Source organism: Amycolatopsis ultiminotia, from assembly GCF_039536925.1.
Taxonomy (GTDB): Bacteria; Actinomycetota; Actinomycetes; order Mycobacteriales; family Pseudonocardiaceae; genus Amycolatopsis; species Amycolatopsis ultiminotia.
Map to the genome: position 1 here is coordinate 1 of NZ_BAAAZN010000020.1, position 57,671 is coordinate 57,671.

The following is a 57,671-nucleotide window of genomic DNA, read 5'->3' on the forward strand; positions in this document are numbered from 1 at the left end:
TTCAACTCCGTGAACTCCGGCCCCATCCGCACCCGCGTCCGAATCCACGACGGCTTCTTCTCAATCGGCGTCTCGCTGTTACGCACCTCAAGCCGCAACAACTTCCGCCCCTCAGGCGTCACGTTCATCGGGTGAGCTCCCCGTACAGCGGGTGCTTCTTGGCGAGCAGTTCGACCCGGTCCCGCAGCGCTTGCCGCACCGGTTCGTCGAAGTCCGGTTTCAGCGCCTCGCCGATCACGTCCGCGACCTCGGCGAAGTCCTCCTCGCCGAAACCGCGGGTGGCCAGCGCCGGGGTGCCGATGCGCAGGCCCGAGGTGACCATCGGCGGCCGCGGGTCGAACGGGACCGCATTGCGGTTGACCGTGATACCGACCGAATGCAGCCGGTCCTCGGCCTGCTGTCCGTCCAAAGCGGACCGCACCAGGTCGACAAGCACGAGGTGCACGTCGGTGCCGCCGGTCAGCACGCGCACGCCTGCCTCCGCGCAGTCAGTACGCGAGAGCCGGTCGGCGAGGATGCGCGAACCCGCCAGCGTCCGCTCCTGCCGCTCGCGGAACTCCTCGCTCGCGGCGATCTTCAGCGCCACCGCTTTCGCCGCGATCACGTGCTCCAGCGGCCCGCCCTGCTGACCGGGGAACACCGCCGAGTTGATCTTCTTCGCCAGCTCCTCGCGGCTCAGGATCAGGCCGCCGCGCGGACCGCCGAGGGTCTTGTGCGTGGTGGTGGTGACGATGTCCGCGTGCGGCACCGGCGACGGATGCAGCCCGGCGGCCACCAGACCGGCGAAGTGCGCCATGTCGACCATCAGCTTCGCGTCCACCAGATCCGCGATCCGGCGGAACTCGGCGAAGTCCAGCTGCCGTGGGTAGGCCGACCAGCCTGCGATGATCAGCTTCGGCCGGTGCTCCACCGCCAGCCGCTCGATCTCGGCCAGGTCGACGATCCCGGTTTCCTTGTCGACGTGGTAGGCGACCACGTCGTACAGCTTGCCGGAGAAATTGATCTTCATCCCGTGCGTGAGGTGCCCGCCGTGCGCGAGGTCGAGGCCGAGGATGGTGTCCCCCGGCTTCAGCACGGCGAACATCGCCGCCGCGTTGGCCTGTGCCCCCGAATGCGGCTGCACGTTGGCGTGTTCCGCGCCGAAGAGCGCCTTCGCCCGGTCGATCGCGAGCTGCTCGACCACGTCGACGTGCTCGCAGCCGCCGTAGTAGCGGCGGCCGGGGTAGCCCTCGGCGTACTTGTTGGTCAGCACCGAGCCCTGTGCCTCGAGCACGCCGACCGGCGCGAAGTTCTCCGAGGCGATCATCTCCAGGGTGGACTGCTGGCGGTCCAGCTCCGCGGCGACCGCGGCGGCGACCTCGGGGTCCACATCGGACAGGTGGGCATCGAAAGTCGGCATCAGCTCTCCTGGGTGAACGAGGCGTAGGCGGTGGCGTCGAGCAGTTCCGGCGCGTCACCGGAAAGCCGCACCCGCACCAGCCAGCCTTCGGTGTAGGGGTCGGAGTTGACGATCTCGGGACGTTCGGCCGTGGTCTCGTTCACCTCGACCACCTCGCCGCTGACCGGCGAGTACAGCTCGCTGACCGACTTCGTGGACTCGACCTCGCCGAACACCTCGCCCGCGGTGACCATCTCACCTGCCGCGGGCAGCTGCACGAACACGATGTCGCCGAGCGATTCGGCGGCGAAGGCGGTGATGCCGACGGTGGCCACGCCGTCGGCAACCGCCAGCCACTCGTGTTCCTTGGTGTAGGACAGGTTTTCCGGAACGCTCATTGCTTGCGGGCCTTTCAGGCTCGGGAGTAGAAGGGCAGGTCGACAACCTCGACCGGGAAGATCTTGCCGCGGATGTCGACGGACAGCTGCGTGCCGGGCTCGGCGTACCCCCGATCGACGTACGCCATCGCGATCGGGTGCCCCAGCGTCGGTGACAGCGCGCCGCTGGTCACCTCGCCGATCTCCGCGCCGTTCGCGGTGCTGTCCGGGCTTTCCCCGGCGAGCACCCGGTAGCCGTGGCGCGGAGCCCGCCGTCCGGTGCCGCGCAGGCCGATCCGCACCCGCGGGACGTCGGCCGTCGCCAGCTCCGCCAACGCCGCCCGGCCCACGAAATCGCCCGGTTTCTCGAACTTCACCACCCGGCCGAGCCCGGCCGCGAACGGGTTCAGCTGACGGCTGAGTTCGTTGCCGTACAACGGCATTCCCGCTTCGAGCCGAAGGGTGTCGCGACAGGCCAGCCCGCACGGCACCAGCCCGTGCGCCTGCCCGGCCTCGGTCAGGATCCGCCACAACGCCGGTGCGTCCGCCGCGGGGGCGAACAGCTCGAAGCCGTCCTCACCGGTGTAGCCGGTGCGGGCCAGCAGCACCTCGTGGCCCTTCACGACCGCGGGCACGCTCGCGTAGTACTTGAGCGAGCCGAGGTCGGCGTCGGTCACCGCGGAAAGCACGCCGACCGCGTTCGGTCCCTGCACCGCGATCAGCGCGGTGGCTGCGGAACGGTCGTCCACCACGGCGTCGAATCCGCGCACGCGTTCGGCCAGTGCTTCGGCGACCACGCCGGCGTTGCCGGCGTTGGCCACCACCAGGTACTCCTCTTCGGCCAGACGGTAGACCACCAGGTCGTCGAGCACGCCACCGTCGGCGTCACAGATCATCGTGTACCGCGCTCGGCCCGGCTTGACCCCGGACAGGTTGCCGACCAGCGCGTAGTCGAGCACGTCGGCGGCCTGCCCGCCGCGCACGTGGAGCTCGGCCATATGCGACAGGTCGAACAGGCCGGCCGCCTCGCGGACCGCCTTGTGCTCGGCCAGCTCGCTCGCGTAGCGGACCGGCATCGACCAGCCGGCGAAATCGGTGAACAGCGCGCCGAGGCCCTGGTGGACTCCGTGCAAAGCGGTCTCTCGGGTCACGGGCTCAGCCTTCGTAGGAGTTCAGCGGCGGGCAGGAGCAGACGAGGTTGCGGTCTCCGCGGGCCCCGTCGATCCGGCGCACCGGCGGCCAGTACTTCGTCCTGCGCGACACCCCGGCCGGGTAGACGGCCAGCTCGCGGTCGTAGTCGTGCGCCCATTCGCCGACCAGCGCACCCGCGGTGTGCGGTGCACCGCGCAGCGGGCTGGTCTCCGCGGTCCACCGGCCTGCGGCCACCTCGTCGATCTCGTGCCGGATCGCGATCATCGCCGCGCAGAACCGGTCGATCTCGGCGAGGTCCTCGCTCTCGGTCGGCTCGACCATCAGCGTGCCCGCGACCGGGAAGGACATCGTCGGCGCGTGGAAGCCGTAGTCGATGAGCCGCTTGGCGACGTCGTCGACGGTCACGCCGGTCTCCTTGGTGATCCCGCGCAGGTCGAGGATGCACTCGTGCGCGACCAGCTCGTCCTGTCCGGTGTAGAGCACCGGGTAGTGCGGACCCAGCCGGGCGGCGATGTAGTTGGCCGCCAGCACCGCGACCTTGGTCGCCGTGGTGAGGCCGGGTGCACCCATCATCCGCACGTACGCCCAGGAAATCGGCAGGATCGAGGCCGAACCGTACGGTGCGCCGCTGATCGGGCCGACGCCGGTCGCCGGCCCCGCCCCGGCCAGCATCGGGTGGTTCGGCAGGTGCGGCGCGAGGTGCGCGCGCACCGCGACCGGGCCGACGCCCGGACCGCCGCCGCCGTGCGGGATGCAGAACGTCTTGTGCAGGTTGAGGTGCGAGACGTCGCCGCCGAACTCGCCCGGCTTCGCCAGGCCCAGCAGCGCGTTCAGGTTCGCGCCGTCCACGTAGACCTGGCCGCCGCCGTCGTGCACGATCTTCGCCAGCCGCTCGATACCGTGCTCGTACACGCCGTGCGTGGAGGGATAGGTGACCATGATCGCGGCCAGCGTGTCCCGATGGGTGTCCACTTTGGTCTGCAGGTCTTCGAGGTCCACGTTGCCTTCGCCGGTGCACTTGACCACGACCACGCGCATGCCGGCGAGCACGGCGGACGCGGCGTTGGTGCCGTGCGCGGACGACGGGATCAGGCAGACGTCGCGCTCGGGCTGGCCGTTCGCCCGGTGGTAACCGCGGATCGCCAGCAGGCCGGCCAGCTCACCCTGGCTGCCTGCGTTGGGCTGCAGGGAGACCCGATCGTAGCCGGTGACCTCGGCGAGCCAGCCGGACAGCTGCCGGACCAGCTCGTGGTACCCCTCGGCGTCCCCGGACGGCGCGAACGGGTGGATACCGGCGAACTCGCGCCAGCTGATCGGCTCCATCTCGGTGGTGGCGTTGAGTTTCATCGTGCACGAGCCGAGCGGGATCATCCCGCGGTCGAGCGCGAAGTCCTGGTCGGCGAGCCGGCGCAGGTAGCGCAGCATCGACGTCTCCGAGCGGTGCGTGCTGAACACCTCGTGCGCCATGAACCCGGTCTCGCGGACAAGACCGCTCGGCAACGCCTTCGCCGCTTCCCAAGCACTGTCGACGCCGAAAGCGCGAAGCACCTTCTCGAGCGTTTCAGGACGGGTCACCTCGTCGCAGGCGACACGGACGTGGTCGGCGTCGACGTGACCGAGGTTGATCCCGGCTTCACGCGCAGCAGCGTGCACCTCAGCGGCACGGCCGGGCACGTGCGCCACGACAGTGTCGAAGAACGTCTCGTGCACAACCTCGACGCCGCCCGCGCGCAAGGCGTTCGCGAAGCCGGCGGCCAGCTCGTGTACCCGGTTCGCGATGGACTTCAGCCCTTCGGGACCGTGGTAGACCGCGTACATCGCGGCCAGCACGGCAGGCAGCACCTGCGCGGTGCAAATGTTCGACGTCGCCTTCTCACGGCGGATGTGCTGTTCACGGGTCTGCAGCGCGAGCCGGTACGCGGAGTTGCCGTCGGCGTCCACCGACACGCCCACGAGCCTGCCGGGCAGCGAACGTTCCAAACCGGACCGCACCGCGATGTACCCGGCGTGCGGACCGCCGTACCCGAGCGGCACGCCGAACCGCTGCGTGGACCCGACCGCCACGTCGGCACCGAACTCACCAGGCGCCTCGACCAGGGTGAGCGCCAGCAGGTCGGCAGCCACGGTGTACAGCGCGCCCGCGGCCTTCGCCGCTTCGGAAACCGCGTGGTAGAAACCGCGGCCACGCAGTACCCCGGACGCGCCCGGGTACTGCGCGACGACGCCGAAGAACTCCTCCGGCAGCCCGGTCAGCAGGTCGCGCACCTGCACCTCGATACCCAGCGCCTCGGCCCGCGTGCGCACCACCGCGACGGTCTGCGGCAGGCATTCCGCGTCGAGCACGACCACGTTGGACTTCGCCTTCGACACCCGGCGCATCAACGTCATCGCCTCGGCGACCGCGGTGGACTCGTCCAGCAGCGAAGCGTTCGCCGTGGTCAGGCCGGTCAGGTCGGCGACCACGGTCTGGAAGTTCAGCAGTGCTTCCAGCCTGCCCTGCGAGATTTCCGGCTGGTACGGCGTGTACGCGGTGTACCAGGCCGGATTCTCCAGCACGTTGCGGCGGACCACGCCGGGCGTGACGGTGTCGTGGTAGCCGAGGCCGATCATCTGCGTCATCGGGCGGTTGCGCGCGGCGAGCGCACGCAGTTCGGCGGTGGCGTCCTCTTCGGACGCGGCGGTGGGCAGCTGCAGCTCACCGGCGGTGCGGATGGCCGAGGGCACCGCCGCTTCGACGAGTGCATCCAGGCTTCCGTAACCGCATTCGGCGAGCATCTTCGCCCGCTCGGCCGGACCGGGACCGATGTGACGGGTGTCGAAGGAGGTGGAGGTGATGGGAGCTCCTCAGTACGGGCACCGGACGCGACGGTGCGCTTGGGAACTCCCCCTCTGTCATGGGCACCTGAGAGTTTCGCCGCGCGGTGCGGCTTTCACCTTGGGTGAGGCGCGGGTGCGCCTTCTTTCCAGAGTGGCCTCGCCGAAAGCGGTAGTGGGTACCTGAGAGATTCCGGGGAGTTTGCTCCTTCGGTGCCCCATTGCTGACGTGGGGCTCTCCCGCTCCGGCTCGAACGGCCCAGTATGCAGTTGGTGGTGCTGTGGTGGCAGCCACTCTACCTGCCGCTTCGCGGGGCAGTCCAGCTCACCGGGCCTACGCCACACCCCGGTTTGACCGCCCGCCACCGTCACAGCGGCGTCACGTACGCCCCGGAGATGCCCCCGTCCACGAGGAACTGCGACGCCGTGATGAAGCTCGCGTCGTCGCTGGCCAGGAAGGCCACCGAGGCGGCGATCTCCTCCGGCTCGGCGAACCGGCCGAGCGGCACGTGCACCAGCCGGCGTGCCGCGCGTTCCGGATCCTTCGCGAACAACTCCTTCAGCAGCGGCGTGTTCACCGGACCCGGGCACAGCGCGTTGACCCGGATGTTCTCCCGCGCGAACTGCACCCCCAGCTCCCGCGTCATCGCGAGCACCCCGCCCTTCGACGCGGTGTAGGAGATCTGCGACGTCGCCGCGCCGAGCACGGCCACGAACGACGCGGTGTTCACGATCGCGCCCTTGCCCTGACGCTGCATGTGCGGCAGCACCGCCTTGCAGCACAGGTACACCGAGGTGAGGTTGACCCGCTGCACTCTTTCCCACGCATCGATGCCGGTGGTGAGGATGGAATCGTCCTCCGGCGGCGAGATGCCCGCGTTGTTGAACGCGACGTCGACCGAGCCGAACTCGTCCACAGTGGCCTGGAACAGGGCTTCGACCTGCTCGGCGTCGGTCACGTCGGTCGGCACGAACCGGCCGCCCACCTCGTCGGCCGCGGCCCTGCCCTGTTCGGGCACGACGTCGGCGATGACCACCTTCGCGCCCTCGCTCGCCAGCCGCCGGGCGGTGGCGAGGCCGATCCCGCTCGCCCCGCCGGTGATCACCACGACGCGGTCCTCGAAACGCTGCACCATCTGGTTCATTCCTCCGGATCTACGAGGTGCTCAGGAAAACGTTCTTCGTCTCGGTGAACGCCGAGGCGGCGTCCGGGCCCAGCTCACGGCCGAGCCCGGACTGCTTGAAGCCGCCGAACGGGGTCCAGTAGCGGACCGCGGAATGCGAGTTCACCGACAGGTTCCCGGATTCCACCGCGCGGGCCACCCGGAACGCGCGGCCGACGTCGCGGGTCCAGATCGACCCGGACAGGCCGTAGTCGGTGTGGTTGGCCATGCGCACCGCCTCGTCCTCGTCGGCGAACCGCAGCACGGCGACGACCGGGCCGAAGATCTCGTCACTGGCAAGCGGATCGGCCAGCCCCGGCGGAGTCACCACAGTGGGTGCGAACCAGAAACCCGGTCCGTCCGGCGCGCTGCCGCGGAACGCGACCGGTGTGGCAGCGGTGACGTAGGACGACACCTTCGCGTGGTGCGCGGCGGAGATCAGCGGGCCCATCTCGGTTTCCTCGGCGCCCGGATCGCCGACGACGACACCGCGCACGGCGGGCTCCAGCAACTCGAGGAAACGGTCGTAGACGTTGTCCTGCACCAGGATCAGCGAACGCGCGCAGCAGTCCTGGCCGGCGTTGTCGAACACCCCGTAGGGCGCGGTCGCCGCGGCTTGCGCCAGATCGGCGTCGTCGAACACCACGTTCGCGTTCTTGCCGCCCAGCTCCAGCGTCACCCGTTTCACCTGCGCCGAGCAGCCGGCCATGATCTGCTTGCCGACCTCGGTGGAGCCGGTGAACACGACCTTGCGCACCGCCGGATGCGTCACGAACCGCTGGCCGACCACCGCGCCCTTGCCGGGCAGCACCTGGAACACGTCGTCCGGGATGCCCGCCTCCCTGGCCAGTTCGGCCAGCCGGAGCGCGGTCAGCGGGGTCAGCTCGGCGGGCTTGAGCACCACCGTGTTGCCCGCCGCGAGCGCCGGCGCGAAGCCCCAGCCCGCGATCGGCATCGGGAAGTTCCACGGCACGATCACACCGACCACGCCCAGCGGTTCGTGGAAGGTCACGTTCACCCCGCCCGGCACCGGGATCTGCTGTCCCAGCAGGCGTTCCGGCGCACCGGCGTAGTAGTCCAGCACGTCCCGGACGTTGCCGGCCTCCCAGCGGGCGTTGCCGACGGTGTGCCCGGAGTTCAGCACCTCGAGCTGCGCCAGGTTCTCCCGGTCGGCGTCCACCGCGGCGGCGAACCGGCGCAGCAGCCGGGCCCGGTCCCCAGGCGGCACCGCCCGCCACGCCGGGAACGCGGCGTGCGCACGGGCGATCGCGGCGTCGGTCTCCTCCGCACTGGCGAGCGGAACCTGGCGGACCACCTCTTCGGTGGCCGGATTGAGCACGGCGAAGGTCTCGGTCATGGTCCCTCCTGCGCGGCGTTCACCAGTGCGGTGAACAGCCGGACGTCATCGGTGTCCTGCTCGGGATGCCACTGCACGCCGAGCACGAATCCGCCGGGCAGTTCCGCGGCCTCGACCGTGCCGTCGGCGGCGTGCCCGGAGGCGACCAGCCCGTGACCGAGCCGGTCGATCGCCTGGTGGTGGTAGCACCGCACCTTCGTCTCCGGGCCGAGGATCGCGGCGGCGCGGCTACCGGCGGTGAGCGTGACGGTCGTGCTGCCGAAAGCCGCCGGGGCCGGCTGGTGCGCGGTGTCGCCGAGGGATTCCGGCAGGTGCTGGGCCAGCGTGCCGCCGAGGGCCACGTTGATCACCTGGAGTCCGCGGCACACGCCCAGCACCGGTTTTCCGGCCGCGCGGGCGGCGGCGTAGAGGCCTGCCTCGAACGCGTCGCGCTCCGGGCGCAGATAGGTCGAGGGATGCGGCTGCTGTCCGTAGCGACCGGGGTCGATATCCGCCCCGCCGGTGAGCACGAGACCGTCGATCCGCGACATGAGCCGTTCGCAGGCCGTGGTGACCGGCGGCAACAGCACCGGGATTCCACCGGCGGCCACCACGCACTCGGAGTAAACCCGGTGCAACACGGTCGCTTCGGCGTCCCAGACGACGAACTTCGACCGTTCCGAGTACGTGGTGAGGCCGATGACGGGTGGATCAGAGGCGTTCGAAACCACGGATGCGCTCCCAATCGGTCACGGTCCGTTCGAACGCCTCCAGCTCGACCCGCGCGGCGTTGAGGTAGTGATCGACCACGTCGTCACCGAAGGCGTCGCGGGCGATCTGGCTGCGGTCGAGCGCGGCAGCCGCCTCGCCGAGCGTGCTGGGCACAGCCGGTTTGCCGGACGCGTAGGCGTTGCCGGAGAACTCGGGCTCCAGCGGCAGCTCGTTCTCGATGCCGTGCAGTCCGGCGGCGACCAGCGCGGCGACCGCGAGGTAGGGGTTCACGTCACCACCGGGCACCCGGTTCTCCACCCGCAGCGATTCGCCGTGCCCGACCACGCGCAGCGCGCAGGTCCGGTTGTCGGTGCCCCACGCGATCGCCGTCGGCGCGAAACTCCCCCGTACGAAACGCTTGTAGGAGTTGATGTTGGGCGCGAAGAAGCCGGTCAGCTCGCGCAGCGCGGCGAGCTGACCGGCGAGGAAGTGCTCCATCAGCGGCGAGAACCCGTGCTCGCTGTCGCCCGCCAGCACCGGATCACCGGAAGCGGAACGGAGGCTGAGGTGGATGTGGCAGGAGTTGCCCTCGCGTTCGTTGTACTTCGCCATGAACGTGAGGCTCTTGCCCTCCTGCGCGGCGATCTCCTTCGCGCCGTTCTTGTAGACGCTGTGGTTGTCGCAGCTGGTCAACGCCTCGGCGTAGCGGAAGGCGATCTCCTGCTGCCCGGGATTGCACTCGCCCTTGGCCGATTCGGGGTACAGCCCGGCGCCCGCCATCGCGTTGCGGATCCGGCGCAGCAGCGGTTCGATGCGCGCGGTGCCGAGCATCGAGTAGTCCACGTTGTACTGGTTGGCCGGCTTCAGATCGTGGTAGCGCTTGTCCCACGCGGCCTCGTAGGAATCGTCGAAGACGATGAACTCCAGCTCGGTGCCCGCGTACGCGACGAGGCCGCGGTCGGCGAGCCGGTCGAGCTGGCGGCGCAGGATCTGCCGCGGCGAAACGGTGACCGGACCGCCCTGCACCCGCTCGACGTCGGCGAGCACCATGGCGGTGCCCTCGTGCCACGGGATCTCGCGCAGCGTGCTGAAGTCCGGGCGCAGCACGAAGTCGCCGTAGCCGTGCTCCCACGAGGAGCTCGCGTAGCCGTCCACGGTGTTCATGTCCACGTCGACGGCCAGCAGGTAATTGCACGCTTCGGTGGCGTGGTCGGCGACCTCTTCGAGGAAGTACTCGGCCGAACAGCGCTTGCCCTGGAGCCTGCCCTGCATGTCGGTGATCGCGACGAGCACCGTGTCGATCGCGCCCGCCGCCACCCGCTCCCGGAGATCCGCCAGCGTGAGCAATCCTCGCCTGCCTGCCATCGCACCGTCCCAAAGGTTTGGATCAGGTCCTTTGCGCGTTCTTCCTACCGACCGGGCCGCGCGGGGTCAATGGCCGATAAGGTATTTTTCTGATCCATTCACCGGGGTCCGGTCTGTCCGGGATGCCCGGCTGAGAAGAATCTGTGAATCGGGCCGATCCGGGACCAAACGCGCCGTCTCGTACGTTGTACCGGGCAAGAGAGGTGAGAGGGATGACTGAAGCATTCACGCAGTCCACGTTCAGCCAGCAGCCGGCGCGGCCGCAGCTCCCGACGATGCCGACCGGGTGGCCGATCGCGTCCTACGAATCGTACGAGCAAGCGCAGCGGGCGGTCGACCACCTCGTCGGCGCCGACTTCCCGGTCACCGACGTGACCATCGTCGGCGTGCAGCCGATGCTCGTGGAGCGGATCGCGGGCCGGATGAGCCTCGGCAAGCTACTCAGCAGCGCGGCGATGTCCGGTGCCGTGTTCGGTCTGTTCCTCGGCCTCGTGCTGAGCATGCTCAACCCGGGCGCCGGACTGTTGCCGATCGGGCTCGGCCTGATCGCGGGCATCGTGTTCAACCTGCTGTTCGGCGCACTGGGCTACGCGGCCAACCGCAACAAGCGCGGATTCGTCTCGCAGAGCCAGCTGGTGGCACAGCGCTACGACGTGCTCTCCCAGCCCCGCAACGCAGAACGCGGCCGCGAACTCCTCGCCGACCTGGCGGCCCGCTCGGCATTCACGCACTGAACAGCCGCACCCCGCGGCGTCCGCCCGGCCTCTCGGCCACGACGCACTGACCTGTCACCACACCGGCCCCCGGCGCGATCGGCACAGTATTCCCTGTGCCGATCGCGCTGCCGTGTGCAGAGCTGTTCACCCCTCCCGCAGCATTTGCGACACACCGGGCGGTCACCGTCCCGGCGACGTTACGACGCGCCGACCTGCCACGGCAGCAGCGTTGCTACACACCGACCCGTCGCACCCTCGACAACATTGCACACTCCCGCGGCCTACGCCGCCCGCGCAGCATTGCGACGCGCTGGCCGCTACCTCCCCGGCAGCATTGCGACACACCGGCTTCTCGCCGTCCCGGCAACGTTGCGCCGCGCAGCCTGCCACCGCAACGGCAACGGCAACACGCTGACCCGTTACCGACGACAGCGGCGTTCCGACGTATCGACCCGGTACCGACCCGACCGCCGCGCAGCATGTCACCGGGCGGCTTCCCCTCGATCGGCGCAAGTTCCGTCACCGCGCCGAGTTCTCACTGCGACCGGCACTGACCGTTCCACCGCACCGTCCTTCACCGCGATCGACGCACTGCCGGTCACCGCACTGACCGTTCCACCGCACCGTCCCTCACCACGATCGACGCACTGCCGGTCACCGCACTGACCGGCAGTGCCCTCGCCGCGATCAGCCGATTCGCCGCCCATACCCGTACCAGGCCGATCCGGGCGCCCGCGCCAGGAGACAGGGGAGCAGCCCCGACCGCTGCTCCCCCGCCCCGCGCGGCTCTACCTCGTGGGCGGAGCGGGACTGGTCGTCGCCGTGCCGGTCGTCGAAGGCGCGCTCGAAGACGGCCGGTCACCCGACGGGGGCTGGGCGCCCGAAGAAGGCTGGCTGCTCGAAGAGGGCTCGCTGCTCGACGACGGTTTCGGGATCGCCGCCGCGAACGGCACTTCGTCGGTCTCACTGCAGTAGGCGCGGCTGCTGTTGTAGCCGTTGACGTTCCCTTGGTCGTCCTGGACGCCTTCCACGACGTTCGGCCGCGGGAACCGGTTGTCGGATCCGCGCGACTGCGTGGTCCCGGTGTCCTTCTCGCATCCGTGACGGGTGATCGACAGTGGACGGCCCTCCTCGTCGTAGAGGTAGACGTCCTTGAGCGGCTTGCCGTTCGCGTCGAACGCGTACACGTTCTCCAGCTCCTTGTCGCCGTAGCGCAGTTGCTGGTTGCCGTAGTTGTCGGTGGACGGCGAGGAGTACGACGCGGTGTTCGGGTAGTACGAGTCGTGGTTCCCGATCAGGTCGACCGCCGCCCCGAAACCGCCGAACGCGCCACCCACCACGAACGCCGACACCGGCACCGCGAGCCACAGCAGCCTGCGATCCTCCCGCGTGCGCGACCCGGCCCACACCATCGCCACCGCGGCGACCACCAGGAACGGCAGCAACGCCGCGGCGTACGTGTGCCGCACCATGAGCAGCAGGCCGAACGCCACCAGCAGCACCGCGCAGACCAGCCACCAGGCCGGCTTCAGTGCGCTCAGGTACGTCGCCGCGCGTGCACCGCGGCCTTCCCGCCACGTCCGCAGCGACTCCCGCGCCCAGCCGACCTCCGGCAGGTCCAGCACCGCCTGCACCCCGCGGCGGAACAACAGCCACAGGCTCACCGCGAACACCGGTACCAGCAGGATCAATCCCAACAGGATGTCCGGATCGATCTGGACCGCGGCGGCAAACGCGAGCAGCGCCATCACCGCGGCACAGAACACCATGCCCCACAAGGCAAACCGCGGTGCGAACAGACCAGGCGCGGCCGGCGTCGCGAGTACCTCGGTGGCTGCTTCGCCGGGTGGTGCGGCCGGATATCCACCGGCGGCCCGCAGTTCGGCCGCGTAGCTCTCCGGCGTGCCGAGCCGTTCGACGAGCGCCTCGACCCGCGCCGACGGGCCCAGCTCGGCCTCGATCTCGGCCAGGTGCGGCCGGACGTCCTCCAGGATCTCCTCGACCTCCCCGGTGGGCAGATCGGCGAGCGCGGTGCGGACCCTCGCCAGGTACACCCGCACGGCGGTGGGCTTTTCCGTACTCATGCTGCTTCTCCCCGTGTCTTTCCCGCCCCGCGGACGTCCTGCTTCGTTTCTTCGGTTCCCCTCGCGCAGCAGACGACGTTCACGCCGCCTCCTTGAGCAGCTGGTCCATGGCCGACGCGAAACTCTGCCAGGTACTCACCGATTCGGTGAGCCGCTGCCGTCCCGGCTCGTTCAGGCTGTAGTACTTGCGGTGTGGGCCTTCCTCGCTCGGCACCACGTACGACGTCAGCAGGCCGGCCTTGTACAGCCGTCGCAGCGTGCCGTACACCGACGCGTCCCCGACTTCTTCCAGACCGGCGATGCGAAGTCTTCGCAGCACGTCGTAGCCGTATCCGTCCTTGTCGCGCAACACCGCCAGCACTGCCAGGTCCAGCACTCCCTTGAGCAGCTGACTGATCTCCACGGCACCCTCCAGGTCTTACACTTGGAACGGTACCACGCATAGCGCAGTAGTGCGCACGGCATTAGGCCGTGGCTACGCAAGAGACGATCAGCGTGCCCGGCCCGGCCGATCCGCAAACCAGCCCGAGCCGCCCCCGGTCAGCGCCGCGTGCGTGGCCGCGGCTGGCAACGCGGGCACGAGTACGACGAGCGGTTCATGAACGGTTCCCGCCGGATCGCCGTGCCGCACCGGCCACACGGCAGGCCTTCCTGGCCGTAGGCGTCGAGGGAACGGTCGAAGTAACCGGACTGCCCGTTGACGTTGACGTACAACGCGTCGAAGGAGGTGCCCCCGGCCTGCAGTGCGGACGACATCACGTCCGTGGCCGCTTCGAGCACGGCGCGGCCCTGCGCGGTGGTGAGCCTTTCGGTGGGACGGGTGCCGTGCAGTTTGGCTCGCCACAACGCCTCGTCGGCGTAGATGTTGCCGACCCCGGAGACCAATGTCTGGTCCAGCAACGCGCGTTTGATCTCGGTACGGCGCGAGCGCAGCGCCCGCACCGCGGCGACCGGATCGAACCGCGAGTCCATCGGATCACGGGCGATGTGCGCGATGGTGCCCGGCAACGCCTCGCCCTCGACCTGCACGAGGTCGTCGAGCGCCAGCCCGCCGAACGTGCGCTGGTCGACGAAACGCAGCTCCGGGCCGTCGTCGGCGAACCGGATCCGCACCCGCAGATGCTTCTCGTCCGGCGCGTCCCCGGGCTGCACCAGCATCTGACCGCTCATCCCGAGATGCGCGAGCACGGCCTCCCCGTGCGACAGCTCGAGCCACAGGTACTTGCCCCGCCGCCGCGCCGCCTCGATCTTGACCCCGGCCAGCCGCCCGGTGAAATCGGCGGCGCCCAGTGCGTGCCGCCGGATGGCGCGCTGGTGCAGTACCTCGACCCCGCGGACGGTGCGGCCGGCCACGTGGGCCTGCAGACCGGCGCGGACGACCTCGACCTCGGGCAGTTCGGGCATGCGCTCATTCTGCCCGCCACCACCGACAGTTCCGCCGTCCGGGCACACAAAACGGGGCCCGTCGGCACAGTGCCGACGGGCCCCGGATGCGGAGATGCCTCAAGCCTCGACGGTCGGTCCCTCGTCGCCGACGCCGAGTTCCTCGGACAGCGCGCGCCAAGCGGTTTCGGCGGCCTTCTGCTCGGCTTCCTTCTTCGTGGTGCCTGCGCCCTCGCCCAGTCCCCGGCCACCGACGTACACCGTGGCGGTGAACTCCTTGCGGTGGTCCGGACCGGTGTCCTCGACGCGGTACTCGGGCACGCCGAGGCCCGCGGAGGCGGTGAGCTCCTGCAAGCTGGTCTTCCAGTCGAGACCGGCGCCGCGCAGCGGAGCCTCGGCCAGCAGTCCGTCGAACAGGTGGTGCACGAGCTTGCGCGCGATCTCGATGCCGTGCGCAAGGTAGACCGCACCGAGCACGGCCTCGAGACCGTCGGCGAGGATGCTCGCCTTGTCCCTGCCCCCGGTGAGCTCCTCGCCCTTGCCCAGCAGCAGGTGTGCCCCGAGTCCGCCCTCGCCGAGCCCGCGTGCGACTCCTGCCAGCGCGTGCATGTTGACCACGCTGGCGCGCAGCTTCGCGAGCTGCCCCTCGGGCAGATCGGGGTGTGTGGTGTAGAGGTGGTCGGTGACGACCAGGCCGAGCACCGCGTCGCCGAGGAATTCCAGCCGCTCGTTCGGCGGCAGCCCGCCGTTCTCGTACGCGTACGAGCGGTGGGTCAGCGAAAGGCGGAGAAGCTCGGGGTCGAGAACGACCCCGAGCGCCTCGAGCAACGGTGCGGGATCGGACGCCGGTCCTCCGACGGGCTTACCCCCCATGGCGGCCTGCCCGTCAGGCGGGCTCGACGACCTGGCGGCCGTTGTGCTGGCCGCATGCCGGGCACGCGATGTGCTGGAGCTTCGGCTGCCGGCAAGCGCGGTTGGAGCAGGGCACCAGCTGAACCGGAGCCGCCTTCCACTGGCTGCGGCGGGAGCGCGTGTTGGATCGCGACATCTTCCGCTTCGGGACGGCCACGAGTAGATCTCCTTCAAACGGTCTGCTCGCGCTCGCGAGCGGACTTCCTTCTCCCGGATCGAGCTGGGCGCTCGTCAGGCTTGCTCTCCGGAGCCGTGCGCAGGCTTTTCGCCCGCGTTCTCGTCGAGACGATCGACGAGCGCGGCCCACCGAGGATCTATCTTCTCATGCCCGTGTCCGGACTCGAGATCGGCCCACTTGACACCGCATTCGGTGCACAGTCCGGCACAGTCCTCGCGGCACAGCGGGGCGAGCGGAAGGGCGAGCACCAGCGCGTCGCGCACCGTCGGCTCGAGGTCGATCCGGTCGTCGACCAGCCGCGGGATCTCGTCCTCCTCGGTGGTCTCCTCGGTCGCCGAGCCGGGGTAGGCGAACAGCTCGGTGAGCTCCACCTCGACGTGCTCGGTGACCGGGTCGAGGCAACGGGCGCACTCGCCGTCGGCGGTGGCCTGCGCGGTGCCGCTCACCAGCACGCCCTCGACCACCGATTCGAGCAGCAGGTCGAGTTCGACCGGCGTGCCGGCCGGGATTTCGAGCACGCCGGGCACGCCGAGTGCGGTCTCGAACGGCGCGGAACGGCGAAGCGGGCGGCTGAGTCCCGCGCGCCGGCCGAGCTCACGGGTGTCGAGCACCCACGGGCTGCGGTCGTCGAGCTGCGCGGGGCGTGCGTTGCGGGCAGGGTTCTCGGACATCGCCTACCAGGGTACGCAGGGTGCCCGGCGGCACGTCGACGGCGTCAGACCTGGTAGTCGTAGAGCGTCGAACGGCCGTTGCCGCCGACGTTGCCAGGGGCGCGCAGGTGGTTGCGGCCGGAGTCGACGGTGCGCAGCGTCGTCGCCAGCAGCTCGGAGAACTCGGCCAGTTTGCCGTCGACGTAGGCGTCGCAATCGACGCGCTGACGGTCGGCCTCGGCGTGCGCCTCGTCCACGATGCGCGCAGATTCGGCGTGCGCGGCCTGCACGACCTCGGTCTGCGAGACGAGCCGGGCCTGCTCACCGCGGCCGTCCTCGATCGCACGGTCGTAGGCGTCGCGGCCGGCCTGGATCATCCGCTCGGACTCGGCGCGGGACCGGTCGGTGAGGTTCTGGTATTCGGCCTGTCCGCCGGCGACCATGCGCTCGGCCTCGTTGTGCGCGTCGGCCAGCATCTGCTCGGCGCGGTCACGGGCGTCGGCGAGGATCCGCTCGGCCTCCGCGGTCGCGTCGGAGACGGTGCGCTCGGCCTCCGCGTTGGCACCGGAGACGGTCTCGCCCGCTTCCTTGCGCGCGGTGTGCAGCAGGTCGTCGCGCTTGTCGAGCACGTCTTGGGCGTCGTCGACCTCACCGGGGAACGCGTCACGGACGTCGTCGAGCAGCTCGAGCACGTCGCCGCGGGGCACCACGCAGCTGGACGTCATCGGCACCCCACGAGCCTCTTCGACGATCGTGACAAGCTCGTCGAGTGCCTCGAAAACCCGGTACACGGCCACTCCCTCAAGCAGTTTCCCCGTTCGCTGTGGTCCAGTCTGCCCGCTTCGCGGCCCGAACCGGTGAACGCGCACGCGATCGGGCGTGTCCTTCGGTGAACGGCCGGTGCCGCCCGGCCATCGGCCGAGCGGCACCGGCCGCGCCGGGTCAGGCGTCGAGATCGACGTTCTTGAAGCTGGCGTAGTGGTCCGGCGTGTAGGCGACTTCGCCGCCCTTGCCGGAGATCACCCGGTCATCCGTGCCGACCGGGTACACCGTGTAGTAGCCGGCATCGCAGGACGGCAGGATGCCCTCGCGGTTCTCGTAGGTCTGGCCGCCTTCGGCGGAACCGGCACGCACGCCATCGACCACCTTCTTGGCCTCGGCGGACAGCGTGGAGTACCCGGCCGTGTCCAGCTTCGACAGGTCGCCGCACTTGGCGGGGTCGCTACCGCCGCCGTCGATGTCGATCACCTGGAACGTGGCGTAGTGGTCGCCGGTGTAGAAGTACTCGCCGCCTTCACCGGTCACGATCCGGCGGGTGCCGCGGTCGCTCGAGCCCGGCGTGGGCACGGTGTACTCGTGGTAGTAGCCGGAATCGCAGGAGGGCAGGATGCCCTCGCGGTTGTCGAAGACGACCCCGTCGTTCTTCGGGTACGGGAACGGCCCGCCCTTCAGGATGAGCTGGTAGGTGTCGGTGGCTTCGGCCGGCAGCGAGGACAACGCCGCGTGCTCGAATCCGGAGAGGTCACCACAGGAGTTCTGGAGCGTCGAGGCCGGCGTGGCGGCCGGCGCCGACGGTCCGGCCGCCGGGGACGACGGCGCGGCCTCCGCGGCCGAACCGAACCCCAGGAAACCGACCAGCAGCGCAAGCAGGACACCGGCGAGACGGGAACGATGGTTGGTCATTTTCGGACCGTAACCCGGTGCAGTGGTCGCGAGGATGCCGCGAGGTGAACACTCCCCGCTCCCGCCCGAAGTCCCGACGAAGGTAGCAATCCGTTCAGGCTAACCAGCCCCAGTGAGCGGGCCCGGCGGCACCATCGGCAGGTCGGCGGCCCGGTGAACGGCCGCGGGCAAGCCGGACCGACGGCCCGGGTGCGGGAAGGACCAGCGGTTCAGTGAACAGGTCGGCGGCCCCGCGGTGAGCAGCCCCGGGCGAACGCAACCGGCGGCGGTGAACGGGACCAACGGATCCGGCGAACGGCCCCGAGCGAACAGGCCGTGGCCCGGCAGGCACCTCCGATCAACAGATCGACAGCCCCGCACGAACAGCCCAGACAGACCCGTCCGACAACCCCGAGCGAGCCGGCAGCCCGCGGACGGCCGGAGCGAGCGGGCCGACGGCCCCGGCAGACGGTCCCCCGGCGGACAGTCCCGGTGAGCGGCCAGCAGCCCCGGGCGCGCAGGTCGACAACCCCCGACCGAGCGAGTCGGCAGCCCAGCGGACCACCCAAAGCCGAGTCGGCAGCCCGGCGCAACACCCAAGACCGGCTCCGCAGCCCAGCGGACCACTCAAGACCGAGTCCGCAGCCCGACGCAATACCCAAAGCCGAGTCCACAACCCGGCGCAACACCCAAGACCAGCTCCGCAGCCCAGCGGACCACTCAAGGCCAGCTCCACAGCCCAGCGCAACACCCAAAGCCGGCTCCGCAGCCCGGCGGACCACCCAAGGCCGACTCCACAACCCAGCGCAACACCCAAAGCCGGCTCCACAGCCCGACGCAACACCCAAAACCGGCTCCACAGCCGGGGGACCACCGCGGTCCGCGCCGGGCTGCCGCGCGATCGGCGGTTTCAGTCCTTCTTCGCGAACGCCTCGGTCAGCCGCTCGTACACCACCGGCGGCACCAGCTTCTCGATGTCGCCGCCGAACGCCGCGACCTCCTTGACCAGCGAGCTGGAGACGAAGCCGTACGCCGGGTTGTTGGCCATCAGCAGGGTTTCCAGACCGGTCAGCTCCCGGTTCATCTGGGCCATCTGCAGTTCGTAGTCGAAGTCGCTCACCGAGCGCAGGCCCTTTGCGACGGCCGCGATGTCGTTGTCGCGGCAGTAATCCACGAGCAGGCCCTGCCACGAGTCGATCCGCACGTTGGGCAGTTTCGCGGTGATCTCCCGCAACATCTCCATACGTTCCTCGACGCTGAAGAGTCCCTTCTTGTTCTTGTTCACCCCCACCGCAACCACGACCTCGTCGAAGAGGAGCGAGGCCCGCTCGATGATGTCGAGGTGCCCGTTGGTGGCCGGATCGTAGGAGCCGGGACAGACCGCGCGACGCATGCGCGGACGCTACCAAGCCCCGACGCTCCGCGCGCACCTCGTGACGACTGCGTCACACCCTCGGTGAACGGTGGTACTCGGCCCAGTACAGCGCCGTGTCGCCGTAGCGCTTGTCCCGCGTCGGCACGAACGCTTCGGGCCACTCCGGCGCGCCGTCACGAGCGGCCCGTTCGACCACTGCGAGAGCACCGTCGGTGAGCCAGCCGCCGCTGTCGAGCGCCGTCAGCACGGCGCCGAGCGCAGCCGCATCCACCGCGTACGGCGGGTCCGCGAGGAGAAGATCGAACGTCGCCGACGCCGGCCCGGCCACCACGGTCTCCACCTGACCGGCCCGCACCGTGCCGCCGAGCCGCAGGTCGGTGACGTTGCCGCGAAGCACGTCGACGGCGCGCCGGTCGGCTTCCACGAACCACGCGTCCGCGGCGCCCCGCGAAAGGGCTTCGAGACCGAGCGCCCCGGACCCGGCGTACAGGTCGAGGACCCGAGCCCCGTCCAGCTCACCGGCCACTTCGAGGGCGTTGAAAAGCGCTTCCCGCACGCGCTCGGACGTCGGACGGGTGCCCTTCGGCGGTACCTTCAGCCGCCGCCCGCCTGCCGTGCCCGCCACGATCCTCGTCACCCCGCCATCTTCGCCGAGTCCCGGATGTGGCTTTCGACAGGACTTGCTGAACCTCACCCGCGCGGGCGCGTAGAGTCGTCCTTCGCCTTCTGAGAGGCAACCGAGCTGTTGAGGAGCGTTGCGTGTCGGAACCCCGGGTGAGACGGGCCGAGATCGCTGTCGAGCAGGCCCACGTCGATCGGGTCTACACCCGCCTCGGCCAGCTGCGGGCCCAGGCCGAGGCGATGCGGACCAAGGGCTACGAACTCGGCCAGGGCGCCCAGCGCGAGGCGATCTTCGAACAGGCGTCGATGCTGTTCGAACGCGACATGATGGTCTACCACGCCAACCAGACCCTGCAGACGCTCGACGCGGAGTACGAGGGCCTGGTGTTCGGCCGCCTCGACCACCTCGACCACGAGCAGATCTACGTGGGCAGGCTCGGCATCCGTGACACCGAGTTCGACAACCTTGTCACCGACTGGCGTGCGCCTGCCGCCGCGGCGTTCTACCAGGCCACCGCCGAAGAGCCGATGGACGTGGTGCGCCGCAGGGTGATCCGCTGCTCCGGGCAGAACGTGCTCGACGTGGACGACGACGTGCTGATCGCCGACGCCGTGCCCGAGGACATGGCGATCGTCGGCGAGGGCGCGCTGATGGCCGCACTCGGCCGTGCCCGCGGCGAGAAGATGCGCGACATCGTGGCCACGATCCAGAAGGAGCAGGACGAGGTCATCCGCGCGCCGTGGCGTGGCGTCACCGAGATCACCGGTGGTCCCGGCACCGGCAAGACCGCGGTCGCCCTGCACCGCGCGGCCTACCTGCTCTACCGGCACCGTCGCCAGCTCGGTGGTGCCGGGGTATTGGTGATCGGGCCGTCCGGGGTGTTCACCACCTACATTTCGCGTGTGCTGCCGTCGATGGGCGAGACGAACGTCGAGCTGCGCGCGCTGGGCGAGGTGCTCGACGGCCTGATGGCCACGAGGCAGGACAGCTCGGCGCTGGCCGCCGTCAAGGGCTCGTTGCGGATGCGGAAGGTGCTGCTGCGCGCGTTGCGGGACACGCCGCCCGAGGCGCCCGACGAACTGCGCATCGTCTACCGCGGCGAGGTGCTCAAGCTCGCCGGGCGCGAACTGGAGAAGGTGCGGCGCAAGGCGCACACGCAGGGCGCACCGCCGAACCGTTCCCGCGTGCGGGTGGCCGAGCTGCTGCTGGCCGCGCTCGCGGACAAGGCGGAGGAGTACGCGAAGGCCGACGGCAAGGAGTTCGATCGCGCGGAGCTGATCACCGACCTCGGCGAACGGATCGACTTCCACCGCTTCCTCGTCGTGTGGTGGCCGGTGCTGTACCCCGCGCAGGTGCTCAAGTGGCTGGGCACGGAGAAGCGGCTCGCCACGGCGGCGAAGGGCGTGCTGAGCCGTTCGGAGATCAGTCTGCTGGCCGCCGATTTCGCGGACCGCAGCCACGGCTGGTCGGTGGCCGACGTGGCGTTGCTCGACGAGCTGCGCGTGCTGGTCGGCCCGGAGCCGAAGCGGCGGCGCCAGACCGTGGTCGAGGTCGAGCCGGACCGCACCGGCGGCGGCGCCCCGCACCGTCCGGAGCACTACGACGAGTACTCGCACGTGGTGATCGACGAATCGCAGGACCTGTCGCCGATGCAGTGGCGGATGGTCGGCAGGCGCGGCAAGTACGCGAGCTGGACCGTGGTGGGTGATCCGGTGCAGAGCTCGTGGCCGGATCCGGACGAGGCGGCACAGGCACGGGACCAGGCGTTCGGCGCGAAGACCGCACGCCGCCGGTACACGCTGCGCACGAACTACCGCAACTCGGCGGAAATCTTCGACCTGGCCGCGAAGGTCGTCGCCGGGCACGCGCAGGCAGGGGAACTGCCCCAGGCGGTGCGCACCACGGGCATCGCGCCCGAGGTGCGGCCGGTCGAAGCCGCCGCGCTGCCGACGGCCACGGAGGCCGCGGTCAAGGAGCTGCTCGGCGCGGTCGAGGGCACCGTGGGCGTGATCACCGCGATGGACCGGGTCGACGAGGTCGGCGGCTGGCTCGCCGGACAGGCCGACGAGCGGCTGAAGGTCGTGGGCAGCCTCGATTCGAAGGGTCTCGAGTACGACGCGGTGGTGCTGGTCGAGCCGATCGAGCTGGTCACCGAGTCCTCGACCGGGCGCCGGGTGCTCTACGTCGCGCTCACCCGCGCCACCCAGCACCTCGTCGTACTGGCCTCGGACCCGGACTGGCTGCCGCCGGCCTGAAAAAGCCCGGTCCACGGTTCGGGAAGGGAACAGCGGTCCCGTGCGTTGGCACTGGACGTGACTTCGCTGCCTGACGTCCCGCTGTCCGTGCTCGACCTGTCCCCCGTCTCGGAGGGGCAAGGGGTCGGCGACGCGCTGCGCAACACCCTCGACCTCGCCCGGCACGCCGAACGGCTCGGCTACCAGCGGTATTGGCTCGCCGAGCACCACAACATGCCGGGCATCGCCAGCTCGGCCACCGCGGTGCTGATCGGGCACGTGGCCGATGCGACGAAGACCATCCGGGTCGGCTCAGGCGGCATCATGCTGCCCAACCACGCGCCGCTGGTGGTTGCGGAGCAGTTCGGCACGCTGGAGGCGTTCCACCCCGGCCGGATCGATCTCGGCCTCGGCCGCGCGCCGGGCACCGACCAGCGCACCGCGCTCGCGTTGCGCGGACCGGGCGGGCTGTCCGCGGAGAACTTCCCCGAGCAGCTGATGGAACTCGTCGACTACTTCGAGCACGACGCGGCACGCGGGGTGCACGCGGTGACCGCCGAGGGGAACAAGCCGCCGGTATGGCTGCTCGGCTCGTCCGGTTTCAGCGCGCAGCTGGCCGGACGGCTGGGGTTGCCGTTCTCCTTCGCGCACCACTTCGCGGCCGAGAACACGCTGCCGGCCGTGCAGCTGTACCGGGAGAACTTCCGCCCGTCGGAGACGCTTTCCGAGCCGTACGTGATGCTCGGTGTCTCCGTCGTGGCCGCCGAGACGGACGAGCGTGCGCAATTCCTGGCCGGCCCGAGCGGCTTGACCTTCCTGAGCCTGCGCCGGGGCCGCCCGATCGCGCTGCCGACGCCGGAGGAGGCCGCGGAGTACCCGTATACCGACACCGACCGTGCCTTCCTGGAGCAGCGTTTCGGCTCGGGCATCATGGGCTCGCCGGAGACCGTCCGGAAGGGACTGGAGCAGTTGCTCACCGACACGGACGCAAACGAGCTGATGGTCACCACCATGGTGCACGGGCACGAGGACCGCGTGCGCTCCTACGAGATCGTCGCCGACCTCAAAAACTGATGCCCACCTTTACCTGGCGCGGTCAGGACGTGCGGTGGTCTCGCCAGGGGGCGGGGCCACCGCTCGTCTTCTGCCACGGCACGCCGTGGTCGTCGAAGCTGTGGGAACCGATCGCACGCACCTTCACGCGGGACCACACCGTCTATCTGTGGGACATGCCGGGCTACGGCGAATCCACGATGGCCGACGGACAGGACGTTTCGCTGGCCGCGCAAGGCGAGACGTTCGCCGCGCTGCTGCAGCACTGGGGACTTGCCGAGCCCGACGTGGTGGCGCACGACTACGGCGGCGCGGTCAGCCTGCGCGCGAACCTGCTGCACGGTGCCCGCTACCGATCGCTGGCGCTGGTGGATGTGGTCGCACTCGCGCCATGGGGTTCGGAGTTCTTCCGGCTCGTGGCAGACAACGCCGCCGTGTTCGCCCAGCTGCCACCGGCGTTGCACGAAGCCTTGGTGCGCGCCTACATCGCCGGCGCCGCGCACCTCCCGTTGTCCGCCGCAGCACACGAAATGCTCACCACACCGTGGCTCGGCGAGGCCGGACAGGCCGCCTTCTACCGACAGATCGCCCAGGCGGACCAACGGTATACCGACGAAATCGAGCCCCGTTACGGCACTCTCGCCCTGCCCACGCTGGTGGTGTGGGGCACCGAGGACACCTGGATCCCGGTCGACCGGGCACACCGGCTGGCCGACCTGATCCCGAACGCCCAGCTGGAACTCGTCGACGCAGCCGGACACCTCATCCAACTCGACGCACCGGCCGCCCTCACCGCCGTAGTGCACCGCTGGCTCGCCCAGTGAATTTCGCGCTGTAAGCCTCCCGCAACCAATCTCCAGCGACAGGCTTCCCACAGCGGCCTTCCTTGTGGCGTGCCTCCTGCGGCGAGTTTCCCGCGACGAACGCCAGCTGCGGACTTCCCACGGCACATTCCAGCCGCGAGTTTCCGGCGGTGGTTTTCCAGCCGCGAGTTTCCGGCGGCAGATTTCCAGCGGTGGGCTTCCAGCCGCGGGTTTCCGGCGGTGGATTTCCAGCCGCGGGCTTCCAGCAGCAAGTTCCAGCGGCAGATTTCCAGCCGCGGGCTCCCTGCGGTGAGTTTTCCGGCGGCGAACACCAGCTGTTGACCTCCCGCAGCACATTTCCGGCCACGTACCTCCGGCGAGGAACCTCCAGCGATCGGCGTCCAACGGCGAATCTCCAGCCGTGCACCTCTCGCCGCACATTTCCGGCCACGGCTTCCCGCAGTGGGCCCCCAGCGCGAAATGCGCCCGCGCCGGGTACCGACGGAGTCTCACCGGCGTTCGGTTCTTCTCAGGACAAGCGGATGTCCTGGGACCGCGTGGTCCCCGAGAAAACAAGCGACCACCGGCGTACTGGCCTGTCGGCGGCGTCGATGAACGGTGTCGCGCCGTTGTCGAGGTACGCCTTGATGCTCGCGCTCTTCGTCGCGACCTTCAGGTGGTACTTCGCGCCGCGACCGACAGTTGCTACGTGGCGACGCCGCGACCAGCGCGCCACAGCTTGATGACGTCCGCCTGCGCGTCGACGTTCGCTGCGTGAACGCCGCCTGGCGGGCCTGCCGAACGTCTTGTAGCATGCACTTGATACAAGACGGAGGAACACGCTATGAGCCTCGAGAACACGCTGAGTGTCGCAGTCTTCTGCGGCTTGTTCGGCCTCGCCATCCTGATCGTACTGTGGCCCGGCGAACGACAAGGCGCCCGCTTGCTGGAGAAATGGGGCGTGCGTGACCCGAACCCCGACCAGGTGGCCGTCGCCGTTCGCTACCTGCGCCGTCGCCGGTTCTGGTACCCGTGGCTGTTCGTCGGTCTACCCCTCATCCCGCAGCTTTCCGGCGGCTTCGATTCCCTGGTCGTCGTGGTGCTGCTCGGCGGACTCATCGCCGAAGCAGTCGCACAACGTCCGTCCCCGCAGGTACGCCGCGAAGCTGTGCTCGCACCGCGGCGCGTGCTCGATTTCGCCCCGCTCTGGGCGATCATCGTCGCCGGGGTGGCCGAAATCGCCGCCGCGACACGTCTCATCATCGTGCAGCAATGGCCACTGCTGGGCGTGACCGTCGCGGCAGCGGTTGCGGCCTGGATCATCGTGCTCCTCGCGGTGCGGCGACCGGCAACCGGCGACGCCCAAGTCGACCTGGCGCTACGAACTCGCAGTGCGCGAGTGGCGCTCGGCCTCGGCACCGCAACGGCCGCGATGGTCGGCTGGCACACCGGGCACGAGATGTCGTTTCCCACGTTCATCGCATCGGTGGTGAGCATCGCAGCATTCCTCGCGATCGTCGGCCCGCCACCGAAGAAGACAAAGAAGCAGCGCACAACCACTGCGACGGCACGGTAAATGCCGCTGCGTGTGACCGTCGACGCCGAAAGCGGCGTACCACCGTGGCGCCAGGTGCACGACCAGATCATCCGTGCCATCACGGACGGGGCCCTGCCCCGGGACGCCCGGCTGCCACCGATCCGTCAGCTCTCCCGGGACCTGGGGCTCGCCTCCGGCACTGTCGCCCGCGTGTATCGCGAACTCGAGACCGCCGGCTGGGTCACCACCGCCCGAGCGCGCGGAACAGTCGTGACCGGCCCATCCGAACGGCCGGACCCGGCAACACTGCTTCGCGATGCCGCCACCGAGTACGCCCGCCGCGCGCACGAACTCGGCGTCGAACCGGCAGTGGCCGCGGAGGCAGTGCGGACGGCGCTGGCAGCCGTGAATGTGAACGCGCCTCAGCATTGAGCCCAGGTAACGGAATCCGCGTGACGGATTCCGCGATCCCATCCGGCCGACGCGGTTTTCGCCGTTCTGTGAACCATCTTCCGCACGGTCGTGGGCACACCTCCTTCTGCCCGTGCGCTCTGCGGTTCACTCACCGGACGAGACCTGGAAAGCCGGCCTCGGCGCGAAGAATGATCGTCAGCTACTCCCCAGCACCCTCCCCACTGCGGACAGGATCGGCTCCAGAGAACCGACTTCCGTGCCGACGCATTCGGTGACACCGGCACCGACGACGTCCATTCCGGACAGTGCGTCGATCGCCGAGACGACTTCGCCGATCGTGCGGCCACCGGGCTCCGGGCAGTTCAGCCCGCCGAATTCGGCCGGATCAAGAACATCCAAGTCCACGTGCAGATAGACGTGGTCCGCGCCGGCTGCACTCAGCGTGCCGGCAACATCCTCGGTGCGCACGGCAAGTCCACGCGCGACAGACTCCGCTTCCGCGGGATCGAAGGCCCGGGTACCGAAAAGCGCCACCCGGCCCCCTTCGAGCGCCGGATTCGCCGCGAACTCCTCGTCGCCTTCGCCGAGCAGCGACCGCAGCACCATGCCGTGGAAACCGCCCGATGGCGACGAATCCGCGGTGTTCAAGTCTGCGTGCGCATCGAACCACGCAACGCCGAGCCCGGATCCGTAGCGGAACCGGGCAACGCTGATCGGGAGCAGCTCCACGCCGCAGTCGCCACCGATGGTCAGCACCGGGCCTTCCGGCGCTTCAAGGGCAGCCAGGTGCGCGCGCCGGTTCGCGCCCGTGAGCACAGCCCGGTTGGCAACTCCGGCCACGACTTCGGACGGCGCAGCGTCCTGGCGGACGTGGTGCACCGGGTGGCCGAGCACGTGCCCGGCCAGTTCGGAAAGCGCGAGGCAGCCCCCGACCAGTTCCCGAGCCCGGAGACCGATCGCGCCCTGCCACTGCGGCACCGCGTTGATCAGCATGTGATCGACGCTAGCGCGAACACCGCCGGCAAGGCGAGTCTGAGTTGTTGCGATGGTCCCTTTCGCATCCGTGCGGCGCGAAAGGGACCATCGCACCCGATAAAACTGGCGCGGCAGTGGACTATTCGAGCACGATGAGAAGGTCCCCGCCCTCGACCTGCTGAACGGAGGTGATCGCCAGCCGCCCGACCTTGCCTGCCGCCGAAGCGGTGATCGACGCTTCCATCTTCATGGCTTCGATCGTCGCCACGGTCGCTCCGGCCTCCACCTGGTCGCCCTCGGCCACCTGCAGCGTCACCACGCCGGCGAACGGCGCGGCGATCTGCTTCGGGTTGCCCTTGTCGGCCTTTTCGGTGGCCGGGATGTCCGAGGCGATCGAACGGTCCCGGATCTGGATCGGCCGGAGCTGGCCGTTGAGCGTGGACATGACGGTCCGCACGCCACGTTCGTCGGCCTCGCCGATCGCTTCCAGCTCGATGAGCAGCCGGACGCCGGGTTCGAGGTCGACCGAGTACTCCTCACCCGGACGCAGACCGTAGAAGAAGTCCTTGCTGGGGAGCACACTGGTGTCGCCGTATGCCTCGCGGTGGGTCAGGAACTCCTTGGTGGGCCCGGGGAACAGCAACCGGTTCAGTGCACCGCGGCGGTCGTCGGTGAGTTCCTTGTGGTCCTCTTCGGACAGTTCCGCCACCGGCTTGGCCGCGGTACGGCCCTCGAGTGCCTTGGTGCGGAACGGTTCCGGCCAGCCGCCGGGCGGGTCGCCCAGCTCACCGCGCAGGAAGCCGATCACCGAGTCCGGGATGTCGAACCTGTTCGGCTCCGCTTCGAAGTCGGCCGGGGAGACGCCCGCACCCACCAGGTGCAGGGCGAGGTCACCGACCACTTTGGACGACGGGGTCACCTTCACCAGGTGGCCGAGGATGCGGTCTGCCGCGGCGTACATGGCCTCGATGTCCTCGAAGCGGTCACCGAGCCCGAGCGCGATGGCCTGCGTGCGCAGGTTCGACAGCTGGCCACCGGGGATTTCGTGGTGGTACACACGACCGGTGGGCGAAGCGAGCCCGGCCTCGAACGGTGCGTAGATCTTGCGCACGCTCTCCCAGTACGGCTCGAGGTCGCCGATCGCCTGCAGGTCGAGACCGGTGCTGCGTTCGGAGTGGTCGGTGGCCGCGACGATGGAGCCGAGTGAGGGCTGCGAAGTGGTACCGGCCATGGACGACACGGCACCGTCCACCGCGTCCGCACCGGCCTGGATCGCGGAGAGGTAGGTAGCCAGCTGGCCACCCGCCGTGTCATGCGTGTGGATGTGCACCGGCAGGTCGAACTCCTTGCGCAGCGCGGTCACGAGCCGGGCCGCGGCAGGAGCTCGGAGCAGTCCCGCCATGTCCTTGATCGCCAGGATGTGCGCGCCTGCACCGACGATCTGTTCGGCGAGTTTGAGGTAGTAGTCGAGGGTGTAGAGCTTTTCGTTCGGATCGGACAGATCGGAGGTGTAACAGAGCGCCACTTCGGCGACGGCGGTGCCGGTTTCGCGGACGGCGTCGATGGCCGGACGCATCTGCTCCACGTCGTTGAGCGCGTCGAAGATCCGGAAGATGTCGATACCGGTCGCGGTCGCCTCCTCGACGAAGGCAGAGGTCACCTCGGTCGGATACGGCGTGTAACCCACCGTGTTACGACCGCGCAGCAGCATCTGCAGGCAGATGTTCGGCACGGCCTTGCGCAGCTGTTCCAGACGCTCCCACGGATCTTCGGCCAGGAAGCGCAGGGCGACGTCGTAGGTCGCGCCACCCCAGCACTCGAGTGAGAGCAGCTGCGGCACGGTCGCGGCGACGACCGGAGCCACCGCGAGCAGGTCCCTCGTGCGGACCCGGGTCGCGAGCAACGACTGGTGGGCGTCGCGGAATGTGGTGTCGGTGACGCCCAGCAGCGGCGATTCGCGCAACCATTGCGCGAAACCCTGCGGGCCGAGCTCGGTGAGCCGCTGCTTGGAGCCGTCCGTGGGCGTGAAATCGGCCGGCAGTTTCGGCAGCTTCGTCGCGGCTTCCGGAGTACGCGGCCGTTCGCCGTGCGGGCGGTTCACCGTCTGGTCGGCGAGATAGGTGAGCAGCCGGGTGCCGCGGTCGGCGGAGTGCCGCGCGGTGAGCAGGTGCGGCCGTTCCTCGATGAACGACGTGGTGACGCGGCCTTCCCGGAAATCCGGGTCGTCGAGCACCGCTTGCAGGAACGGGATGTTCGTCGCCACGCCACGGATCCGGAACTCGGCCACGGCACGGCGGGCCCGGCCGACCGCGGTGCGGAAGTCCCGGCCGCGGCAGCTGAGCTTCACGAGCAGCGAGTCGAAGTGGGCGCTGATCTCGGTGCCGGAGAACGCCGTGCCGCCGTCCAGCCGGATACCGGAACCGCCCGGTGAACGGTAGGCGCTGATCATTCCGGTGTCCGGGCGGAACCCGTTCGCCGGGTCTTCGGTCGTGATGCGGCACTGCAGTGCGGCGCCGCGGAGGTAGATCCGGTCCTGTGAAAGGCCGAGGTCGTCGAGGGTTTCGCCGGATGCGATGCGCAGCTGGGACTGCACGAGGTCGACATCGGTGACTTCTTCGGTGACCGTGTGCTCGACCTGGATCCGCGGGTTCATCTCGATGAAGACGTGGTTGCCCTGGCGGTCGAGCAGGAATTCGACGGTGCCGGCGTTGCGATAGCCGATCTGGCGGGCGAACCGCACCGCGTCGGCGCAAATCCGGTCGCGCAGCTCGGGGTCGAGGTTCGGTGCGGGCGCCAGCTCGACCACCTTCTGGTGGCGGCGCTGCACCGAACAGTCGCGCTCGTAGAGGTGGATCACGTTGCCCGCACCGTCGGCGAGGATCTGCACCTCGATGTGCCGTGGTTCGACCACGGCCCGCTCCAGGAACACCGTCGGGTCGCCGAACGCCGATTCGGCCTCGCGCGCGGCGGCTTCGATGGACTCGCGCAGCTGGGCCGGCTCCTCGACCCGCCGCATACCGCGCCCGCCACCACCGGCGACTGCCTTGACGAACACCGGGAAGCCAAGCTCGTCTGCCGCGGCCACCAGTTCGTCGACGTCACTGGACGGCTGCGACGAGCCGAGCACCGGAACGCCGGCATCGCGCGCGGCCTTCACCGCACGGGCCTTGTTACCGGTGAGTTCGAGGATGTCCGCCGACGGGCCGACGAACGTGATCCCGGCTTCCTCGCACGCCCTGGCGAGGTCGGGGTTTTCCGACAGGAAGCCGTAGCCCGGGTAGACCGCGTCCGCGCCCGCCTTCTTGGCGGCCTTGACGATCTCCTCCACCGAGAGGTACGCACGGACCGGATGTCCCGGTTCGCCGATCTCGTAGGCCTCGTCGGCCTTCAGCCGATGCAGTGAGTTGCGGTCTTCGTGCGGGAACACGGCAACCGTGCCCGCCCCCAGTTCGTAGCCTGCGCGGAACGCCCGGATGGCGATCTCCCCGCGGTTGGCCACCAGCACCTTGCGGAACATGCCCGGTCCTTCCGGTCGCGGATCGGTATCGAAGGCACGTTACCCGGTTGTTCCCGCTGTCCGGGAGCTGTAGTCCAGGTGATGGACATCATGCGCGTCGACCTGCGTGCATGATGCGGGGATCCGGTCGGTCCCGCAACCATTCAGCGGCCCGGCGCGGGCAACGTGCACAAGAGCCGGTTCGCGGTTCCGGACGGCACATTCTTGAGCACGTTCGGTGTCGCGGCCTGCACCAACGCCGTGTCGACCGCGGACGGCGAGTCGTCCGGGTGCCCGGCTCGATAGACCGCCGCCGCACCGGCCGCGACGGCCGCAGCCATCGACGTACCCGACAACGTGCCGGCGTCGGACGAGCCGGCGAGCGGTGCGGGGATGTCGACGCCGGGCGCGTATAGGTCGATCGGCGTACCGAAGTTGGCGAAGCTCGCAACCTGATCCTGCACGTCGCTGGCGCCGACGGTCAGCGCGGTGGGCACCCTGGCCGGCGAAATCTCGGCCGCGTCGGTGCCACCTTCCCCCGCCGGGACCACGACCGGCACCACCGCGGCCAGGTCGCTGACGGCTTTGTCCAGCTGGTCGTTCGGCACGCCGCCGATGCCGAGGACGGCGACCGCCGGCTGGTGCGCGTTCTTCGCCACCCAGTTCAGGCCGGCGACGATGGCGTCGGTCGAGCCGCCGCCATCCTTGTCGAGGACCCGGACGGGGAAGATCTGCGCTGCTTTGGCGACGCCGTAGTCGCGCCCGGCGACAATTCCGGCGACCCGGGTGCCGTGACCGTTGGTGTCCGAGGTGTCCGAGCCCGCGGACGCACCCTCGGTGAGGAAATCTTTGCCGGGCACGACACGGCCCTGCAGATCGGGATGCTTGGCGTCCACGCCGCTGTCGATCACGTAGACCGTGACGTCAGCGGCGGCCGAGTCGTAGTGATACGCCTGGTCGAGTCCGGTCCGCTGGTCGATCCGGTCGAGTGCCCAGCTCGGCGGGTCGGACTGCGTCCCGCCCGCCGCCGATGCTGCCGACGGTAGCCCGACGACCAGCACAAACGTCATTATTGCCGAAAAAAGACCACGCACCGCTCGGTTCCGCATGCCTGGGTCGTATCCCGGCCGTGACCGCGCGGCAACTCGGCGTCACACGATGGGCTGGTCCCGAAGTCCCGGCCGGATCGGGGTGGCTGGCCCCGCGAAACGTTCAGGAGGACGCCACGGGTGCAAAACGTCAGGAGGACGCCACGGGTGAGGTCGCGCGCGTCGCTGTGGTCGTTTGAGACGACAAGCGGTGCCGTGTCGGCGCCTGGAGTACGAAACGTGCGCGACTCTGATGACGAGTCGCCGACCGGTGTGTACGACACTTCCCGCGCCTGCGCGCGTGGACCGCCGGTTCGAGTGTCCGTTGCCCGAGAACGGCTGGTGGCTGCTACGCGGTCGGTACGTGACTGCTGGCGGACATCGTTGGTAGATACACGAGCGCGTCGAAAGCCTGTACGACGTCGACAGGGGTGAACATGTGCGCGTGCCGGATGCTTGACGGGCCTGGTTCACCGCTCGCACGGTCTTGCCGCAGATCGACGACGCAGGAACCTGCGCCTTCCAACGCCGCTTCGACGCTGCCTTCGGCGAGCGGCGGCAGTTCCTGGCGGAACACGCGGAAGCCGAGGCGTTCGCTGTCATCGGGCGCCAAACCAGTCGTGGTTCCCGCGCCGGCCGTGAGACCGAGGGCGAAATACTCGTCGCCGAACTCCTCCGCAAGGTGCATACCTGCCGGCGGGAAAGTCATTCCGGGGGCGGGCGAGAACAGCGAGCGCTGAAGGTGTCCGTTGTGGACCATGAGGACGATCTTCACGCCGTCGCCGTGTAGCCGACGAAGAAGCTTCACGGTCGCGGCCATGTACGTGTCGCGAGACGAACTCTGCAGCGACGGGGCCGTTCCCGACGCCATGGCCGTCAGCTCACGCAGGTGCGCGTCGATGCGGAAGGCGCCGATCGCGTGGTGTTCGGCGATGGTTTGACGGGGACCTTCATCTCTTTGCCGATGAACGGGTGCCAGTGCGCGCAGGTAGGCGACCAGAGTGGTCAGCGCCGTCGTCGCCGCATCGCGCGCCGAAATCGTCATTGCCGCGTAACGGCCGGGAGACACGGCGTTGCTCACTCCGGCATATGGCTCGGTTGCGCTGATCGCCGCTTCTACCAGGGGAAGCAGGTCAGGATCCACCTCTCGCAGGTACTCCTGGACGAAGCGCAGGGCCGGCAACGGCGAACCGCCCGAGCTCGGCAGGTCGAGACCGGAATAGTCCACACCGCCGTGCGCACGTAGCCAGGTCAGCATCTCGTGTATCTCCGGCGCGTCACCGAGGGTGAACGTGAACCCGTCTCGCGCGATTTCCGCGACGCCACCGGGACCACCGTGCAGCCATCGTTGCACGAGGTCACCCTCCGCGAACCCGGATTCGAAGCCCAGCACGGTGAACCCGTGGTCCTCCACGAGACGACGGAGCACGCGGGCCCGAAGTTCGCCGAATTCGCGAATGTGGTGGTTGTTCTCCCCGATCGCGACGATCCGCGCGTCGCCGACGAGGTCGGTGATCGGACAGACGTCGCCGGACAGCCGCGAACGGGCTCCGAGCAGTGCCATACTGGGCACGCTAACGCAACAGGAGTAGCACTTGGCAACTGGATTACCCGGCACCAGCCGTCCGGGCGGCCGGACCGAGCGCACGCGCGTTGCCGTTTTACGGGCAACGCTCGACTTGCTCGTGGAGCGCGGCTTCCCGGACCTCACCGTGGAGGCAGTCGCGGAGCGCTCGGGGGTCCACAAGACGACGGTGTACCGGCGCTGGGCCTCGCGCGACGGGCTGGTCGCGGCGGCGTTGCAGATGGGTACGGAGGTGCCGTGGACGCCGGCGGACACCGGCTCGCTCGCGGGCGATCTACGGGAAATGCTGCTGGAAGTGGTGCGGGCGTTCACCGAGCCCGGCGAACGTGAGCTGCCGACGGCCGCAGTGCTGACAGCGTTCCAGTCGGCGCGCGCGGCGGAGGCACTGCACGACTTCTACCAGGAGCGGCACGTGCGGGCGTCGGTGTTGGTGACACGTGCGGTCGCCCGCGGGGAGGTTCCGGCCGCGACGGACCCGGACGAGGTGACGCGAACCGCCTGCGGGCCGGTGTTCTACCGGTTGTTCATCTCGCGGGAGCCGGTAGACGACGCGACGGCCCGAACCGCCGCGGAGGCAGCCGCGGCAGCTGCCCGAGCGGGCGTACTGACCGCGCAACGTGCCGACGAGAGCGGATGAGCGGTGCGGTGGGCTGGTTCCCGGGGCCGACCGGGTGACGCAGGGACCAGCGAGCGCGGCAAGCCGTCGAGGCGGATCGGGCGGAAGCCAGGCCTCGGGCACGGTGACTGGGCGAACCCAACCGGACCAACCCCGACGCCAACCGGACACAACGACCGGGCGAACCGACCAGACCAACCCCGGCAGCAGCCGAACACAACGACCAGCCGAACCAACCCCGCCCTCAGCCGAGCACGGTGCTCGGGCGAACCGACCCCGACGTCAGCCGGACACCGTGAACCGCCGGGAGTAGTCGTATTGAAGTCGGGTCAGTAGGCGCCAGCGTCAACCAGGCCGAAACCAGGACCGGCCCGGTGGACTTACGGGGCTGAGCAAGCCGAAGCCGCGACCACTGAAAACAAATCGGCCAACGTTAGCTGATCAGGCTGAAGCTGGGAGCCGGAGCAGATGCCGGAGCCAGGCGCCGGACTCGGGCGCGGGCGCCGGGTGCGGGTGCGGGTGCGGGTGCGGGTGCCACGATGGCCTTCCCAGGGCCAGGTGGTTACCGACCCGACAAACGTGTGTCGATGACGAGGCGGTGCAAACCGCGCGCGATGCGGTGCTGGATGGGGCGCTCAACCGGGAGCCGGACGAGCGAGCCGGAGTGGCCGACGGACGGTCTTGTACGCGGAGCGTGCACAGGCGCGCGAGCGGGCCAGCGGCTCCGCCGGGCCCCACGGGCAGATTCGCTTGTGAGACGACGAGTTCACCGCGAGACGGACAAGCACGGTCCCACCAGACGGACCGGCGGACGGGACCACCGAGGCGCACGGGTGGGTCCACCGGGTGAACAGGTGCGCGGGCCCACCGCGAGGGCAGGCGCGGGGTTCGCCGGCGGACGGACAGATCGGCTGGTCCACCGAAACCTCACGAACGGAACCACAACACAGCCCCGCGCCCCCTGTCAGCAACCGACAAACACGCAACCTCATCACACGGACCGCGACCGATCAGCCCATCACAAGCCCACAGACGAAACCACCACACAACCCCGGCCAACAACCCACGAACACACAGCCCCACCACCAACCAGCCCACCACGAACCCACAAACGAAACCACCACACAACCCCAGCCAACAACCCACAAACACACAGCCCCACCACCAACCAGCCCACCACGAACCCACAAACGAAACCACCACACAACCCCAGCCAACAACCCACAAACACACAGCCCCACCACCAGCCCACAAACAAGACCACCGCACAGCCCGGCCAACAACCTACAAACACACAACCCATCACGTGAACGGGTAGGCGAATGGGTCTGCCAAGGGGCCGCGGGGCGGGATCACCGGGCACGGGTCGGGTTGGCTTCGGTTGATGATGCGGGTGGTTGGCTGCGACGTGGCCGGGAGAACCTGTTGGGGGCGGGCTACCGGTCCCGCAGGGGACGGCGGTAGCGGACTTCCTCCAGGGTGACGGTGCTGTTCGCCAGGGTTTCGGTCTTCGTTCGGGAGTCGGGGATCCAGCCGGCGCGTTCGTAGAACTTGCGGGCCCGCTCGTTGGTGGACAGGACCCACAGGGTGGCTTCCGTGAAGGACTTCGACAGTGTGGCCACGGCGTGGTCGTGCAGGGCGCGGCCGAGGCCGCGGCTCCAGCTGGACTGCAGCAGGTAGATCGATATCAGTTCACCGGTTTCCGGGGAACTGTCGTCGTCACGGCTGGGGCCGAAGCGGACGAAGCCGGTGATCGCTGCATCCGGGGTGCACGCCACCAGCACCGTGCCCGGCGACGACGGATCGGACAGGTGGGTGGTCCAGGACTGTTCGCGTGCTGCGATGGAGAGGCCGTTCAGGAAGTCCTCCGGAAGCAGACCCGCGTACGCCGCCCGCCCGGAAGCGACGTGCACGGCGGCAATCCCGGGGGCATCTGACGGCACGGCGGGGCGGATCACCGCGGGCGCACCGGGCACCGCGGGCATCCCGGGCACTGCGGAATTCCCAGACACCACAGGACCACCGAGCACCGCAGGCACACCGGGCACCGCGAGCGCACCGGGCACCGCAGGCACACCGGGCACCGCAGGCACACCGGGCACCACAGGACCACCGAGCACCGCAGGCGCACCGGGCACCGCGAGCGCACCGGGCACCGCAGGCACACCGGGCGCCGCGGGCGCACCGGGCACCACAGGATCACCGGGCACCGCGGGTGCGCCGGGCGCCCCAGGAATTGCGGAATTCTCGGGTACCACAGGCACGCCGGGCGCTGCGGGCAACCCTGAATCTGCCGACACTCCAAGCGGCGCAGGCACCCCGGATACCCCGGGCACTCCCGAATCTGCCGACGCCCCAGGCACCGCCGAATCTCCGGACACCCCCGGATCTGCGGGCGCCTCGGACATCAGCTCTTCTCCAGGAATTCGGCGCGTTCCAGGTCCACGACGTCGGACACCAGCTGTGCCAGGCCGGGGTGGGACGTCAGTTCCGGGTCGCCTACCACGATCTGCTGTGCGGTCGCGCGCGCTTCGGTGATCACGTCTTCGTCGCGCAGTAGGGAAAGCAGCTTGAGGCCGGACCGTTTCCCGGACTGTGCCGCGCCGAGGATGTCGCCCTCGCGGCGTAGCTCCAGGTCCAGCCGGGACAGTTCGAAGCCGTCCGTCGTGGACTCGACCGCGGCGAGCCGTTCCCGGGTCGACGTGCCCTCCAGCGCCTCGGTGACGAGCAGGCACAGTCCGGGCACGCTCCCCCGGCCCACCCGGCCACGCAACTGGTGCAGCTGGCTCACGCCGAACCGATCCGCATCGAGGATCACCATCGCGGTCGCGTTGGGCACGTTCACGCCGACCTCGACCACCGTCGTGGCCACCAGCACCTCGATCTGGCCCGCGCCGAAAGCCCGCATCACGGCGTCCTTCTCGTCCGCAGGCATCCGGCCGTGCAGGGCGGCGATCTTCAAACCCTGCAACGGCCCGTTCGCCAGCTCCGGCGCCACGTCCAGCACGGCAAGCGGCGGCCGCTTGTCACTCTTGTCCGACGGTGGCTCGTCGCCGATCCGCGGGCACACCACGTACGCCTGGTGCCCCTTGCCGACTTCTTCGCGCACGCGCTGCCAGGCACGATCGAGCCACGCCGGCTTCTCCGTGACCGGCACGACGGTGGTCTTGATCGGCGAACGCCCCACCGGCATCTCGCGCAACGCCGACGTCTCCAGATCCCCGTAGACGGTCATCGCGACGGTGCGCGGGATCGGCGTCGCGGTCATCACCAGCACGTGCGGACTGGTCGAGTCCGCACCACGCGACCGCAGCGCATCCCGTTGCTCCACGCCGAACCGGTGCTGTTCGTCGACCACCGCAAGCCCGAGATCGTGGAACTGCACGGTGTCCTGGATCAGCGCGTGCGTGCCGACGACGATGCCCGCCGCACCGCTCACCGTGTCCAGCAGCGCCTGCTTGCGTTCCTTCGCACCCATCGATCCGGTCAGCAAGGTGACCCGGGTGGCGTTCTCCGCGGCCCCCAGCTCACCCGCCATCCCCAGCTCACCGAGCATTTCCCGCAACGACCGCGCGTGCTGCGCGGCCAGTACCTCGGTGGGCGCGAGCATCGCCGCCTGCCGGCCGGAGTCGACGGTCTGCAGCATCGCCCGCAGCGCGACCACCGTCTTGCCCGAGCCGACCTCGCCCTGCAGCAACCGGTTCATCGGATGCTCCGAGGACAGGTCCGCGGCGACTTCCTCGCCGATCGCCCGCTGGCCTGCGGTGAGTTCGAACGGCAGCCGCTTGTCGAACGCGTCGAGGATGCCACCGTCGGTGTGCGGGCTCGGTTTCGCCGGACGCGTCACCGCGGAATGCCGTCGCTGCGCGAAAATCAGCTGCACGGCCATGGCCTCGTCCCACTTGAGCCGGTGCCGTGCACTCTCCAGGTGCGCCCAGTCCTCCGGGCGGTGGATACCGCGCAACGCCCGTTCCAGCCCGGAAAGCCGGTGCTGCGCCCGCAGTTGCTCCGGCATCGGGTCCGCGCCGACCTCCAGCACGTCGAGCACCTGCCGCACGCACTTCGCGATCGACCACGTCGGCATGCCCTGCGCAGCCGGGTACACCGGGATGATCTCGGCGAGGAAACTGTCCACCGCCTCGGCCTCGCGCTCGGCGTCGAGCAGCTCGTACTCCGGGTTGGCCAGCTGCAACGTGTCCCGGAACGCGGTGACCTTGCCCGCGAACAGTCCGGTCTTTCCCGGTGTGAGCTCCTTTTCCCGCCACGCCTGGTTGAAGAAGGCGCATGCGAGCCGTCGCCTGCCGTCGGTGATCACCATGTCGAGGATGGTGCCGTTGCGGGATTTCATCCGCCGCTTGCTGATCTTCTCGATCCGCGCCAGCACGGTGGCGTGCTCGCCCAGCTCCAGCCCGGCGATGTCGGTCAGCTCACCGCGTTCGGCGTACCGGCGCGGATAGTGGCGCAGCAGATCGGAGACGGTCTCGATGCCGAGCGCACCGGCGAGTGCTTTCGCCGTTTTCGCGCCCAGCAGCAGGGGAAGCTTGTCGCGCAACTCGGCCATCGCTATTCGACCCCCATCAGCAGCACGGTGTCGCACTGGCCACTGGCATAACTCGTCAACTCCACCTCGGGATGCTCCAGCCGCAGCTGCCCGGCCAGTTCGGCGGCCACGCCCTGCGGAGCGTCCGCGCCGCTCAGCACGGTGACCAGCTCGCCGCCCGCGGTGAGCATCCGGTTGAGCACGCCCACCGCGGCCGCGACGAGGTTCGTCTCCGAAGCAGGCGCCGGTTCGATCAGCACCACCTCGTCGTCGACAAGGCCGATCACGTCGCCGGACTGCGCCCGGCCCACCCAGGTTAACGATTCCTCGGTGGCGATCCGCAGCTCGCCACGCCTGGTCGCGGCCGCCGCCTCGGCCATCGCGACCACGTCGTCGTTCGCCCGGCGGTCCCCGTCGTGCACCGCGAGCGCGGCCAGCACCTGTACCGGGGACGCGCACGGGATCACCACCACGTCCCGGTCGCCCGCCATCGTGTGCCCGGCCGCGGCGTCCGCGGCCGCGGTGAGATCCGGACCTCCGGGCAGCACGATCAGGTGCTGTCCGGCGGCCTCGTTGAACAATCCGATCAGGTCCTCGACGCCCGGGGTCTCCCCTTCCGGCACGGCCAGCACCGCCACGCCTTCGGCCCGCAACAGCTCGGCGAGCCCGCCACCGCGCACCACCGCGACCACCGAACGGTCCAGCCCGCCACCCGGTTCGATCGGTGTGGGCGTGATCAACGGCTCGACCCGGATCCGGCGTGGCCTGCCCAGCTGGAGGCCGGCCTCGATGGCGGCGCCGATGTCGGCACAGTGGACGTGCACGGCGTGCCTGCCCGCTCCGTCCCCGGCCACCGTGACACTGTCGCCGAAGCCGCTCAGCTCCTTGCGGAACGCCGGCAGCCGGTCCTCGTCGACGTCGTCCAGCAGGTACATGACCTCCCACGCATACGGCTGCGGCTCGGAAATGCCGATCGCCTGCAGCTCGTGGGTCGGCTGCTCTGCCGCGCCGGTGATCACCGCGGCGAGCGCGTCGAGGACCGCCACCAAACCGCGTCCGCCGGCGTCCACCACCCCGGCCTTGGCGAGTGCGGGCAGCTGCTTCGGGGTCTCCTCCAGGGCCGCGGCAGCCGTGTCGGCGGCCGTACGGGCGACCTCGGCGAGCGGACGCGTCTCCTCGCGCACCGCGGCGGACACGGAGTGCAAGACGGTCAGCATCGTGCCCGCGACCGGTCGGCTCACCGCACCGGTGGCGGCCTGGTCGGCCTGCCCGAGGGCCGCCGCGAGACCGGCACCGTCCAGGGGCGCGCCGCCTGCGGCCCAGTCCGCGATCCCGCGCACGACCTGGGACAGGATCACGCCCGAGTTGCCACGGGCGTGCAGGACCGCACCACGGGCGAGCACGGCGAGCGCGGTGGCCGCGTCCGGCGTCTCGGCGCTGGTGAGCGCTTCGCGCGCGCCGGTCATGGTGTGCAGCAGGTTGGAACCGGTGTCGGAGTCGGCGACCGGGTAGACGTTGATGCCGTTGATCGCAGGGCGCAGCACGGACAGGCTGTCCACACAGGCCCTCGCCCAGGCCGACACCGCTGCCGCGTCCAGCACCCGCACCCCGTAACCTCCTCGCCGGTCCCCGCGAGGGTATCGACCCCGCGGCGAGGCCCCGGAGACCACTCGTTACTATGGTCGAGTTGCCCGGCGAGTTCGGGCGCGCATTCTTTGTCCCAGTACCAGAGGAGTTCGACGTGGCTGCCGTGTGCGACGTCTGTGGCAAGGGGCCCGGCTTCGGCAAGTCGGTCTCGCACTCCCACCGGCGTACCAACCGCCGGTGGAACCCGAACATCCAGACTGTGCACGCCAAGGTCGGCGTGTCCCAGCGCAAGCGCCTGAACGTCTGCACGTCGTGCATCAAGGCGGGCAAGGTCGTCCGCGGCTGAGCGAAAAGGTTTGGGTGGCGAGTGCTCGCAGTGAGCACTCGCCATTTTTTTTGCGCAGGTGTCTTCGGGGGTCGAACCTCCGGACCGCCGGGGCAAGGCCCTGGACCCCCGGTGGTGGTCGCGCAGTCCTGGTGACCGTCCGGGCTGCTGGATCGCCCAGGTCGGGTGCGGGTGCTCCGCGTACCAGAGTCCAGCTCTGGCCGGTCACTTCGCCCGGTAAGGCGACCAAGGCCGGGTGGGCGCCAGGCCCGAGTTGGTCAGCCGGCCGGCAGGCCACCCCAGCCTGGCCGGTCGCCCGAATCCCGGGGTGACCACCCACGGCGGGTGCGCACCGGGGTTGGGCTCGGTCACCTGGCGCGGTAAGCCACCACCCGGGTCGGGTGGGCGGCTCTCACCTCAGGAACTTCGTCAGCGGCTCGCGTAGTGACTCCGGGGCGCCGAGCACCCCGTGGTCCTGGCCGGGTACGACTTCGTGCCTGCCGTGCACCACGGCGTCGGCGACGGCCTGCGCGGACGCCGTCATCCATGCCTCCCCCGCGCCGCCGGACAGGGACAGGACCGGGGCGGTGATCGCGGCCAGCCGGTCGGCGGGCAGGTGGTTGCCGCGGCCGCACACCGTCAGGTCATAGGGCAGTGTGTGTGCCAGGCCGACGAACCACTCCCACACCGGCGCGGACCGCATGCTTTCGACGACCTGCGCCGACGCCCCGGTGCCCTCGGTCAGGAACAGCTCCACCGCACCGTCGCGGTCTCCATCGGTCACCAGGGTGCTCAGCCGTTCCACCAGGTCGTCGCCGGGGCGTGGCCGCTCGTCACCGACGATGAACGGGGGCTCGTAGGCGGCCACCCTCGTGATCGGCAATCCGCGAGCAGCGGCTTCCAGCGACAGGATCGCGCCCGACGAATGGCCGAACAGCGCCGCCGAGCCGCCCACCGCCTCGATCAGCGTGGCGAGGTCGTCGATCTCGCGTTCGACCGTGTACACCGGGGCATCGCCGCTGTCGCCCCGGCCCCGCCGGTCGAACGCAACGGCCCGGAAACCGGCGTCACCCAGCATTCCGGCGACCGCGGCGACCGCGGTCCGGTCGTTCACCGCACCGCCGACCAGCAGGACCGGCGAACCGGTGCCGTAGGTGTCGAAGGCGATCGGGGTGCCGTCGGCGGAAGTGACGGTGGCGGTCATGACGGTCCTCCTGGGTTCGGGTCCTTCCGCACCTTGGCGGTCCGAACCGGACCGCGGGACCGGACACGCCGGATCAGGGCAGTTTCCAGTCCACCGGTCCGGCCCCCTGGTCGGTGAGCAGCTGGTTCGCGCGGCTGAACGGCCGCGAGCCGAAGAACCCGTTGTGCGCCGACAGCGGGCTCGGGTGCGCGGACTCGATGCACGGCACGGAGCCCAGCATCGGCCGCAGGTTGCGGGCGTTACGCCCCCACAGGATGGCCACCAGCGGTCCCCCACGCGCGGCCAGCGCCTTGATCGCCTGCTCGGTCACCTGCTCCCAGCCCTTGCCCTGGTGCGAGTTGGACTTGTGCGGCTGCACGGTGAGCGAACGGTTGAGCAGCAGCACACCCTGCCCTGCCCACGGCGTCAGGTCACCGGTCGAGGGCACCGGGTGCCCGAGATCTTCGGTGTACTCCTTGTAGATGTTGATCAGGCTCTTCGGAATCGGCCGCACATCCGGCGCCACCGAGAAGCTCAACCCGACCGCGTGCCCCGGCGTCGGGTACGGGTCCTGTCCCACGATCAGCACCCGCACGTCCTGGAAGGGCTGCTGGAAAGCACGCAGCACGTGTTCGCCCGCGGGCAGATACTTGCGGCCCGCGGCGATCTCCTCACGGAGGAACTTCCCCATCGCGGCGACCTGGTCGGCCACCGGTTCGAGGGCGCGGGCCCAGCCTGCTTCGACGATCTCAGGCAGCGGTCGTGCAGTCACGGCCCGCGAGCCTAGCGCCACGCGAGAAGCGTCACCGGAGTGGGTCGATCCGGCGCAGCTCCGCACGGAACCGAGCGCCGCGACGAACGTACGAATCGACCACGGCCGCAATCTGGTCCGGCGAGAACGACTTGTTCGGCCGTACTTTCGCGGGCACCCCGAGCGCGATCTCCCCGGTCCCCACGTGCGACCGGTACGACAGCACCGCGCCGGCGCCGACCATGCCGCCGTCCTCGATCACGGTCCCGTTCAGCACCACCGAACCCGACGCGATGAGACAGCCGGTGCCGATCGTCGCGCCTTCGATGTGCACGGCGTGGCCGACCGCCGACGACGGCCCGAGGATCGTCGGGTGTTGTGAAGTGCAGTGCACGACGCATCCGTCCTGCATGTTCGAGCGCTCACCGATCTCGATGTAGCCGTGGTCGCCGCGCAGGACCGTCTGCGGCCACACCGAGGCCCGCGCGCCGATCCGCACGTCCCCGATCACCGTCGCGTCGGGGTGCACGTAGGCGTCCGGGTGGATCGCCGGCACCAGGTCGCCGAGTGCGTAGATGGCCAAAACCGCCTCCGGTTCGTTCCGTCAGTGGTGGACGAGAGCCTTCCCGTAGTACCGGCTTTCCGGGGTGTCGGAGTACAAGCCGAACGCCGCGATCTCGCCGTAGCCCGACGAACGGTAGAGGGCGATCGCCTCCGGCTGTTCGGTACCCGTCTCCAGCACGACCCGGCGGCCACCTGCGGCCAGCGCCGTGCGCTCCAGCTCGGCGAGCATCGCGCGGGCGTACCCGCGGCCCCGGACGGATTCCGCGACGTACATCCGCTTCAACTCGACATCGCCGGCCGACAGCCCGGTCTTCGACCCGTCGGGCACGCGCCAGCCGCCGGAGGCCACCGGCACCCCGTCGAGGTAGCCGACGAGGAACAGCCCCCGCGGCAGCGCGAATTCGGCCGCCTCGACCGGCGTCTCGTCCTCGGTGCCGTAACGGCGGACGTACTCCTGCTGCACCTCGGCCGTCAGCTTGGCCGCATCGGGATGGTCGAAAGCGACGACACGGATGTCCATGACGCCAGCCTAATCGGACCGCACCGCTCGCCGTCCGGCCGATCAGCGGCCGCCCGATCAGCGGCCGCCCGATCAGTGGCTGCCCGGCCCGGAGCCTCGGCTGCTGCCCGCTCGGCACGGTCCGCCGCCGCCCGGCCCGGACGGTCACTGCTGCCAGTGCTCCCAGCCGCCGGCGTGGCCGTATTCCTTGCCGTCCACGGTCACGCCGGAACCCGGCATGGTCACCATGCCGATCTTGCGCCAGCCCTCGGGCAGCTCGTCGAACGAGCGGAACGTGGCGACCAGTGCGTGGTCCTCGCCGCCGGTGAGCACCCAGCGCAGCGGGTCGGCGCCGAGCGCGGTGGCGACCTCCTGCAGCCGCGTGGAGATCTCGAGCGAACCGGTGTGCACGTCGATGCCGACCTCGGAGGCGTCGGCGATGTGCGCGAGGTCGGCGAGCAGGCCGTCGGAGACGTCCATCATCGCGGTCGCTCCGGCACGTGCGGCCTGCGGACCGGCCTCGTACGGCGGTTCGGGGCAGCGCTGCGCGTTCACCACGCTGACCGGGGACCGGAATCCCCGGCCCAGCACGGCGAGCCCGGCCGCGGCCCAGCCGAGCCGGCCGGCCACCGCCAGTACGTCGCCCGGCCGCGCGCCCCCGCGCGTCACCGGATCCCGGTCTTCCAGGTCACCCAATGCGGTGACGCTGAGCACGAGCTGGTCGGCACTCACCAGATCGCCGCCGGAGACGCCGACGCCCGCCCGGGAAGCCTCGGCCCACATTCCGTCCATGATCTCGGCCACCACCGAGGCCGGGGTGTCCGGCGGGCAGGCGACCCCGACGAGGACCGACGAAGGCTTGGCACCCATCGCCGCGACGTCCGAGAGGTTCACTGCGACCGCCTTGCGGCCCACCTGTTCCGGGCTCGACCAGTCCAGCCGGAAGTGCACGCCGTGCACCAGCACGTCGGTGGTCGCGACCACCCGCCCGTCCGGCGCGGCGAGCACCGCCGCGTCGTCCCCTGGACCGAGCAGGGTGGACGCCGGCTGTGTACGTCCCCCGGTGATCCGCCGGATCAGCGCGAACTCGCCCGTCCCGGCCACCGAGCCCTCATCCGGTGACACCGGTCACCTCCCGTTCCTCTTCAACGGCGTTAGCTCGACCACCGATAGTCGGATCCCCTAGGTTTTTCCCGGGGCCGGCGCTAGTTTGCCTACACCGTTCCTACCTCGACACTGGTCGCACCGACGAAAGGGCACGCCGTGGTCCACGCATACATCCTCATCCAGACCGAGGTCGGCAAGGCGGCCGCGGTGGCGGCGGAGATCTCCGGGGTGCCCGGTGTGACCACCTCGGAGGATGTCACCGGCCCGTACGACGTGATCGTGCGCGCGACCGCGGACACCGTGGACCAGCTCGGCCAGCTCGTGGTCGCCAGGGTGCAGAACGTGGAGGGGATCACGCGCACGCTGACCTGCCCGGTGGTGCACCTCTGAGCCGTGGTGCACTGGTGCGGTGGCAGACACCGACACCGGAGCACCGCCGAAAGTGGTGCTCGTCGCCGCGTCCGTGCTGGTGGTCGCGCTGGCCGTCGCGGTCGCCGTGTTCGCGCTGACCCGGCCGGACACCGACGGCGGCGCCGCGGATCCGAACGGGCCGCTCCCGCTCGTCGCCGTGCCCGCTCCGCAGGCGGACGCGGCCGGTTGCACCACTCTGCTGGCCGCGGCGCCGGCCGCACTCACCTCGAACGGCAAGCAGCTCGCCCGTCGCCCGCTCGCCGATCCGGCACCCAGGGCCACCGCAGCCTGGGGCGCGGACAATCCGGTGGTGCTGCGCTGCGGGCTCGATCGGCCGCAGGAACTGACGCGGACCGCGCAGCTGCGGGTGATCAACGGCGTGCAGTGGCTGCAGGTGACCGAAGACAACGCGGCCACCTGGTACGTGGTCGACCGCGCGGTCTACGTCGCGCTGACCGTGCCGGACTCCGCGGGAACCGGTCCGCTGCAGCTGGTCTCCGACCTCGTGTCGGCGAAGCTGCCGGTCAGCCCGGTGAAGTTCTAGCCGCGATCGTCTCCAGCGATTCGCCCGTGGTGCGCGGGCCGAGCAGCGCGACGTCCACGATCAGCAGCGCCATCGCGGCCGCGACCACGGCGAACATCGTGGTGGCCCCGGCCGCCTGCAGGACCGGCAGCAGCACGAACGGCATCGCCGCGGTCGCCAGCCGGGACAACGCGTAAGCCGAACCGGCGGCGGTGCCGCGCAGCGACGTCGGGAACAGCTCGCCCTGGTAAGTGTGGAAAGCGTTGGAGAACACGTTGCTGACCGCGGTGTAGCAGAATCCGAACACCGCGATCAGCACGCCGGAGGTGGCATAGCCGAAGGCGAGCCCGAACACCGCCATCGCCGCGGCGCTCGCGACGATCAGCCACTTGCGTTCCATCCGCTCGATGATCGGCACGGACAGTGCGGAGCCGATCGGGTACCCGAGGAACGTCAGCGCACTGAAGGTCAGCGAGGAGACCAGGCCGAATCCCTTGGCCGCCAGCACGATCGGCACCAGGGAGCCGAAACCGTAGTAACCGAAGGACTGCAGCAGCTGGAAGACGTACAGCATGGTGGTGCGCCGCACCCACGGCGGGCGCAGCAGGGCCGAGGCCCGCACCGGCTCCGGCGCGGGTGGTTCCGGCTCCGGTTCGGGCAACGGCTGCGGCGCGCTCTCCTCCAGGCGTCGCACGATCTCGTCGGCTTCCGCCTCCCGGCCGCGGGAAGCCAGCCACCGTGGTGATTCCGGCAGGGTGAACCGCAGCCCCCACACGATCGCCGCGCCCAGTGCGCCGATCACGAACAGCCACCGCCAGCCTTCGATGCCGAGTGGCTCCTGGCCGACCAGCGCACGCGCGAGGAATCCGGCCGCGGGCACGCCGCAGAACCCGATCGTGTAAGCCCACGCGGTGGCCCGGCCACGGGCACGCGCGGGCAGCAGGTCGGCGAGGTAGGCGTCCGCGACCGGCAGTTCCGCGCCGATCCCGATACCCGCGATGAACCGGCAGGCCACGAGCATCCACACGTCCGTGCTGAACGCACCGAGCAGGGTGAAGACCGAATACAGCCCGAGGGTGAGCAGGAACGCGCGGCGGCGGCCCAGCCGGTCGGCGAGCCTGCCGAGGAACACCGCACCCACGAACGCGCCGACGAACGCCGAGGCGAGCACGTACTTCAGCGTCTCGGCGGTGACCCCGAACTCCTTGGTGAGCACGGTGCTGATGGTCGCGGCGAGGAAGAGGTCATAGAGGTCGAAGAAGGTGGCGACACCGACCACCGCGACGAAGTACCGGTGCCGGCGGGTGACCGGGAGCCGGTCGAGCCGGGATGCGATCCCCACGTGCTGCCTCCTGCCCGTGCCGGGACCGCGTCACGACCGTGACGCCGGCGTCCCGGCTCACCAGTTGATCACCCTAGTGGGTGAGGGATCAACGAAGTCCGGTGCCCCGAGCGATCGCGGTGTCCACCAGGACGGACAGCAGCGTCGGGTAGTCCACGCCGGTGACCTCCCACATCTTCGGGTAGGCGGACCTCGTGGTGAAGCCGGGCATCGTGTTGACCTCGTTGATCACCGGTTCGCCGTCGCCGGTGACGAAGAAGTCGACCCTGGCCAGACCCTGGCAGTCGAGCGCACGGAAGGCCTCGACGGCCATCCCGCGCAGGCGTTCGGTCAGCGCGTCGTCCAGTTTGGCCGGGATGTCCAGCTCGGCGTCCTCGCCGAGGTACTTGGTCTCGAAGTCGTACCAGGCGTCCTCGCCCTCGGCGAGCACCCGGATCTCGGCGGGCAGCGACGCCTCGACGCGGCCGTCCGGGAACTCCAGCACGCCGCATTCCACCTCACGGCCGGTCACCGAGGCCTCCACGAGCACCTTCGGATCGGTGCGCCGGGCCAGTTCTATCGCAGTGTCCACATCGGACCAGTCGGTGACCCGGGAGATACCGACCGACGAACCCGCCCGCGAGGGCTTCACGAACACCGGCAGGCCAAGGCGTTCGCGGTCCTCCTCGGACACTGTGGACTGTGCACGGCGGAGCGCGGCGTAGGTGCCGACCGGCAGTCCCTCTGCGGCGAGCAGCTTCTTGGCGTACTCCTTGTCCATCGCCGCCGCGCTGGCGAACACGCCGGGTCCGACGTAGGGCAGGTCGGCCAGCTCCAGCAGGCCCTGGATGGTGCCGTCCTCGCCGAAGGCGCCGTGCAGCACCGGGAACACGACGTCGACGCCACCGAGCACTTCGGTCGCCTTGCCCGGGTCGACTGTGCGCAGTTCGCGGCTGGTCGGATCGCCGGCGAGCACCAGCGCCCGCCCGGTGTCCACCGACGGCAGCTCGCGGCCCTGGATGCTGAGCTCCTTCGGGTCGCCGCTGCCGAGCACCCAGCCACCTTGCGGGGTGATGCCGACCGGGAGCACCTCGAAGCGATCCGGGTCGAGGTTCGCGATCACGCTGCCCGCGGAAAGGCACGAGATGGTGTGCTCGCTGCTGCGTCCGCCGAACACGACCGCCACCCGGATTTTCTCAGCACTCATAGCCGGTCACCGTACCCGGGTGACCACGGCGAACAGCGCGGCCCCGTGGGTCCACGGTGCGGCAGGACCGCAGTCCGAGCACGCGCCCCGCCCCGCCCCGGCAACCGGCCCACCCCCGACGGCGGCAGCCCAACGGCCCCCGGCGGCGGCTACTCCCACCGCCCCCGCCACAACCCAGCGACCCGACGGCGGCTACCCACACCGCTGCGACCCAGCGACCCGACGGCGGCTACCCGCGCGATGGCAGTCCAGGCGCCCTCGCGGCGACACCCGCGCGACCGCAACCCACGAACCCCGGCAAGAACCACCCACGCCACCGAACCCCCCGGCAACGACCACCCGCGCAGCGCCAACCCCGGTCCCCCGGACAACGACCACCCGCGCAGCGCCAACCCCCGGTCCCCCGGACAACGACCACCCGCGCAGCGCCAACCCCGGTCCCTCTGCAGCGACAAACCGCACCGCCGCAACCCAGCGACCCCGACGACCACTCACGCGACCACAACACTGAACGCCGACGATGACCACCCACGCGGCCGGCTACCCGAGGTACCTGCGCTGCCGTCGCCGGTGACCGTGTGGTGGCTGCACAGGTGACCACGCGACGGCGGTCCCCCACCGGCCGCACGCTCCGCGGACAAGATCAGCGGAGCAGTTGCGCCAGCGTCGGCAGGGCTGCGATCAGTGCCTCCCGTGAGCACCCGGCGTAGCCCAGCGCGACGCCGAACGCGGTCGGGGTGCCGGCGAAGTGGCGGGACAGGCCGTCGAGGCGGATGGAGTGGCGTTCCGCGGTGGCGATGCGGCGGGCCTCCTCCTCCGGGCTGTCCGCGGGCACGACCAGGTGGGCGCCGGCGTCGTCGCCGAGGACCGGGACCTCGGCGGCGGACAGGGCGGCCGACAGCAGCGAGCGCCGCTCGGCCAGTTCGCGGCGGAGTTTACGCAGGTGACGGCCGAGGTCGCCGGTCCGCGCGAGTTCGACCAGCACCCGCTGCCCGGCCGGGGACGGACGGCTGCCGGTGAGGTCGCGGTAGGCCAGCACGGATTCGGCCACCTCCGCCGGTGCGACGAGCCAGCCCGCGCCGAGGGTGGGAGTGAGGATCTTGCTCGTGGTTCCCAGGTGCACCACGACGTCCGGGGCGAGCGCGGCCAGCAGCGGCAGCGGGGCGACGTCGAAGCGCAGCTCGCCGTCGTAGTCGTCCTCGATCACCAGCATGCCTTCGGCCCTGGCGCGCTCGACGAGCTGCACGCGGCGGGCCGCGCTCATCCGGCTGCCCATCGGATACTGGTGCGCGGGTGAGCAGTACACCGCACGCGCACCTGCCGGGATGGCGTCCGGGCGCAGTCCCTCGTCGTCGACCGGCACCCCCACCACGGTCAGCCCGGCCTGCCGGAACGCCTGCACCGCACGTTGGTATCCCGGCTCCTCGAAAGCGACCACCGAGCCTCGCCGCACGACTGCGGCGGCGAGTTCGACCACAGCCGACGTGGTCCCTCCGGTCGCCAGTACCGAACCTGCCGCGAGACCACGGTGGCGCAGCAGATGCTCGGACACCGCAGCGCGGTACTCGGGCAATCCGGCACGGTGCGCGCGTGTCAACGGCTCCGGATCGGCGGCCGCCCGCCACGCGCGTCGCCAGGCGGCACGGTCGATCCCGGCCGCCCACGGCGCGCCAGGGGTGAGGTCGAGCATCGGCACGGAATCCGTCTCGGCGACGAGCGAATCCGGCGCGGCGACCGAGGCGGCGGCGCGCGTCGGCGGAGTCGTCACATAGGTGCCGGAGCCGTGTCGTCCGGCGATCCAGCCTTCGGCGTGCAGCTGTTCATACGCCGCCGAGGTGACGGTCCGCGAAACGCCGAGCCGTTCGGCCAGCGCCCGGGTGGAGGGAAGCCGGTCGCCACCGCGGAGGTGACCACCGGCGGCGGCCTCGCGCAGCGCGTCGGCCAGTTGCACGGCGAGCGGGATGTCCGCCGCCCGATCAAGGCTGACCGGTAACGCGGTGTCGGCATAGGACACGTCAGGCCTCCGTTCGAACCCAAGTGGACTTCTCAAGTGTAGAAGAAGTGGACATTTAACAGGTCCACTTGGGGATTGCACACTGGTGACATGACCAGCCTCTCGCCCACCGAACGCACGACCCTCGGCCGCAAGCGCAACCGCGCCGCCACCGACCGCGCGACGCTGTACGCCGTGCTCGACGAGGCCCTCATCTGCCACCTCGGCGTGGTCCGCGACGGCGCACCGCTGGTGCTGCCCACCGGGTACGGCCGCGACGGCGACACGCTCTACCTGCATGGTTCCACGGGAGCGACCACCCTGCGCACTGCGTCCGGCGAGGTCGAAGTGTGCGTCACCGTCACGCTGGCCGACGGGATCGTCTACTCCCGTTCGGTGAACAACCACTCGATGAACTACCGCAGCGCAGTCATCCTCGGCCGGGCACGGGCGATCACCGACCGCGACGCGAAGATGCACGGCCTGCACGTGCTCACCGATCACCTCTCCCCCGGTTCGTGGGAACACGCACGCGGGGTGAACGCCAAGGAGTTCGCCGCGGTTTCGGTGCTCGCACTCGACCTGGCCGAGGCTTCGGTGAAGCTGCGCGCGGAAGGTCCCGACGACGAGCCGGACGACGTCGCCGCGGACGCCGCGTGGGCAGGGGTGCTGCCGATCCGGACGGTGTTCGGCGAGCCGGAGCCCTCGGCGGACCTGCCGTCTTCGTGGGCGGTGCCGGAGCACGTGCGGACACGGGTCAGTTCGCCCGAGGCAGTCGGACGGTGAACGTCGTGCGGCCCGTCCTGCTCGCCACGGAGACGGTGCCGCCGTGTTCCACGACCAGTGAATGCACCACGGAAAGCCCGAGCCCGGTTCCACCCGCCGCGCGCGTACGCGAGTTGTCGACGCGGTAGAAGCGGTCGAAGATCCGGCGCTGGTCCTCGGGCGCGATCCCTGGACCGCCGTCAGTGACCTGTACGACCGCTTCGCCGCCTTCGGCGGACACGGCCAGCTCCACTGGCGTGCCTTCGGGGGTGTGCACGGCAGCGTTCGTCAGCAGATTGTCGAGCACTTGCCGTAGCCGCACCGGATCCGCGTGCAGCACCACCGGATCGTCCGGCACTCGTACGGTGAGTGGATGGCTGGGACGGCCCGCGCGAAACGCATCGGCGGCCGCCGTGGCGAGTTCGATCAGGTCCGTCTGTTCCGGGCGCACCGGCTGTTCCGCGTCGTGCGAGTCGAGACGGGCCAGTAGGAGAAGATCGTCGACGAGCACGCTCATCCGGGCTGTCTCCGCGCGGATTTTCGCGAGGTGTGCTTCGCGCTCTTCGGGCTCGTTCGCGGCTGCGTACTGGAAAAGGTCTGCGTAGCCACGGATCGAGGTCAACGGTGTGCGCAACTCGTGCGAAGCGTCGGCGACGAAGCGGCGCAGCCGTTCGTTCGCCACAGTGCGCGCGGCCAACGAGGCTTCGATGTGGCTGAGCATCAGGTTGAACGCCGTACGCAGCTCTTCCACCTCGGCGCCGCCACCGTCGCCGGAAGCACGCACCGGGAGGTCAGCAGTGGCGGTGAGATCGTGCGAAGCGATGTCGTGCGCCGTACCCGCCATGTCCGCCAACGGCCGCAAGCCTCGGCGCAACACGAGCCGTCCGGCAACGACGAGGATCGCCAGCGCGATCAAGAACGCGACCACTTCGACGAGCACCAGCTGTCGCACGGTGTTGTCGAGGTCGGCCTGCGGCGCGGCGCTCAGCAGCACCGTGTCGGTCTCACCCTCGTCCGTCGCCACCAGGCAGGCGCGTACGCGGTAGGAGCCATCGCCGTGGAGCCACACGGTGCGGAAGACGTCGCCGCCTGCCGCGTCCTTGGCGACTTGTTCCAGCGGCTTGATGTCGGCGGGCAGGTCGCTGCCCGCCTGCGGCGTGGCCACCTCGCCGGTCACCCGGAACACCGCGGAATACCAGGAATAGACGACTTCGGGGCCGTCCTGGGAGGCACGCAGGTGCGGTACCTGCGAGACCTGGCTGGTCTTCAGCTGCTCGTCGAGGCGGCGGTTGAGGTAGTCCTGCATGAATTCGACCGTGACTGCGCCCACGATCGCGAACACCACGAGCGAAAGCGCGCCGAGGCCGAAAGCCAGCCGAGTACCCAGCCGCGACGCTCGCCAGGCGGCGTACCAGCGCCGCGCCCAGCGCCCGATCCGGCTCACCGGCCGGCCCTGCGCACGACGTACCCGACGCCGCGCACGGTGTGGATCAACGGTTCGGCCCCGGCGTCGAGTTTGCGGCGCAGGTGGGAGATGACCAGTTCGACCACGTTGGATCGGCCGCCGAAGTCGTACTCCCACACGTGATCGAGGATCTGTGCCTTGGTCAGCACCGACGGGGACCGCCGCATCAGGTAACGCAGCAGCTCGTATTCGGTGGGCGTCAGCTCGGCGAGCCGGCCGTCCCTGCGGACCTCGCGGGTCTCCTCGTCGAGGGTCAGGTCACCGACTTGCACCACGGTGGTGCGGGCAGGCTGCTGTTCGACGCCGGATGTGCGTCGCAGCACCGCGCGCAACCGGGCCATCAACTCCTCCACGGAGAACGGCTTCACCAGGTAGTCGTCGCCACCGCGGGTGAGGCCCGCAACGCGGTCGGCCGTCGCGTCCTTCGCGGTGAGGAATACCACGGGTACCGCGCCGCTGGTCTCGCGCAGTTTGTCGAGCACTGTGAAACCGTCGAAGTCGGGCAGCATCAGGTCCAGCACCACGATGTCGGGCCGGAATTCGGCAGCCTGGGTGAGCGCGTCGCCGCCGGAGCCGGCAGTCACGGCCTGCCAGCCCTCGTAACGGGCGACTGTGGCGACCAGGTCGGCGATGTGCGGCTCGTCGTCGACGACGAGCAACCGCACCGCGTTCGAGTTCTGCACTCCACCATCCTCCGCGACGCGCGCACGTACGCGCGACCCGAGCCCACTGCCGACAGCCATTCGACAGGTTGCACCCAGATCCGCCACAGGTTGCGCGGCAAGGCTGAAACCCGTGGATCCGAACGTGACTGCCCTGCCCCGCCGCTTCGCGCCGCCTCGACCGGCGGTCACGCCGCGGGTTGCCGCGAAGGTGTGGCTGTCGGTGTTCCTCGCGGCCAACGTACTGCTGGTCACCGTGTTCTTCGTCGCCGGTGGCCTCTCCGACCGTCCGTTGATCAGCGTCGGCCGTCTCGCCGGGCTGTACGCCGCGCAGGCGATGGCTTTTCAGCTGCTGCTCGTGGCGCGCCTGCCGTGGCTGGACCGTCGCCTCGGCATGGACCGCCTCACGGCGCTGCACCGCTGGACCGGCTTCGGGCTGCTGTGGCTGCTCGTCACGCACGTGGTGTTCATCGTCTTCGGCTACGCCGGTTTAGAGGACAACACAGCCGCCGGCGAACTCGTTTCGCTGGCCAACACTCTCGAAGGAGTCCTGCGCGCGATCGTGGCGCTCGTGCTGATCCTCGTGGTCGGCGCGGCTTCCGCACGCTTCGCGCGCCGCCGGATGGCCTACGAGACGTGGCACTTCGTGCACCTCTACACGTACGCGGCGGTGTTCCTGGCGTTCACCCACCAAATCGCCATCGGACAGTCCTTCGCCGGTTCGCCGGTGGCGCGCGGCTACTGGTGGACGCTGTGGCTGAGCGCAGGTACCGCAGTACTGGCCGGACGCTTCGTCTTGCCGTTGTGGCGCAACATGCGGCATCGACTGCAAGTCGCCGCCGTGGTCCCCGAATCACCGGACACGGTGTCGGTCTACCTGACCGGTCGCGACCTGGACCGCCTGCCAGCCAGAGCAGGACAGTTCTTTCTGTGGCGCTTCCTCACCCGCGACCGCTGGTGGCAGGCAAACCCGTTCTCGCTCTCCGCCGCACCAGACGGCCGCACGCTACGGCTCACGGCGAAAGCCGTCGGCGAATCAAGCGCGAAGCTGCGTTCTCTCCGCGTCGGCACGCGCGTGTTCGCCGAAGGTCCGTACGGCGCCTTCACCACGATCCACCAACAGCGGCCGAACGCTCTGCTCGTCGCAGGCGGCGTCGGCGTCACACCGATCCGCGCGCTACTGGAGGACATCGCCGGACACGTAGTGGTGCTTTACCGCGCGCGCACTCCCGAAGACGCCGTGCTGCTGCCCGAACTGCAGAAGCTCGCGAAGACGCGCGGTGCCGTCGTACACGTGCTTGTCGGTCCGAAGGATCAGGCAGGTCCCCACGGTCCCGTACTCGGTCCGGAAAGCCTGTACGCCCTGGTGCCAGACATTGTCGAACGTGACGTGTTCGTCTGCGGTCCACCGGGAATGACGTCCGCGGTCCTGCGAAGCGTGCGACAGCTGGGCGTGGCAGGTGTGCAGGTACACGCCGAGCGATTCAGCCTGGCCGCGTGAGGAGCCGACGGTGAAGAAGACGATTTTCGTAGTAGCGCTGTCGATCGCCGGATTCATCGCAGTGTGGCGTTTCGAACCCATGGGGACCAGCGTGGCGACTTCGGCACCCACGGTGACTTCGGCGCCTTCCGCCTCGTCCGGCGCGGACGGCAATACCACCGCCGACGGCACCGCAGAATCGACGCAATTCGGCACGGTTCAGGTCCGGGTCACCTTCGACGGCAGCCGGATCCGCGATGTCGCACTGGTGCAGGAACCAAGCAGCGGCCGCGGCGTCGGCGCTCTGCCGCAGCTTCGGGAAGAAGCCCTGCAAGCACAGAGCGCGAACATCGACACCGTTTCCGGAGCGACGATGACCAGCGAGGCCTACATCTCCTCATTGCAAGCCGCGCTCGACGCGAAGGGATCCTGATGGTCCGGCACGTCGAGTACGTCATGGGTATGCCGATTTCGCTCGACCTCCGCGACGAAGAGGACCTCGCTTCGGCAGTCACCGAGACGTTCACCTGGCTGCACGAGGTGGACGCCCGCTTCAGTCCGTACAAAGTAGACAGCGAGGTGAGCCGGTACGGCCGAGGTCTGCTGGCCGCGGCCGACCTGAGCGAGGAGCTCGACGACGTGCTGTCCCGGTGTGCCTACTACGAGGACATCTCCGGCGGCGCCTTCTCCACGCAGCTGCCGGGCCACGACTTCGACCCGTGCGCGGTGGTCAAGGGCTGGGCGGTGCAACGCGCAGCCGACCATCTGCACGCAGCCGGCGCGCGGCGGTTCTGCCTCAACGCAGGCGGCGACGTCGTCACCTCCGGGGAGCCGGAACCCGGACGGGCGTGGCGGGTCGGCATCCGGCACCCCGAACAGCCACAAGCGGTCTGCGCCGTACTGGCTTCGCGCGACGGCACTGTCGCCACCTCCGCAACCTACGAACGGGGCGCGCACATCCTCGACGGCCGCACCGGGCAACCGGCCACCGGCCTGCTGAGCGTGACCGTCGTCGCCGACGACCTCACCCACGCCGACGCACTGGCCACCGCGACCTTCGCACTCGGCACCGACGGCATCGCCTGGGCCGCCACCCAACCCGGCGTCGAAGTACTGATCATCGACGAAGGTCGGCGCGTGCACCGCTCCCCCGGACTCACCCCTGGCTGAAAATCGCTTCGCGCGACCGGTGCGGGCCGGGCACACTCCGGGAGGAACTTCCGACCGTGACCCAGGGAGCCCGATGACCGCCGTGGTGGACAAGATCACCGTCGATTGCACCGATCCGTGGCAGCTGGCGCAGTTCTGGACCGCCGTCACCGGCCGCCCGGTCGACGACGAGGACCAGCCGGGCGATCCGGAGGTCGGCATCGCACTGGAATCCGGTGTGATGATGCTGTTCATCGCCGTACCCGAACCGAAGGCAGGCAAAAACCGGCTGCACGTCTGCCTGCGGCCGGACGTGCCGCGCGACGAAGAGGTGCAGCGGCTGCTTTCCCTCGGCGCAACCCTGTACGCCGACCACCGCCGTCCCGACGGCACCGGCTGGGCCGTCCTGCAGGACCCGGAAGGCAACGAATTCTGCGTCGAACGCAGTGCCGCCGAAAAGAACGCCGCCGAAAAGAGCACCGTCGAGGCAGGCGCAGCGGAGCAGGCATGACCGACTCGTTCACCGTCAACCGGGCCAACTGGGACGACCGTGCGCCGGTGCACGCGCGGTCCGAGTACTACGCCTTCGACCGGTTCCGCGCCGATCCGCAGTACCTGAGCGACGTCGTGCGGTTCGATCTGCCACGGCTCGGTTCCGTCGCCGGGCTTCGCGGGGTGCACCTGCAATGCCATATCGGCACCGACACGCTCTCCCTGTCGCGGCTCGGTGCCCGGATGTCCGGGCTGGACCTCTCCCCGGTGTCGCTCGATCTGGCCCGCACACTCGCGGACCGCACCGGCGCGGAAATCGACTACCACGAGGCGAACGTCTACGACGCGGTCGAGGTGTTCGGCGAAGGCGGCTTCGATCTCGTCTACACCGGTGTCGGTGCGTTGTGCTGGCTGCCGCGGATCGGGGAATGGGCGTCGGTGGTGGCCCGGCTGCTGCGTCCCGGCGGACGGCTGTTCCTGCGGGAAGACCATCCGATGTTGTCGAGTCTCGACGACGAATCCACCCCGGCGTGGCCGAAATACGACTACTTCGAGCACACCGAACCACTGGTGTTCAGCGACGACACCACCTACGTCGCGACCGACGAGCCACTGCACAGCACCACCACGCACAACTGGAACCGCGGGCTCGGCGAGATCGTCACGGCGTTGCTGGAGCAGGGCATGACGCTCACCGGGCTGACCGAGCACGACACGGTGCCATGGAACGCGCTGCCGCACGAGATGGAACCGGTCGAGGGCGGTGAATGGCGGTTGCGCGACAACCCGCGCCGACTCGCGGCGAGCTACACCCTGCAGGCGGTGCGGGCTTCCTGAGGTCTTCTAAAGTGCTGCCATGACTCGTGCCCGTATCGCCGTCGCCGCACTGGGCGGCACCATCTCGATGGCCCCCGGACGTCGCATCGAGGACGGCGTGGTGCCGCGGCTGACGGCCGAGGACCTGCTCGGAGACCTCGGCGCCGACCTGCCGATGGACGTGACCGCGGGCACGCTCGCCGGGCTTTCCAGCGCGTCCATGGACTATGCGACGCTGGCTCGGACCCGGCAGTGGGGTATCGAGCAGATCGAGTCCGGCGCCGCCGGGCTGGTGGTCGTGCAGGGCACCGACACGCTCGAGGAGACCGCGTACTTCTTCGAGCTGACCTGGCCGTTCGACGAGCCGGTGGTGGTCACCGGCGCGATGCGGAACCCGAGCCTGCCCAGCCCGGACGGCCCGGCCAACCTGCTCGCCGCGCTCACCGTCGCGGCCGAGCCACGCAGCCGCGGCCGGGGCGCGCTGGTCGCGTTCGACGACGACGTGCACGCGGCACGCTGGGTGCGCAAAGCACATTCCAGCCATCTGGAAGCGTTTTCCTCCGCCCCGGCGGGTCCGCTCGGCATGGTCGCCGAACGCACGGTGCACTACTTCCACCCCTCGCCGCCGCGGCCGCAGGCACTGCCTGCCGGCGAGGTCCAAGGGCTGGTGCCGTTGCTGGAAACCGGCCTCGCCGACTCGGGTGAGCTGCTGTCCCTGGTACTCGACGGCGGTGCGCGCGGCGTCGTGCTGGCGGCCACCGGCGTCGGCCACGTCTCCACCGGCACCGCGGACGTGCTGGAGGCAGCCGAAGTGCCGATCGTGGTCGCCACGCGCACCGGCGCCGGGCCGACCTTCCGCGGTACCTACGGGTTCCACGGCTCCGAATCGAGCCTGATCCGGATGGGCGTCACCATGGCAGGCTGGCTGTGCCCGCGGAAATCGCGGGTGCTGCTGCAACTCCTGCTGGCCGCCGGAACCTCCCGCGACGAGATCGAACGCCAGTTCCGCCTCCGCGGCGACCTCGACCGCGCCGAGTGCTGACACGCTCAGCCGAAGTAGCGCCCCTCCTGCACCCGGACCCCAGGCGCCCAACCGAAGTAGCGCCCCTCCTCGGTCCGGACCGAGGACACTCAGCCGAAGTAGCGCCCATA

The 57,671-nt window shown here is 69.8% G+C and carries 52 protein-coding genes, 1 pseudogene and 1 riboswitch; of the genes and pseudogenes, 17 read left to right on the forward strand and 36 right to left on the reverse strand.

Features of this window, described 5'->3' with window-relative positions; all coding sequences use genetic code 11:
- From ABD793_RS34020 to ABD793_RS34060, 9 genes and pseudogenes are all read right to left on the reverse strand, one after another.
- Nucleotides 1–128 (reverse strand): annotated as a pseudogene (locus ABD793_RS34020) (lipoyl synthase); the annotation flags it as partial.
- Nucleotides 125–1,399, reverse strand: a complete 1,275-nt coding sequence (gene glyA / locus ABD793_RS34025) for a serine hydroxymethyltransferase (RefSeq protein WP_344867399.1) — start codon at nt 1,397–1,399, stop codon at nt 125–127. The gene glyA and the pseudogene ABD793_RS34020, both read right to left, overlap by 4 nt.
- Nucleotides 1,399–1,776 carry a glycine cleavage system protein GcvH gene (gcvH, locus tag ABD793_RS34030; protein WP_344867400.1) on the reverse strand — a complete coding sequence of 126 codons (378 nt, stop codon included), beginning with the start codon at nt 1,774–1,776 and terminating at the stop codon, nt 1,399–1,401. The genes glyA and gcvH overlap by 1 nt, the downstream gene beginning before the upstream one ends.
- A gap of 14 nt (nt 1,777–1,790) precedes the next feature.
- Entirely contained in the window at nt 1,791–2,906 is a 1,116-nt protein-coding gene (gene gcvT / locus ABD793_RS34035; protein WP_344867401.1) for a glycine cleavage system aminomethyltransferase GcvT, read from the reverse strand.
- A gap of 4 nt (nt 2,907–2,910) precedes the next feature.
- A complete protein-coding gene (gcvP, locus tag ABD793_RS34040) occupies nt 2,911–5,742 on the reverse strand; it encodes an aminomethyl-transferring glycine dehydrogenase (protein ID WP_344867550.1) in 2,832 nt (943 codons plus the stop codon).
- Nucleotides 5,743–5,786: 44 nt separating this feature from the next.
- Nucleotides 5,787–5,884, reverse strand: a riboswitch (glycine riboswitch).
- Between the two features lie 205 nt (nt 5,885–6,089).
- Nucleotides 6,090–6,857, reverse strand: coding sequence for a 3-oxoacyl-ACP reductase (locus ABD793_RS34045; RefSeq protein ID WP_344867402.1), 768 nt, complete (start codon nt 6,855–6,857; stop codon nt 6,090–6,092).
- Nucleotides 6,858–6,876: 19 nt separating this feature from the next.
- Complete coding sequence (locus tag ABD793_RS34050; protein ID WP_344867403.1) at nt 6,877–8,241, reverse strand: aldehyde dehydrogenase family protein; 1,365 nt, start codon at nt 8,239–8,241, stop codon at nt 6,877–6,879.
- On the reverse strand, nt 8,238–8,951 hold the full coding sequence (locus ABD793_RS34055; protein WP_344867404.1) for a gamma-glutamyl-gamma-aminobutyrate hydrolase family protein: 714 nt from the start codon (nt 8,949–8,951) through the stop codon (nt 8,238–8,240). Before ABD793_RS34055 ends, ABD793_RS34050 begins: the two co-directional genes overlap by 4 nt.
- Entirely contained in the window at nt 8,932–10,296 is a 1,365-nt protein-coding gene (locus ABD793_RS34060) for a glutamine synthetase family protein (protein WP_344867405.1), read from the reverse strand. The genes ABD793_RS34055 and ABD793_RS34060 overlap by 20 nt, the downstream gene beginning before the upstream one ends.
- A gap of 212 nt (nt 10,297–10,508) precedes the next feature.
- Here ABD793_RS34060 and ABD793_RS34065 point away from each other — a divergent pair, with 212 nt between their 5' ends.
- The gene (locus tag ABD793_RS34065) at nt 10,509–11,030 is read left to right on the forward strand and encodes a YflT domain-containing protein (protein WP_344867406.1); all 522 of its coding nucleotides are present in this window, start codon (nt 10,509–10,511) and stop codon (nt 11,028–11,030) included.
- A gap of 770 nt (nt 11,031–11,800) precedes the next feature.
- On the opposite strand, the gene ABD793_RS34070 is transcribed toward ABD793_RS34065, so the two are convergent.
- From ABD793_RS34070 to rsmD, 10 genes are all read right to left on the reverse strand, one after another.
- The gene (locus tag ABD793_RS34070) at nt 11,801–13,096 is read right to left on the reverse strand and encodes a DUF1700 domain-containing protein (protein WP_344867407.1); all 1,296 of its coding nucleotides are present in this window, start codon (nt 13,094–13,096) and stop codon (nt 11,801–11,803) included.
- A 79-nt stretch (nt 13,097–13,175) separates the two neighbouring features.
- Nucleotides 13,176–13,499, reverse strand: coding sequence for a PadR family transcriptional regulator (locus tag ABD793_RS34075; protein WP_344867408.1), 324 nt, complete (start codon nt 13,497–13,499; stop codon nt 13,176–13,178).
- A 137-nt stretch (nt 13,500–13,636) separates the two neighbouring features.
- The gene (mutM, locus tag ABD793_RS34080) at nt 13,637–14,500 is read right to left on the reverse strand and encodes a bifunctional DNA-formamidopyrimidine glycosylase/DNA-(apurinic or apyrimidinic site) lyase (protein WP_344867409.1); all 864 of its coding nucleotides are present in this window, start codon (nt 14,498–14,500) and stop codon (nt 13,637–13,639) included.
- 99 nt (nt 14,501–14,599) lie between these two features.
- Entirely contained in the window at nt 14,600–15,352 is a 753-nt protein-coding gene (gene rnc, locus ABD793_RS34085) for a ribonuclease III (RefSeq protein ID WP_344867410.1), read from the reverse strand.
- Nucleotides 15,353–15,365: 13 nt separating this feature from the next.
- Nucleotides 15,366–15,548, reverse strand: coding sequence for a 50S ribosomal protein L32 (gene rpmF / locus ABD793_RS34090; RefSeq protein WP_020661787.1), 183 nt, complete (start codon nt 15,546–15,548; stop codon nt 15,366–15,368).
- Nucleotides 15,549–15,622: 74 nt separating this feature from the next.
- Entirely contained in the window at nt 15,623–16,240 is a 618-nt protein-coding gene (locus tag ABD793_RS34095) for a YceD family protein (protein ID WP_344867411.1), read from the reverse strand.
- Nucleotides 16,241–16,284: 44 nt separating this feature from the next.
- A complete protein-coding gene (locus ABD793_RS34100; RefSeq protein WP_344867412.1) occupies nt 16,285–17,010 on the reverse strand; it encodes a DivIVA domain-containing protein in 726 nt (241 codons plus the stop codon).
- Between the two features lie 151 nt (nt 17,011–17,161).
- Nucleotides 17,162–17,902: a ribonuclease domain-containing protein gene (locus ABD793_RS34105; protein WP_344867413.1), complete on the reverse strand. Its 741-nt coding sequence runs from the start codon at nt 17,900–17,902 to the stop codon at nt 17,162–17,164.
- Nucleotides 17,903–18,791: 889 nt separating this feature from the next.
- The gene (coaD, locus tag ABD793_RS34110; protein WP_344867414.1) at nt 18,792–19,274 is read right to left on the reverse strand and encodes a pantetheine-phosphate adenylyltransferase; all 483 of its coding nucleotides are present in this window, start codon (nt 19,272–19,274) and stop codon (nt 18,792–18,794) included.
- A 52-nt stretch (nt 19,275–19,326) separates the two neighbouring features.
- A complete protein-coding gene (gene rsmD / locus ABD793_RS34115; protein ID WP_344867415.1) occupies nt 19,327–19,893 on the reverse strand; it encodes a 16S rRNA (guanine(966)-N(2))-methyltransferase RsmD in 567 nt (188 codons plus the stop codon).
- 122 nt (nt 19,894–20,015) lie between these two features.
- Between rsmD and ABD793_RS34120 the strand changes: the two genes are divergently transcribed.
- The 5 genes from ABD793_RS34120 (at nt 20,016) to ABD793_RS34140 (ending at nt 25,937) form a co-directional block, all read left to right on the forward strand.
- Nucleotides 20,016–22,133, forward strand: a complete 2,118-nt coding sequence (locus ABD793_RS34120) for a HelD family protein (RefSeq protein WP_344867416.1) — start codon at nt 20,016–20,018, stop codon at nt 22,131–22,133.
- Between the two features lie 57 nt (nt 22,134–22,190).
- Nucleotides 22,191–23,186 carry an LLM class flavin-dependent oxidoreductase gene (locus tag ABD793_RS34125; protein ID WP_344867417.1) on the forward strand — a complete coding sequence of 332 codons (996 nt, stop codon included), beginning with the start codon at nt 22,191–22,193 and terminating at the stop codon, nt 23,184–23,186.
- Nucleotides 23,186–23,989, forward strand: coding sequence for an alpha/beta fold hydrolase (locus tag ABD793_RS34130; RefSeq protein ID WP_344867418.1), 804 nt, complete (start codon nt 23,186–23,188; stop codon nt 23,987–23,989). Before ABD793_RS34125 ends, ABD793_RS34130 begins: the two co-directional genes overlap by 1 nt.
- An 823-nt stretch (nt 23,990–24,812) precedes the next feature.
- Nucleotides 24,813–25,544 carry a hypothetical protein gene (locus ABD793_RS34135; RefSeq protein WP_344867419.1) on the forward strand — a complete coding sequence of 244 codons (732 nt, stop codon included), beginning with the start codon at nt 24,813–24,815 and terminating at the stop codon, nt 25,542–25,544.
- Nucleotides 25,545–25,937, forward strand: a complete 393-nt coding sequence (locus ABD793_RS34140; protein WP_344867420.1) for a GntR family transcriptional regulator — start codon at nt 25,545–25,547, stop codon at nt 25,935–25,937.
- A gap of 177 nt (nt 25,938–26,114) precedes the next feature.
- On the opposite strand, the gene ABD793_RS34145 is transcribed toward ABD793_RS34140, so the two are convergent.
- From ABD793_RS34145 to ABD793_RS34160, 4 genes are all read right to left on the reverse strand, one after another.
- Nucleotides 26,115–26,912, reverse strand: coding sequence for an arginase family protein (locus tag ABD793_RS34145; RefSeq protein WP_344867421.1), 798 nt, complete (start codon nt 26,910–26,912; stop codon nt 26,115–26,117).
- 121 nt (nt 26,913–27,033) lie between these two features.
- Nucleotides 27,034–30,411: a pyruvate carboxylase gene (locus ABD793_RS34150; RefSeq protein ID WP_344867422.1), complete on the reverse strand. Its 3,378-nt coding sequence runs from the start codon at nt 30,409–30,411 to the stop codon at nt 27,034–27,036.
- A 143-nt stretch (nt 30,412–30,554) separates the two neighbouring features.
- Nucleotides 30,555–31,499 carry a S8 family peptidase gene (locus ABD793_RS34155; protein ID WP_344867423.1) on the reverse strand — a complete coding sequence of 315 codons (945 nt, stop codon included), beginning with the start codon at nt 31,497–31,499 and terminating at the stop codon, nt 30,555–30,557.
- A gap of 328 nt (nt 31,500–31,827) precedes the next feature.
- Nucleotides 31,828–33,042 (reverse strand): erythromycin esterase family protein, encoded by a 1,215-nt coding sequence (locus ABD793_RS34160; RefSeq protein ID WP_344867552.1) that lies wholly within the window; start codon nt 33,040–33,042, stop codon nt 31,828–31,830.
- Nucleotides 33,043–33,073: 31 nt separating this feature from the next.
- Here ABD793_RS34160 and ABD793_RS34165 point away from each other — a divergent pair, with 31 nt between their 5' ends.
- Entirely contained in the window at nt 33,074–33,700 is a 627-nt protein-coding gene (locus tag ABD793_RS34165; RefSeq protein ID WP_344867424.1) for a TetR/AcrR family transcriptional regulator, read from the forward strand.
- Nucleotides 33,701–35,115: 1,415 nt separating this feature from the next.
- On the opposite strand, the gene ABD793_RS34170 is transcribed toward ABD793_RS34165, so the two are convergent.
- The 3 genes from ABD793_RS34170 to ABD793_RS34180 all read right to left on the reverse strand — a co-directional run bounded on the left by ABD793_RS34170 (nt 35,116) and on the right by ABD793_RS34180 (nt 39,826).
- Nucleotides 35,116–35,889: a GNAT family N-acetyltransferase gene (locus ABD793_RS34170; protein ID WP_344867425.1), complete on the reverse strand. Its 774-nt coding sequence runs from the start codon at nt 35,887–35,889 to the stop codon at nt 35,116–35,118.
- A gap of 197 nt (nt 35,890–36,086) precedes the next feature.
- Nucleotides 36,087–38,240, reverse strand: a complete 2,154-nt coding sequence (gene recG / locus ABD793_RS34175; protein ID WP_344867426.1) for an ATP-dependent DNA helicase RecG — start codon at nt 38,238–38,240, stop codon at nt 36,087–36,089.
- A 2-nt stretch (nt 38,241–38,242) separates the two neighbouring features.
- Nucleotides 38,243–39,826, reverse strand: coding sequence for a DAK2 domain-containing protein (locus tag ABD793_RS34180; RefSeq protein ID WP_344867427.1), 1,584 nt, complete (start codon nt 39,824–39,826; stop codon nt 38,243–38,245).
- 134 nt (nt 39,827–39,960) lie between these two features.
- Between ABD793_RS34180 and rpmB the strand changes: the two genes are divergently transcribed.
- Nucleotides 39,961–40,152: a 50S ribosomal protein L28 gene (gene rpmB / locus ABD793_RS34185; protein ID WP_003091970.1), complete on the forward strand. Its 192-nt coding sequence runs from the start codon at nt 39,961–39,963 to the stop codon at nt 40,150–40,152.
- 391 nt (nt 40,153–40,543) lie between these two features.
- Here the strand turns inward: rpmB and ABD793_RS34190 are convergent, their stop codons facing one another.
- The 5 genes from ABD793_RS34190 to ABD793_RS34210 form a co-directional block, all read right to left on the reverse strand.
- Nucleotides 40,544–41,335: an alpha/beta fold hydrolase gene (locus tag ABD793_RS34190; RefSeq protein WP_344867428.1), complete on the reverse strand. Its 792-nt coding sequence runs from the start codon at nt 41,333–41,335 to the stop codon at nt 40,544–40,546.
- A 73-nt stretch (nt 41,336–41,408) separates the two neighbouring features.
- Complete coding sequence (locus ABD793_RS34195; protein ID WP_344867429.1) at nt 41,409–42,086, reverse strand: uracil-DNA glycosylase; 678 nt, start codon at nt 42,084–42,086, stop codon at nt 41,409–41,411.
- Between the two features lie 31 nt (nt 42,087–42,117).
- A complete protein-coding gene (locus ABD793_RS34200; protein ID WP_344867430.1) occupies nt 42,118–42,648 on the reverse strand; it encodes a gamma carbonic anhydrase family protein in 531 nt (176 codons plus the stop codon).
- 21 nt (nt 42,649–42,669) lie between these two features.
- Entirely contained in the window at nt 42,670–43,149 is a 480-nt protein-coding gene (locus ABD793_RS34205; RefSeq protein ID WP_344867431.1) for a GNAT family N-acetyltransferase, read from the reverse strand.
- A gap of 144 nt (nt 43,150–43,293) precedes the next feature.
- Entirely contained in the window at nt 43,294–44,253 is a 960-nt protein-coding gene (locus ABD793_RS34210; protein WP_344867432.1) for a thiamine-phosphate kinase, read from the reverse strand.
- Between the two features lie 138 nt (nt 44,254–44,391).
- Between ABD793_RS34210 and ABD793_RS34215 the strand changes: the two genes are divergently transcribed.
- Entirely contained in the window at nt 44,392–44,625 is a 234-nt protein-coding gene (locus ABD793_RS34215) for an Lrp/AsnC ligand binding domain-containing protein (RefSeq protein WP_184780492.1), read from the forward strand.
- 19 nt (nt 44,626–44,644) lie between these two features.
- The gene (locus ABD793_RS34220) at nt 44,645–45,190 is read left to right on the forward strand and encodes a DUF3515 domain-containing protein (RefSeq protein ID WP_344867434.1); all 546 of its coding nucleotides are present in this window, start codon (nt 44,645–44,647) and stop codon (nt 45,188–45,190) included.
- Here ABD793_RS34220 and ABD793_RS34225 read toward each other — a convergent pair.
- The 3 genes from ABD793_RS34225 to pdxR form a co-directional block, all read right to left on the reverse strand.
- Nucleotides 45,171–46,511 (reverse strand): MFS transporter, encoded by a 1,341-nt coding sequence (locus ABD793_RS34225; protein ID WP_344867435.1) that lies wholly within the window; start codon nt 46,509–46,511, stop codon nt 45,171–45,173. The two genes, ABD793_RS34220 and ABD793_RS34225, sit on opposite strands and share 20 nt — an antisense overlap.
- A gap of 88 nt (nt 46,512–46,599) precedes the next feature.
- On the reverse strand, nt 46,600–47,697 hold the full coding sequence (locus ABD793_RS34230) for a D-alanine--D-alanine ligase family protein (RefSeq protein WP_344867436.1): 1,098 nt from the start codon (nt 47,695–47,697) through the stop codon (nt 46,600–46,602).
- A 643-nt stretch (nt 47,698–48,340) separates the two neighbouring features.
- A complete protein-coding gene (gene pdxR / locus ABD793_RS34235; RefSeq protein WP_344867437.1) occupies nt 48,341–49,711 on the reverse strand; it encodes a MocR-like pyridoxine biosynthesis transcription factor PdxR in 1,371 nt (456 codons plus the stop codon).
- A gap of 90 nt (nt 49,712–49,801) precedes the next feature.
- On the opposite strand from pdxR, the gene ABD793_RS34240 reads away from it, so the two are divergent.
- Nucleotides 49,802–50,476 (forward strand): pyridoxamine 5'-phosphate oxidase family protein, encoded by a 675-nt coding sequence (locus ABD793_RS34240; RefSeq protein WP_344867439.1) that lies wholly within the window; start codon nt 49,802–49,804, stop codon nt 50,474–50,476.
- Here the strand turns inward: ABD793_RS34240 and ABD793_RS34245 are convergent.
- Both ABD793_RS34245 and ABD793_RS34250 read right to left on the reverse strand, forming a co-directional pair.
- On the reverse strand, nt 50,448–51,899 hold the full coding sequence (locus tag ABD793_RS34245; protein ID WP_344867440.1) for a sensor histidine kinase: 1,452 nt from the start codon (nt 51,897–51,899) through the stop codon (nt 50,448–50,450). The two genes, ABD793_RS34240 and ABD793_RS34245, sit on opposite strands and share 29 nt — an antisense overlap.
- Nucleotides 51,896–52,603 carry a response regulator transcription factor gene (locus ABD793_RS34250; RefSeq protein ID WP_344867441.1) on the reverse strand — a complete coding sequence of 236 codons (708 nt, stop codon included), beginning with the start codon at nt 52,601–52,603 and terminating at the stop codon, nt 51,896–51,898. Before ABD793_RS34250 ends, ABD793_RS34245 begins: the two co-directional genes overlap by 4 nt.
- Before the next feature lie 124 nt (nt 52,604–52,727).
- Here ABD793_RS34250 and ABD793_RS34255 point away from each other — a divergent pair, with 124 nt between their 5' ends.
- The 6 genes from ABD793_RS34255 to ABD793_RS34280 all read left to right on the forward strand — a co-directional run bounded on the left by ABD793_RS34255 (nt 52,728) and on the right by ABD793_RS34280 (nt 57,561).
- Nucleotides 52,728–54,083: a ferredoxin reductase family protein gene (locus ABD793_RS34255; RefSeq protein WP_344867442.1), complete on the forward strand. Its 1,356-nt coding sequence runs from the start codon at nt 52,728–52,730 to the stop codon at nt 54,081–54,083.
- Between the two features lie 10 nt (nt 54,084–54,093).
- Nucleotides 54,094–54,495 carry an FMN-binding protein gene (locus tag ABD793_RS34260; protein WP_344867443.1) on the forward strand — a complete coding sequence of 134 codons (402 nt, stop codon included), beginning with the start codon at nt 54,094–54,096 and terminating at the stop codon, nt 54,493–54,495.
- Nucleotides 54,495–55,232, forward strand: a complete 738-nt coding sequence (locus ABD793_RS34265) for an FAD:protein FMN transferase (protein WP_344867444.1) — start codon at nt 54,495–54,497, stop codon at nt 55,230–55,232. The genes ABD793_RS34260 and ABD793_RS34265 overlap by 1 nt, the downstream gene beginning before the upstream one ends.
- Before the next feature lie 73 nt (nt 55,233–55,305).
- On the forward strand, nt 55,306–55,722 hold the full coding sequence (locus ABD793_RS34270; protein ID WP_344867445.1) for a VOC family protein: 417 nt from the start codon (nt 55,306–55,308) through the stop codon (nt 55,720–55,722).
- Complete coding sequence (locus tag ABD793_RS34275; protein WP_344867446.1) at nt 55,719–56,540, forward strand: class I SAM-dependent methyltransferase; 822 nt, start codon at nt 55,719–55,721, stop codon at nt 56,538–56,540. Before ABD793_RS34270 ends, ABD793_RS34275 begins: the two co-directional genes overlap by 4 nt.
- Before the next feature lie 19 nt (nt 56,541–56,559).
- Nucleotides 56,560–57,561 (forward strand): asparaginase, encoded by a 1,002-nt coding sequence (locus tag ABD793_RS34280; protein WP_344867448.1) that lies wholly within the window; start codon nt 56,560–56,562, stop codon nt 57,559–57,561.
- The last annotated feature ends 110 nt before the right edge of the window (nt 57,562–57,671 follow it).

Bases quoted from the DNA above. Each gene is read 5' to 3' on its own strand.
- glyA (WP_344867399.1), bottom strand. From the start codon at position 1,399: ATGCCGACTTTCGATGCCCACCTGTCCGATGTGGACCCCGAGGTCGCC.
- gcvH (WP_344867400.1), bottom strand. From the start codon at position 1,776: ATGAGCGTTCCGGAAAACCTGTCCTACACCAAGGAACACGAGTGGCTG.
- ABD793_RS34045 (WP_344867402.1), bottom strand. From the start codon at position 6,857: ATGGTGCAGCGTTTCGAGGACCGCGTCGTGGTGATCACCGGCGGGGCG.
- ABD793_RS34050 (WP_344867403.1), bottom strand. From the start codon at position 8,241: ATGACCGAGACCTTCGCCGTGCTCAATCCGGCCACCGAAGAGGTGGTC.
- ABD793_RS34060 (WP_344867405.1), bottom strand. From the start codon at position 10,296: ATGGCAGGCAGGCGAGGATTGCTCACGCTGGCGGATCTCCGGGAGCGG.
- ABD793_RS34065 (WP_344867406.1), top strand. From the start codon at position 10,509: ATGACTGAAGCATTCACGCAGTCCACGTTCAGCCAGCAGCCGGCGCGG.
- ABD793_RS34070 (WP_344867407.1), bottom strand. From the start codon at position 13,096: ATGAGTACGGAAAAGCCCACCGCCGTGCGGGTGTACCTGGCGAGGGTC.
- mutM (WP_344867409.1), bottom strand. From the start codon at position 14,500: ATGCCCGAACTGCCCGAGGTCGAGGTCGTCCGCGCCGGTCTGCAGGCC.
- rnc (WP_344867410.1), bottom strand. From the start codon at position 15,352: ATGGGGGGTAAGCCCGTCGGAGGACCGGCGTCCGATCCCGCACCGTTG.
- ABD793_RS34095 (WP_344867411.1), bottom strand. From the start codon at position 16,240: ATGTCCGAGAACCCTGCCCGCAACGCACGCCCCGCGCAGCTCGACGAC.
- ABD793_RS34105 (WP_344867413.1), bottom strand. From the start codon at position 17,902: ATGACCAACCATCGTTCCCGTCTCGCCGGTGTCCTGCTTGCGCTGCTG.
- coaD (WP_344867414.1), bottom strand. From the start codon at position 19,274: ATGCGTCGCGCGGTCTGTCCCGGCTCCTACGATCCGGCCACCAACGGG.
- ABD793_RS34130 (WP_344867418.1), top strand. From the start codon at position 23,186: ATGCCCACCTTTACCTGGCGCGGTCAGGACGTGCGGTGGTCTCGCCAG.
- ABD793_RS34135 (WP_344867419.1), top strand. From the start codon at position 24,813: ATGAGCCTCGAGAACACGCTGAGTGTCGCAGTCTTCTGCGGCTTGTTC.
- ABD793_RS34140 (WP_344867420.1), top strand. From the start codon at position 25,545: ATGCCGCTGCGTGTGACCGTCGACGCCGAAAGCGGCGTACCACCGTGG.
- ABD793_RS34145 (WP_344867421.1), bottom strand. From the start codon at position 26,912: ATGCTGATCAACGCGGTGCCGCAGTGGCAGGGCGCGATCGGTCTCCGG.
- ABD793_RS34150 (WP_344867422.1), bottom strand. From the start codon at position 30,411: ATGTTCCGCAAGGTGCTGGTGGCCAACCGCGGGGAGATCGCCATCCGG.
- ABD793_RS34155 (WP_344867423.1), bottom strand. From the start codon at position 31,499: ATGCGGAACCGAGCGGTGCGTGGTCTTTTTTCGGCAATAATGACGTTT.
- ABD793_RS34160 (WP_344867552.1), bottom strand. From the start codon at position 33,042: ATGGCACTGCTCGGAGCCCGTTCGCGGCTGTCCGGCGACGTCTGTCCG.
- recG (WP_344867426.1), bottom strand. From the start codon at position 38,240: ATGGCCGAGTTGCGCGACAAGCTTCCCCTGCTGCTGGGCGCGAAAACG.
- ABD793_RS34190 (WP_344867428.1), bottom strand. From the start codon at position 41,335: ATGACCGCCACCGTCACTTCCGCCGACGGCACCCCGATCGCCTTCGAC.
- ABD793_RS34205 (WP_344867431.1), bottom strand. From the start codon at position 43,149: ATGGACATCCGTGTCGTCGCTTTCGACCATCCCGATGCGGCCAAGCTG.
- ABD793_RS34230 (WP_344867436.1), bottom strand. From the start codon at position 47,697: ATGAGTGCTGAGAAAATCCGGGTGGCGGTCGTGTTCGGCGGACGCAGC.
- ABD793_RS34240 (WP_344867439.1), top strand. From the start codon at position 49,802: ATGACCAGCCTCTCGCCCACCGAACGCACGACCCTCGGCCGCAAGCGC.
- ABD793_RS34265 (WP_344867444.1), top strand. From the start codon at position 54,495: ATGGTCCGGCACGTCGAGTACGTCATGGGTATGCCGATTTCGCTCGAC.
- ABD793_RS34270 (WP_344867445.1), top strand. From the start codon at position 55,306: ATGACCGCCGTGGTGGACAAGATCACCGTCGATTGCACCGATCCGTGG.
- ABD793_RS34275 (WP_344867446.1), top strand. From the start codon at position 55,719: ATGACCGACTCGTTCACCGTCAACCGGGCCAACTGGGACGACCGTGCG.
- ABD793_RS34280 (WP_344867448.1), top strand. From the start codon at position 56,560: ATGACTCGTGCCCGTATCGCCGTCGCCGCACTGGGCGGCACCATCTCG.